General features: G+C 62.6%; 60 protein-coding genes and 1 pseudogene (1 of these 61 running past the window's edge). 17 read left to right on the forward strand and 44 right to left on the reverse strand.

Features of this window, described 5'->3' with window-relative positions; translation table 11 throughout:
* Positions 1–67: 67 nt before the first annotated feature.
* The 3 genes from APH33_RS00005 to APH33_RS00015 all read right to left on the reverse strand — a co-directional run bounded on the left by APH33_RS00005 (position 68) and on the right by APH33_RS00015 (position 3302).
* Positions 68–1012, reverse strand: coding sequence for a LysR family transcriptional regulator (locus tag APH33_RS00005; RefSeq protein ID WP_054883350.1), 945 nt, complete (start codon positions 1010–1012; stop codon positions 68–70).
* A 137-nt stretch (positions 1013–1149) separates the two neighbouring features.
* Entirely contained in the window at positions 1150–1860 is a 711-nt protein-coding gene (locus APH33_RS00010; protein ID WP_054883200.1) for a YebC/PmpR family DNA-binding transcriptional regulator, read from the reverse strand.
* Positions 1861–1985: 125 nt separating this feature from the next.
* On the reverse strand, positions 1986–3302 hold the full coding sequence (locus APH33_RS00015) for an MFS transporter (protein WP_054883201.1): 1317 nt from the start codon (positions 3300–3302) through the stop codon (positions 1986–1988).
* A 243-nt stretch (positions 3303–3545) separates the two neighbouring features.
* Here APH33_RS00015 and APH33_RS00020 point away from each other — a divergent pair, with 243 nt between their 5' ends.
* Together APH33_RS00020 and APH33_RS00025 are read left to right on the forward strand one after the other, a co-directional pair.
* Complete coding sequence (locus APH33_RS00020) at positions 3546–4415, forward strand: LysR family transcriptional regulator (RefSeq protein ID WP_054883202.1); 870 nt, start codon at positions 3546–3548, stop codon at positions 4413–4415.
* Positions 4416–4732: 317 nt separating this feature from the next.
* A complete protein-coding gene (locus tag APH33_RS00025; protein ID WP_054883203.1) occupies positions 4733–5098 on the forward strand; it encodes a DUF2784 domain-containing protein in 366 nt (121 codons plus the stop codon).
* Here the strand turns inward: APH33_RS00025 and tam are convergent.
* Complete coding sequence (gene tam, locus APH33_RS00030; protein WP_054883204.1) at positions 5095–5871, reverse strand: trans-aconitate 2-methyltransferase; 777 nt, start codon at positions 5869–5871, stop codon at positions 5095–5097. The two genes, APH33_RS00025 and tam, sit on opposite strands and share 4 nt — an antisense overlap.
* A gap of 96 nt (positions 5872–5967) precedes the next feature.
* Between tam and APH33_RS00035 the strand changes: the two genes are divergently transcribed.
* Entirely contained in the window at positions 5968–6147 is a 180-nt protein-coding gene (locus APH33_RS00035; RefSeq protein ID WP_054883351.1) for a hypothetical protein, read from the forward strand.
* Between the two features lie 3 nt (positions 6148–6150).
* Here APH33_RS00035 and APH33_RS00040 read toward each other — a convergent pair whose 3' ends face one another.
* Positions 6151–7560 (reverse strand): amino acid permease, encoded by a 1410-nt coding sequence (locus APH33_RS00040; protein ID WP_054883205.1) that lies wholly within the window; start codon positions 7558–7560, stop codon positions 6151–6153.
* A 325-nt stretch (positions 7561–7885) separates the two neighbouring features.
* Between APH33_RS00040 and APH33_RS00045 the strand changes: the two genes are divergently transcribed.
* Entirely contained in the window at positions 7886–9310 is a 1425-nt protein-coding gene (locus APH33_RS00045) for a PLP-dependent aminotransferase family protein (protein ID WP_054883206.1), read from the forward strand.
* A gap of 379 nt (positions 9311–9689) precedes the next feature.
* Here APH33_RS00045 and APH33_RS00050 read toward each other — a convergent pair whose 3' ends face one another.
* Genes APH33_RS00050 through APH33_RS00060 form a run of 3 tightly spaced genes read right to left on the reverse strand, consistent with a single transcriptional unit; the run spans position 9690 to position 13288 of the window.
* Positions 9690–10712 (reverse strand): histone deacetylase family protein, encoded by a 1023-nt coding sequence (locus tag APH33_RS00050; RefSeq protein ID WP_054883207.1) that lies wholly within the window; start codon positions 10710–10712, stop codon positions 9690–9692.
* Positions 10712–11953, reverse strand: a complete 1242-nt coding sequence (locus tag APH33_RS00055) for a Zn-dependent hydrolase (RefSeq protein WP_054883208.1) — start codon at positions 11951–11953, stop codon at positions 10712–10714. The genes APH33_RS00050 and APH33_RS00055 overlap by 1 nt, the downstream gene beginning before the upstream one ends.
* 30 nt (positions 11954–11983) lie before the next feature.
* Positions 11984–13288 carry an MFS transporter gene (locus tag APH33_RS00060; protein ID WP_054883209.1) on the reverse strand — a complete coding sequence of 435 codons (1305 nt, stop codon included), beginning with the start codon at positions 13286–13288 and terminating at the stop codon, positions 11984–11986.
* Between the two features lie 288 nt (positions 13289–13576).
* On the opposite strand from APH33_RS00060, the gene APH33_RS00065 reads away from it, so the two are divergent.
* Positions 13577–14497, forward strand: coding sequence for a LysR family transcriptional regulator (locus APH33_RS00065; RefSeq protein WP_054883210.1), 921 nt, complete (start codon positions 13577–13579; stop codon positions 14495–14497).
* Here the strand turns inward: APH33_RS00065 and APH33_RS00070 are convergent.
* Together APH33_RS00070 and APH33_RS00075 are read right to left on the reverse strand one after the other, a co-directional pair.
* Entirely contained in the window at positions 14494–14775 is a 282-nt protein-coding gene (locus APH33_RS00070; RefSeq protein ID WP_054883211.1) for a type II toxin-antitoxin system RelE/ParE family toxin, read from the reverse strand. The genes APH33_RS00065 and APH33_RS00070 overlap by 4 nt on opposite strands.
* Positions 14765–15010, reverse strand: coding sequence for a type II toxin-antitoxin system Phd/YefM family antitoxin (locus tag APH33_RS00075; protein ID WP_054883212.1), 246 nt, complete (start codon positions 15008–15010; stop codon positions 14765–14767). The genes APH33_RS00070 and APH33_RS00075 overlap by 11 nt, the downstream gene beginning before the upstream one ends.
* Before the next feature lie 220 nt (positions 15011–15230).
* Here APH33_RS00075 and APH33_RS00080 point away from each other — a divergent pair, with 220 nt between their 5' ends.
* Both APH33_RS00080 and APH33_RS00085 read left to right on the forward strand, forming a co-directional pair.
* On the forward strand, positions 15231–15773 hold the full coding sequence (locus APH33_RS00080) for a WYL domain-containing protein (RefSeq protein WP_054883213.1): 543 nt from the start codon (positions 15231–15233) through the stop codon (positions 15771–15773).
* Positions 15774–15980: 207 nt separating this feature from the next.
* Positions 15981–17432, forward strand: a complete 1452-nt coding sequence (locus APH33_RS00085) for a catalase (RefSeq protein ID WP_082433371.1) — start codon at positions 15981–15983, stop codon at positions 17430–17432.
* Here the strand turns inward: APH33_RS00085 and APH33_RS00090 are convergent.
* A complete protein-coding gene (locus APH33_RS00090) occupies positions 17401–18447 on the reverse strand; it encodes an AraC family transcriptional regulator (protein ID WP_054883215.1) in 1047 nt (348 codons plus the stop codon). The two genes, APH33_RS00085 and APH33_RS00090, sit on opposite strands and share 32 nt — an antisense overlap.
* Before the next feature lie 168 nt (positions 18448–18615).
* Between APH33_RS00090 and APH33_RS00095 the strand changes: the two genes are divergently transcribed.
* From APH33_RS00095 to APH33_RS00105, 3 genes are read left to right on the forward strand one after another with little or no spacing between them, the layout of a single operon-like run.
* Positions 18616–19800, forward strand: coding sequence for an acetyl-CoA C-acyltransferase family protein (locus APH33_RS00095; RefSeq protein ID WP_054883216.1), 1185 nt, complete (start codon positions 18616–18618; stop codon positions 19798–19800).
* An 11-nt stretch (positions 19801–19811) separates the two neighbouring features.
* Positions 19812–20660, forward strand: coding sequence for a 3-hydroxybutyryl-CoA dehydrogenase (locus APH33_RS00100; protein ID WP_054883217.1), 849 nt, complete (start codon positions 19812–19814; stop codon positions 20658–20660).
* Between the two features lie 12 nt (positions 20661–20672).
* A complete protein-coding gene (locus tag APH33_RS00105; RefSeq protein WP_054883218.1) occupies positions 20673–21254 on the forward strand; it encodes a TetR/AcrR family transcriptional regulator in 582 nt (193 codons plus the stop codon).
* Between the two features lie 103 nt (positions 21255–21357).
* Here APH33_RS00105 and APH33_RS00110 read toward each other — a convergent pair whose 3' ends face one another.
* Genes APH33_RS00110 through APH33_RS00130 form a run of 5 tightly spaced genes read right to left on the reverse strand, consistent with a single transcriptional unit; the run spans position 21358 to position 27857 of the window.
* Positions 21358–21735 carry a response regulator gene (locus tag APH33_RS00110; RefSeq protein WP_054883219.1) on the reverse strand — a complete coding sequence of 126 codons (378 nt, stop codon included), beginning with the start codon at positions 21733–21735 and terminating at the stop codon, positions 21358–21360.
* A gap of 44 nt (positions 21736–21779) precedes the next feature.
* Positions 21780–23006 (reverse strand): hybrid sensor histidine kinase/response regulator, encoded by a 1227-nt coding sequence (locus APH33_RS00115; RefSeq protein ID WP_054883220.1) that lies wholly within the window; start codon positions 23004–23006, stop codon positions 21780–21782.
* Positions 23000–23575 carry a chemotaxis protein CheB gene (locus APH33_RS00120; RefSeq protein WP_054883221.1) on the reverse strand — a complete coding sequence of 192 codons (576 nt, stop codon included), beginning with the start codon at positions 23573–23575 and terminating at the stop codon, positions 23000–23002. Before APH33_RS00120 ends, APH33_RS00115 begins: the two co-directional genes overlap by 7 nt.
* On the reverse strand, positions 23572–24393 hold the full coding sequence (locus APH33_RS00125) for a protein-glutamate O-methyltransferase CheR (RefSeq protein WP_082433368.1): 822 nt from the start codon (positions 24391–24393) through the stop codon (positions 23572–23574). The genes APH33_RS00120 and APH33_RS00125 overlap by 4 nt, the downstream gene beginning before the upstream one ends.
* Positions 24390–27857, reverse strand: coding sequence for a response regulator (locus tag APH33_RS00130; protein WP_054883223.1), 3468 nt, complete (start codon positions 27855–27857; stop codon positions 24390–24392). Before APH33_RS00130 ends, APH33_RS00125 begins: the two co-directional genes overlap by 4 nt.
* Before the next feature lie 254 nt (positions 27858–28111).
* Between APH33_RS00130 and APH33_RS00135 the strand changes: the two genes are divergently transcribed.
* Complete coding sequence (locus APH33_RS00135; protein WP_054883224.1) at positions 28112–28462, forward strand: response regulator; 351 nt, start codon at positions 28112–28114, stop codon at positions 28460–28462.
* A gap of 96 nt (positions 28463–28558) precedes the next feature.
* Here APH33_RS00135 and cobF read toward each other — a convergent pair whose 3' ends face one another.
* On the reverse strand, positions 28559–29308 hold the full coding sequence (gene cobF / locus APH33_RS00140) for a precorrin-6A synthase (deacetylating) (protein WP_054883225.1): 750 nt from the start codon (positions 29306–29308) through the stop codon (positions 28559–28561).
* Positions 29309–29329: 21 nt separating this feature from the next.
* Positions 29330–30619, reverse strand: coding sequence for an OprD family porin (locus APH33_RS00145; RefSeq protein WP_054883226.1), 1290 nt, complete (start codon positions 30617–30619; stop codon positions 29330–29332).
* Positions 30620–30976: 357 nt separating this feature from the next.
* Between APH33_RS00145 and APH33_RS00150 the strand changes: the two genes are divergently transcribed.
* The 3 genes from APH33_RS00150 (at position 30977) to APH33_RS00160 (ending at position 32431) form a co-directional block, all read left to right on the forward strand.
* Positions 30977–31336, forward strand: coding sequence for a histone-like nucleoid-structuring protein, MvaT/MvaU family (locus APH33_RS00150; protein WP_054883227.1), 360 nt, complete (start codon positions 30977–30979; stop codon positions 31334–31336).
* Between the two features lie 228 nt (positions 31337–31564).
* Complete coding sequence (gene gloA / locus APH33_RS00155) at positions 31565–32092, forward strand: lactoylglutathione lyase (protein ID WP_054883228.1); 528 nt, start codon at positions 31565–31567, stop codon at positions 32090–32092.
* Between the two features lie 96 nt (positions 32093–32188).
* Complete coding sequence (locus APH33_RS00160; RefSeq protein WP_054883229.1) at positions 32189–32431, forward strand: hypothetical protein; 243 nt, start codon at positions 32189–32191, stop codon at positions 32429–32431.
* A gap of 146 nt (positions 32432–32577) precedes the next feature.
* Here APH33_RS00160 and APH33_RS00165 read toward each other — a convergent pair whose 3' ends face one another.
* Entirely contained in the window at positions 32578–33399 is an 822-nt protein-coding gene (locus tag APH33_RS00165; protein ID WP_054883230.1) for a shikimate 5-dehydrogenase, read from the reverse strand.
* A 161-nt stretch (positions 33400–33560) separates the two neighbouring features.
* Here APH33_RS00165 and APH33_RS00170 point away from each other — a divergent pair, with 161 nt between their 5' ends.
* Both APH33_RS00170 and APH33_RS00175 read left to right on the forward strand, forming a co-directional pair.
* Positions 33561–33899, forward strand: a complete 339-nt coding sequence (locus APH33_RS00170) for a hypothetical protein (RefSeq protein ID WP_054883231.1) — start codon at positions 33561–33563, stop codon at positions 33897–33899.
* Between the two features lie 94 nt (positions 33900–33993).
* On the forward strand, positions 33994–34176 hold the full coding sequence (locus APH33_RS00175) for a hypothetical protein (RefSeq protein WP_054883232.1): 183 nt from the start codon (positions 33994–33996) through the stop codon (positions 34174–34176).
* A gap of 476 nt (positions 34177–34652) precedes the next feature.
* Here the strand turns inward: APH33_RS00175 and APH33_RS00180 are convergent.
* The 12 genes and pseudogenes from APH33_RS00180 to APH33_RS00230 form a co-directional block, all read right to left on the reverse strand.
* A pseudogene (locus tag APH33_RS00180) lies at positions 34653–34952 on the reverse strand (hypothetical protein); the annotation flags it as partial.
* A complete protein-coding gene (locus tag APH33_RS00185) occupies positions 34949–35242 on the reverse strand; it encodes a hypothetical protein (RefSeq protein ID WP_054883234.1) in 294 nt (97 codons plus the stop codon). The pseudogene APH33_RS00180 and the gene APH33_RS00185, both read right to left, overlap by 4 nt.
* A gap of 75 nt (positions 35243–35317) precedes the next feature.
* Positions 35318–35542 (reverse strand): hypothetical protein, encoded by a 225-nt coding sequence (locus tag APH33_RS00190; RefSeq protein WP_054883235.1) that lies wholly within the window; start codon positions 35540–35542, stop codon positions 35318–35320.
* Between the two features lie 12 nt (positions 35543–35554).
* Positions 35555–36052: a DUF2514 domain-containing protein gene (locus APH33_RS00195; protein WP_054883236.1), complete on the reverse strand. Its 498-nt coding sequence runs from the start codon at positions 36050–36052 to the stop codon at positions 35555–35557.
* A complete protein-coding gene (locus APH33_RS00200; RefSeq protein WP_054883237.1) occupies positions 36049–36492 on the reverse strand; it encodes a structural protein P5 in 444 nt (147 codons plus the stop codon). Before APH33_RS00200 ends, APH33_RS00195 begins: the two co-directional genes overlap by 4 nt.
* A 57-nt stretch (positions 36493–36549) precedes the next feature.
* Positions 36550–37092: a tail fiber assembly protein gene (locus tag APH33_RS00205; RefSeq protein ID WP_054883238.1), complete on the reverse strand. Its 543-nt coding sequence runs from the start codon at positions 37090–37092 to the stop codon at positions 36550–36552.
* Between the two features lie 2 nt (positions 37093–37094).
* On the reverse strand, positions 37095–37934 hold the full coding sequence (locus APH33_RS27845) for a hypothetical protein (protein WP_054883239.1): 840 nt from the start codon (positions 37932–37934) through the stop codon (positions 37095–37097).
* An 11-nt stretch (positions 37935–37945) separates the two neighbouring features.
* A complete protein-coding gene (locus tag APH33_RS27075; protein ID WP_156351838.1) occupies positions 37946–38806 on the reverse strand; it encodes a hypothetical protein in 861 nt (286 codons plus the stop codon).
* Between the two features lie 11 nt (positions 38807–38817).
* Positions 38818–39132, reverse strand: a complete 315-nt coding sequence (locus APH33_RS00215; RefSeq protein WP_054883240.1) for a hypothetical protein — start codon at positions 39130–39132, stop codon at positions 38818–38820.
* Positions 39129–42704, reverse strand: coding sequence for a phage tail protein (locus APH33_RS00220; protein ID WP_054883241.1), 3576 nt, complete (start codon positions 42702–42704; stop codon positions 39129–39131). The genes APH33_RS00215 and APH33_RS00220 overlap by 4 nt, the downstream gene beginning before the upstream one ends.
* A gap of 56 nt (positions 42705–42760) precedes the next feature.
* Positions 42761–43279 carry a KilA-N domain-containing protein gene (locus tag APH33_RS00225; protein WP_024087007.1) on the reverse strand — a complete coding sequence of 173 codons (519 nt, stop codon included), beginning with the start codon at positions 43277–43279 and terminating at the stop codon, positions 42761–42763.
* A gap of 258 nt (positions 43280–43537) precedes the next feature.
* The gene (locus APH33_RS00230) at positions 43538–44140 is read right to left on the reverse strand and encodes a tail assembly protein (RefSeq protein WP_054883242.1); all 603 of its coding nucleotides are present in this window, start codon (positions 44138–44140) and stop codon (positions 43538–43540) included.
* Between the two features lie 606 nt (positions 44141–44746).
* Between APH33_RS00230 and APH33_RS00235 the strand changes: the two genes are divergently transcribed.
* The gene (locus APH33_RS00235; protein ID WP_054883243.1) at positions 44747–44935 is read left to right on the forward strand and encodes a hypothetical protein; all 189 of its coding nucleotides are present in this window, start codon (positions 44747–44749) and stop codon (positions 44933–44935) included.
* Between the two features lie 166 nt (positions 44936–45101).
* Here the strand turns inward: APH33_RS00235 and APH33_RS00240 are convergent, their stop codons facing one another.
* The 13 genes in view from APH33_RS00240 to APH33_RS00300 are tightly spaced (at most 47 nt apart) and all read right to left on the reverse strand, a layout consistent with a single transcriptional unit that may run on beyond the window.
* Positions 45102–45857 carry a C40 family peptidase gene (locus tag APH33_RS00240; RefSeq protein WP_054883244.1) on the reverse strand — a complete coding sequence of 252 codons (756 nt, stop codon included), beginning with the start codon at positions 45855–45857 and terminating at the stop codon, positions 45102–45104.
* Positions 45858–45859: 2 nt separating this feature from the next.
* Positions 45860–46609, reverse strand: a complete 750-nt coding sequence (locus APH33_RS00245; RefSeq protein ID WP_023662119.1) for a phage minor tail protein L — start codon at positions 46607–46609, stop codon at positions 45860–45862.
* Positions 46610–46618: 9 nt separating this feature from the next.
* Positions 46619–46957 carry a phage tail protein gene (locus APH33_RS00250; protein WP_023662120.1) on the reverse strand — a complete coding sequence of 113 codons (339 nt, stop codon included), beginning with the start codon at positions 46955–46957 and terminating at the stop codon, positions 46619–46621.
* Positions 46957–50418 (reverse strand): phage tail tape measure protein, encoded by a 3462-nt coding sequence (locus tag APH33_RS00255; RefSeq protein ID WP_054883245.1) that lies wholly within the window; start codon positions 50416–50418, stop codon positions 46957–46959. The genes APH33_RS00250 and APH33_RS00255 overlap by 1 nt, the downstream gene beginning before the upstream one ends.
* Before the next feature lie 3 nt (positions 50419–50421).
* A complete protein-coding gene (locus APH33_RS00260) occupies positions 50422–50739 on the reverse strand; it encodes a DUF1799 domain-containing protein (RefSeq protein WP_371263228.1) in 318 nt (105 codons plus the stop codon).
* On the reverse strand, positions 50736–51119 hold the full coding sequence (locus tag APH33_RS00265; protein ID WP_023662701.1) for a phage tail assembly chaperone: 384 nt from the start codon (positions 51117–51119) through the stop codon (positions 50736–50738). The genes APH33_RS00260 and APH33_RS00265 overlap by 4 nt, the downstream gene beginning before the upstream one ends.
* A gap of 9 nt (positions 51120–51128) precedes the next feature.
* Positions 51129–51788 carry a phage tail protein gene (locus APH33_RS00270; RefSeq protein WP_023662702.1) on the reverse strand — a complete coding sequence of 220 codons (660 nt, stop codon included), beginning with the start codon at positions 51786–51788 and terminating at the stop codon, positions 51129–51131.
* A 39-nt stretch (positions 51789–51827) separates the two neighbouring features.
* Complete coding sequence (locus APH33_RS00275) at positions 51828–52256, reverse strand: phage tail terminator-like protein (protein ID WP_023662703.1); 429 nt, start codon at positions 52254–52256, stop codon at positions 51828–51830.
* Entirely contained in the window at positions 52253–52927 is a 675-nt protein-coding gene (locus tag APH33_RS00280) for a hypothetical protein (protein ID WP_029886760.1), read from the reverse strand. The genes APH33_RS00275 and APH33_RS00280 overlap by 4 nt, the downstream gene beginning before the upstream one ends.
* A 1-nt stretch (position 52928) precedes the next feature.
* Positions 52929–53321: a hypothetical protein gene (locus APH33_RS00285; protein WP_023662705.1), complete on the reverse strand. Its 393-nt coding sequence runs from the start codon at positions 53319–53321 to the stop codon at positions 52929–52931.
* Positions 53322–53324: 3 nt separating this feature from the next.
* Positions 53325–53702, reverse strand: a complete 378-nt coding sequence (locus tag APH33_RS00290; RefSeq protein ID WP_023662706.1) for a hypothetical protein — start codon at positions 53700–53702, stop codon at positions 53325–53327.
* 3 nt (positions 53703–53705) lie between these two features.
* The gene (locus APH33_RS00295; protein WP_023662707.1) at positions 53706–54011 is read right to left on the reverse strand and encodes a HeH/LEM domain-containing protein; all 306 of its coding nucleotides are present in this window, start codon (positions 54009–54011) and stop codon (positions 53706–53708) included.
* Positions 54012–54058: 47 nt separating this feature from the next.
* Positions 54059–54770, reverse strand: partial view of a major capsid protein gene (locus APH33_RS00300; RefSeq protein ID WP_054883247.1) — the 3' portion only. The gene runs 266 nt beyond the window's last position; only the last 712 of its 978 coding nucleotides appear in the window; its start codon lies beyond the right edge, outside the window; the stop codon is at positions 54059–54061.

Consider the following 54770-nt stretch of genomic DNA (forward strand, 5'->3'; position numbering starts at 1 on the left):
AGGCTACACAATGCCCCTAGTCTAGGCGCCTAGGCCTGCGCGAATAACCCCGCTTCGCGCATACCTGCTATGGCAAACCTGCAACCCCGCCCTGCACCCCGAACTGTGACTGGCGCCACAGCTCGAACACCCGGTTGCGCAACCAGCGGTGCTCGGCCGAAGCCTGCAAGCGCTGGTGCCACACCACCCAGTAGCGCTGGGTATGCTCGACAAACCCCAACGGCCGCCACGCCAGGCCGTGCAGGCGGCACAGCTGGCGGGCGATGTGCTCCGGCACGGTGGCCAGCGCCTGGCTGTTGCCGATCACTTGCACGGTGGCCGAGAAGAACGGCACCTCCAGGCTGATGCGCCGCTGCAAACCCTGGGCGCGCAGATGGCGGTCGATGAAGCTGTCCTTGTCGCCCCCACCGGAAATGCGCACGTGCTTGCAGGCCAGGTAGTCGTCCTGGCCAAGCACGTCCAGCGCGGTCAGCGGGTGATCCTGGCGCATCAGGCACACCGCGCGGTCTTCGCCGAGCAGGCGCCCATGCAGGTTGGGCGGCGACTCGTCGAACAAGGTGGTGGCCAGGTCGATCTCGCCGCTGGCGAGCAAGGCGTACTGCCCGGCCTGCCAGGTGCGGTAGTCGATGGACACGCCCGGGGCTTCCTGTTCCAAGGCAGCCACCAGCAGCGGCAGCATGTGCTCGGCTACGTAGTCGGAAGCGGCCAGGCAGAAGCGCCGCTCGCAGCGGGCCGGGTCGAAGGTGGCGGGTTGGCGCAGGGCCTGGAGTTCTTCGAGCACCTGGCGCAGGGGCTCGACCAGGGCTTCGGCGTATTGGCTGAGCACATAACCACGGCCCTGGCGCACCAGCAAGGGGTCGTCGAAGGCTTCGCGCAGGTGGGCCAGCTGGCGGCTCAGGGCCGATTGGCTGACACCCAGGCGGTCGGCGGCGTGGCTGAGGTTCTTCAACTGCAGGAGGCAGTCGAGGGTGCGCAGGTGGGCGAGGCTGAGGGAGGCGAAGGTGGGGTTCATGCAGTTGCCCTTCTGTTGGTTTTGCCGGCCCATTCGCTGGCAAGCCCGCTCCCACAGGGACCTCACAATGCCAAGGCTTGTGATATCCCTGTGGGAGCGGGCTTGCCCGCGAATGGGCCGCAAAGCGGCCCCAGCTTTTAGGCGGTAAGGCCTACATATACGTTCTGCACGTCATCGTTCTCGTCGATCGCCTCGAGGAACGCTTCAACCTCGGCCAGCGCTTCAGCACTCAGGCTGGCCGCGCTCACCGGGTTCTTAGGGGTATAACCGATCTTCGCCGAGGTAACGGTGAAGCCATGCTCAGGCAGGGCCTTCTGTACCGCATCCAGGTCGGTGGTGTCGGTGATGAACAAGGTTGACCCCTCTTCTTCACCTTCCTCAAAGTCTTGGGCACCGGCTTCGATGGCGGCCATTTCCGGGTCGGCATCGCCTTCCGGGGTGGCTTCGATCAGGCCGACGTGGTTGAAGTCCCAGGTCACCGAGCCGCTGGCGCCGAGCTGGCCCTTGCGGAACAGCACGCGGATCTGCGCCACGGTGCGGTTGACGTTGTCGGTCAGGCACTCGACGATCAGTGGCACCTGGTGCGGGGCGAAGCCTTCATAGCTGACGGCATGGTACTGCACGGCATCGCCGTCCAGGCCAGCGCCTTTCTTGATGGCACGCTCCAGGGTCTCACGGGTCATCGAGGCCTTCTTGGCCTGGGCGATGGCCAGGCGCAGGCGCGGGTTCATGTCCGGGTCGGCGCCGGACTTGGCCGCGATCTGGATTTCCTTGGCCAGCTTGCCCATGATCTTGCCCTTGGCATTGGCAGCTGTTTCTCTATGTTTGGCTTTCCACTGTGCGCCCATGTCGACTCTCTTTGTTCCAGCGGCCGGTTCAGGAAGCGACCGGCCAAAAGTGGGTGCAGTTTATACGCCCTCGGGCAGTGGATCGACAAGTAATCTCACGCTTCGTCGGCCTTGCGCGCTACCCTTCAGGTCCGCAGTGGCTTGATCGCCATGCTGGTGTTGGGCGCCACGTCGTTGGCCGCGGCGGTGCCGGCCGGGCGGCTGTTCCAGTGTGGCAGCAGCACCAGGGCCGAGAACAACGCGCAGCCGGCAAACACGATGAACACCGTGACGCTGTCGAAGTAGCCCGGCAGCAGGCCGCCGAGCACTGCACCCACCGAGCCGCAACCGTTGACGAAACCTGCTGCCGTGGCGCCGGCCTTGGCCGTGCCGAAGTCGATGGCCGCCGCGCCGCTGATCATCGAGTCGGGCCCGTACAGGGTCAGGCCCATGACGAACAGCAAGGCCACCACCATCGCGATACTGCCGCTGTGCATGGCTGCCATGAACGCTGCCAGGGTCACTGTCAGCAGCACCAGGCTGATCACGCAGGCCGGCATGCGCCGGGCGCCAAACAACTTGTCCGAAGCCAGGCCGATGATGATCGGGCCCAACAGCCCCGCCAGTTCGAAGGCAGTGGGGATGATCGCCGCGCCGACCTTGCCTACCGACGGCATCTGCTCGAAGACGATCACCGGCCCCCACAGCAGGATGGCGTAGCGCGCAGGCTTGAGCAGGAAGTACGCCAGGCCCAGGGTCAGCACCGTGCGGTTGCGCAGGATTTCGCGCAGCGGCGCCCACACGCTGCACAGGTTACCGGCCGGGGCCATGCTCTGCGGCTCGGGTTCGACCGCAGCAAGGCCGACGTCCTCCGGCTTGTTGCGCTGCAGGAAGAAGAACAGCACGGCCACCCCGGCTACCACCGCGGCACTCGAGAAGAACGCCGCATGCCAGGTGCCGACCAGGGTATAGGCCCACCAGCCGGCGAACGGCGAAGCGACCAGGCCGCCGAAGGCGTAGCACGAACTCCACAGCCCCAGCACCCGGCCGCGCTGCGAAGCCGGGAAGAAGCTGCCGATGTTCTTGCACAGCCCGGCCCAGCCGGTGGATTGCGCCAGCCCCTGGACCAGCATGCACGTGGCGAAGACCGGGAAGGTCGCGAAGCTGCCCATCACCACGGCCGCCGCCGCCGAGATCAGCAGGCCACCGAGCACCACCACGCGCGGGCCGAAACGGTCGGCGAGCATGCCCCAGGTGAACTGGCCCACGGCATAGGCGGCCAGGTAGATTGCGTCGAGGTTGGCCATGGCGGCCTTGTCGAGCATGAACGTCGGGTCTTCACCGATGCCGAGCTTGGCCACCGAGAAGGCCTTGCGGGTGAAGTAGAAGGCGGCGTAGGCCAGCCAGGTGATCGCGAAAATCTGGATGCGCCAGCGTTTCAACGCAGCGAGTGCTTGATTCATTGATTCTGACCTCTTGCTCAAGTGTGCCGGCAGATTGTTAAAAACGCCTGTCTTGTTGTTGTGTTGCGCACTGCATGACGAAGGCTCGTCATTTGGTCAGATGGCACCGATGTGCGGGCCATGCCCCGGCCACTGCTTGTGGCGTTGGCCTCGGGTTGAAACGTATGGAAACAGTTGCTGACTGATAAAGAAAATCGATTTATCGTATTTCACACATAAGCCCAGCTTGTTACTGGAGGCGGTATGTCGGTGTCTCACGCTCAACTCAAGGCCTTCCATGCAGTGGCCGTGCACGGCAGCTTTACCCGCGCCGCGCAAAAGCTGTTTCTGACCCAACCGGCGGTGTCCGACCAGGTGCGCAAGCTCGAAGAGCGTTTCGGTGTGCTGCTGTTCCACCGCAACAAGCGCTCGGTGCAACTGACCGACCTGGGCGAGCGCCTGCTGGGCATCAGCCAGCGCCTGTTCGCCTGCGAGGCCGAGGCGCACGACCTGCTGCAGGACTCCCGCGCCCTGCACACCGGCAGCCTGGTGCTGGCAGTGGATGCGCCCGTGCACGTACTGCCGCAGATCGCACGCTTTTGCCAGCGCTACCCGGGCATCCAGGTCAAGATCGAGACCGGCAACACCGATGAATCACTGGCCAGGCTGTTCAGCTACCAGGCCGACCTGGCGCTGCTCGGGCGCGATGTCGATGACGAGCGGCTTTACTGCGTGCCGCTGCGCCGCGACCCGATGGTGGCGTTCGTCTCGCACAACCACCCGTGGGCCAGCCGCGGCTCGATCACCCTGGCCGACCTTGACGACACACCGTTGGTGTTGCGCGAGCCGGGGTCGGTCACGCGGCAGACGCTGGAAGAGGAAATGCAGCGCGCAGGCTTGCGGATTCGCCCGGCGATCCAGGTGGAAGGCCGCGAAGCGGCGCGCGAGGCGGTGGTGGTGGGGATTGGCGTAGGGGTGGTGTCGGCGGCCGAGTTCGGCGCGGATGCGCGGGTGTGTGCGCTGCCGATTGTCGATTGCCAGCGGCACCTGACCGAGACCCTGGTGTGCCTGAGCGAACAGCGATCGCGGCGGGTGGTGGCCACCTTCCTGCAGATGGTTCAGGAGGAGTTGTAGCGCCTGTACCGGCCTCTTCGCGGCTAAAGCCGCTCCCACAGGTACCCCACCGCTTGCGAAATCTGTGCAACACCTGTGGGAGCGGCTTTAGCCGCGAAGAGGCCATCACAGGCAATACAACCATGCTGGGAATACCTCATTTCCAGGCCCACCCACCATCCTTTTCCGCCTGCTGGTCCTGTTCGGCGGCCTCCCACAGGTACCCCACCGCTTGCGAAATCTGTGTAAAAAACCTGTGGGAGCGGCTTTAGCCGCGAAGAGGCCATCACAGGCAATACAACTATGCTGGGAATACCTCATTCCCTGGCCCACCCACCATGCTTTTTCGCCTGGCCGCCGACGCCCTGGTCCTGCTGCACTTGGCCTTCATCCTGCTGGTGCTGTTCGGCGGCCTGCTGGTGCTCAGGTGGCGCCCCGCCCTGCTCCTGCACCTCCCCGCCCTGGCCTGGGGCCTGGCGGTGGAAGGCCTGCACCTGCAATGCCCGCTCACCGTCTGGGAAAACCGCATGCGTCTGGCGGCCGGTGACGCGGGTTATCACGGCGGCTTCGTCGAACATTACATCTGGCCGCTGATCTACCCCGCCGGCCTGACCCCGCAGATTCAGCTGCTGCTGGGCGGCGTCGTGCTGGTGCTGAACCTGGCCATCTACGCCTGCGTCATCTGCCGCTGGCGTCGCCCTTAGCGGGTAGCGACGACAAACAGCCGCGGAAACGGCAGCAACACCTTGCCATCGGTGGCTGGCGGGTAGTCATGCTGCATGGCCTGCAGGTACATCTGCAGGAAGCTCGCCTGTTCCTGTTCGTCCAGCTTGGCCAGATAAGGCCGCAGCGCCGAGCCCTTGAACCATTCCACCACCGCTTCGGCGCCGCCGGTCAACGGGTGGTGATAGGTGGTGCGCCACACGTCCACCCGCGTGCACAGCGGGCTGAGCAGGTCGTAGTAGAACGCCGCGTTGTGCCGCGGTGGCAACTGGAAGTCAGCGAATTTCTCCGCCCACGGGCCCTCGCTGGCAATCTTGCGCAATTGCCGGTGAGCGGGCTCGTCGAGGTTGTCCGGGGTCTGCACCGCCAGGCTGCCGCCCTCGCTCAGCTGGCGCACCAGGTGCGGGTACAGCGAGCCATGGTCAGGCACCCATTGCAGCGAGGCATTGGCCAGGATCAGGTCTTGCGGCTCGGGGGCGGACCAGTCGCTGATATCGGCAATTTCGCAGCGTACCCGTGGAATGTGCAGGCGCTTGCGCTCGCGGGCCTTGTCGATCATGTCCTTGTCGCTGTCCAGTGCCGTTACCTGGGCGTCGGGGCAGCGCTGCAGCAGCACTTCGGTCGAGTTGCCGGGGCCACAGCCCAGGTCGGTGGCATGGCGTACCGGCCGCGGCGGCACGGCGGCCAGCAGGTCACGCACGGCGCGGGTGCGTTCGTCTTCGAAGAGGGAATACTGGGTGGCGGACCAGGCCATGGGCGGCTCCTTTTGGCGGACGATGCAATGAGCATACGCCATGTACCGAAGTGCATGCGCCTGAACTGTCGGCCTATGCTTGAAGTCATTTCCTTTATGCGCATGCCCATGAAGCTATCCATGGCCTTGGCCATTCTGGCGCTGATCGCCGCCGCCGCCCTGCTCGGTTCCCCCTGGATGAACCAGCGCTTTCACATGCCCGCGGACAAACACCAGGCCCAGCAACGCGAAACGGCCGGGTCCCCAAGGGAGCCGGCCGTTTCCAAGAGCAAGTGACGCTTAGTGCTGCTTGCCAGTACGGATCTGGTGCACCACGCCCATCGCCACCACGACAGCCGCGGCGATGCCGGTGGAAATCACCAGGATCTGATAATCAGGCATGAAGGCCATGGTCACCAATGCGGCGATGATGAAGCCGATCACCAGGTAGGTCAGCCACGGGAACAGCCACATCTGCAGGCGTACTTCCTTGCCTTCGGCGATCAGCTTGCGGCGCATGCGCAGCTGCGAGAAGGCGATCACCAGATACACCAGCAGGGCAATCATGCCGGTGGTGTTCATCAGGGTTTCCAGTACGTCTTTCGGGCGCAGGGTCTCGCTGAAGTTGATCAGCGCGCAGACCACGGCCACGGCGCAGGAGCCGATGATCGCGTACACCGGTACACCGGTGCCGGCACGGGTGATCTTGAAGAATGACGGCGCGTCGCCACGCTGGGCCAGCGAGAACAGCATGCGCGAAGCGGTGTAGTGGCCAGAAATCAGGCAGCTGCTCACCGAGGTCAGCACCACGAAGTTCATCAGCAGTTCGGCGTGCGGCACGCCCAGCAGCTCCAAGGTACGGCGGTAGGCGCCATAGCCGGAAACGCCCAGTTGCGGGTCGTTCCACGGCACCAGGCAGACGATCAGGAAGATCGAGCCGACGTAGAACAGGCACACACGCCATACCACCGAGTTGGTGGCCTTGACGATCTGGGTAGCCGGGTCCTTGGCTTCGGAAGCGGCGATGGTGACGATTTCAGCGCCAAGGAAGGCGAACATCACCCCGAGCAAGGCTCCAATGACCGTGGTGATGCCGTTGGGCATGAAGCCTTCGGCGGTCAGGTGGGTCATGCCACGCACTTCACCGAACTGCCAGATGTTCATCACCGCAGCGGTGCACACCACCAGGAAGCAAACGATCGCCACCACCTTGATCAGCGCGAACCAGAATTCGAACTCACCGTAGTGCTTGACGTTGAAGAAGTTGACGGTGATCAGCAGCAGGGTCGTGGCCAGCACGAACACGTTGACGCTGACGTCGGGGAAGAAACCGTGCAGGATCTTGCCCGCCACATAGGCTTCCCAGGCCATCAGGATGACCCAGTACCACCAGTACAGCCAGCCGATGGTGAAACCGGCCCAGCGGCCGATCGCGCGGTCGGCGTAGGTGGAGAACGAGCCGGTGTCCGGCGAGGAAGTCGCCATTTCACCCAGCATGCGCATGATCAGCACCACCAGGATGCCGCCGGCCAGATAGGCCAGCACTGCGGCCGGGCCGGCGCTGTGGATCACGCTGCCGGAGCCGACGAACAAGGCGCCGCCGATAACCCCGGCGATCGACATCATCGTCAGGTGGCGCGACTTGAGCGAGGCACTGAGCTTGCTCTCGTGCCCGCTTTTCGCGGTGGTGGTTGTGGATGTTGCGTCCATCAGTTGTGTACCCCGTGCTTCTTTTTATCCAAGGAAAACTGTGAAACCCCGATGGCTCTCGGTTTCACCTGTACATCAGTGCTAATGCGGGCAGGATGGTGTGCGCTAACACACGCAGGCCTTCCGTGGCGGCCTGCTGACGCGCCCCAGGGTTGGCACCTGAGGCGAACTGAACATGCTTTATGTGGCGATATCTGACACCTAATGTAAAAATGTCCGACGTAGAGAGCCATGCACAGTGGCATGAATCTCGCACTGCACTGTACAGGCCGCCAATGCAATACACCCGCTGGCGCTTGGCGTTACGCACTCCTGAAGGCCCCGAATGTTCGAATTACACCCAGACTCTTCCACGCCGCTGGTCAACCAGATCATCGACGGCCTGCGCGAGCTGATCGATAACCAGACCCTCAAGCCCGGCACCAAGGTCCCCTCGATCCGCGCCTTTGCCGCGAGCTATTCGGTGAGCACCTTTACCGTGGTCGAGGCCTACGACCGCCTGGTTGCCCAGGGGCTGCTGGTGAGCAAGGGCAATGCGGGGTTCTTCGTCAATCGTGCGGCGAACGAGCTGCTGGAAAGCCAAAACAGCGAGGCGGAGAGCGGCCGCCCGACCTTCAACTCCGAGTGGTACCTGCAGCAGATCTTCGAGATTCGCCAACTGCCGTTCAAACCCGGCTGCGGCTGGCTACCTAATGACTGGATGTACGAAGACGGCCTGCGCCGCGGCCTGCGCCAGGTCGCTGGCAGCCCGCTGGAATTGTCGGGCTACGGCGACCCGATGGGCTTGCCGGAGCTGCGTGCGCTGACCGCGCAGAACCTGCAGCAGGAGCTGTCGATCGTCTGCAACCCGGCGCAGCTGATGCTGACCCACGGTGCCAGCCAGGCGCTGGACCTTGCCGTGCGCACCCTGGTGCGCCCCGGTGACGTGGTGCTGGTGGACGACCCCGGCTACCCCAACCTGATGAGTATCCTGCGGACCCAGGGCGCGACCTTGATCGGCGTGCCACGCACGCCCAACGGTTACGACCTCAATCACCTCGAACAATTGCTGGCGCACCATCGCCCTACCGCGTTCTTCACCCAGCCGCACCTGCACAGCCCGACCTGTTCACGCACCCCGCTGGCGCAGTTGCACCGCTTGCTGCAACTGGCCAGCCAGCACGGTTTCCGCCTGGTGGAGAACAACCTGTACGCCGACATGGTCGCCGAGCCACAGCCGTGCCTGGCCAGCCTCGACCATCTGCAGCAGGTGGTGTACGTGGGCAGTTACTCGAAAAGCATCTCGCCCAACGTGCGGGTCGGCTACCTGCTGGCCAACCCGGAGCTGTCGCAGAAACTGCTGCACCTGAAGATGCGCTCGGGACTGACCACTTCGCAGGTGATGGAGCGGGTGGTGTATGCAGCGATCATCGACGGACGCTGGCGCAAGCACCTCAAGCGCCTGCGCCAGCGGCTGGCCGAGGCGCATCAGGAAGTGGGCCGGCATCTGCATCGACTGGGCTTTGAACTGTTCACCGAGTCGGATGAAGGGATGTACATCTGGACCCGCCACCCGGCGATTCCGGACAGCGCGGCGTTGCTCGATGATGCCTTGGAGAAAGGCATCATGCTTGGGCCTGGGCAGTTGTTCATGGTCGATGCCAAGGCCACCGGGTGGATGCGCTTCAATGTGGCGTTCAGCACCGACCCGGCGATGTGGGAGTTGTTGGAGAAGGTGCTGGTGAAGCATGTGCGGCGGGGTGGGATTTAGGGTTTTTGGGGGGCCGGGGTGTTCGCCCTCGGTGTTCGCCCTCGGTGTTCGCCACAACATCTTCAGCGCCTATAAGATCGAGCGCCGCCCGCGCGGCGCATCGCGGGCAAGCCCGCTCCCACATCTGTTTCGGGCCAGTTATTCCTGTGCCGCCAACAGGATCCGCCTTGTTGGCATAGCGATACATCTCGGTGGGCGCTGATGCCGCTTCACCTGTCTCCAGGCATGCACCAAGGCGGTCCCTGTTGGCTTCATAGGAGAGACTGGCCCGAAACAAATGTGGGAGCGGGCTTGCCCGCGATGCGCCGCGCGGGCGGCGCTCGATCTTATAGGCGCTGAAGATCTCGCGGCATGCACCTGTTAGCCCTCGCGCGTTCAACTATGTCCAATCCGCCTCGTGCGCAAAGAACGCCTGCGCATTCGCCTCCAGGCTCTCCAGGTGATACCCCCCTTCCTGCACGATCAGGCAAGGCAACCGCAACGCCCGAATCCGCTCACCCAATTCAGCAAACCCTTCAGTCGTCACCGCCACCTTGCTCTGCGGATCCAGCTCGTAGATATCGAACCCAAGCGACAATACCAGCACCTCGGCGCCAAAGTCCTGCACCGCAGCCAGCGCAATTTCCAGCTGTCCCATGAAGTCCGCCTGGCTGGCGCCATGGGCCATCGGCAGGTTGAGGTTGTACCCCTCGCCCGCGCCACTGCCGCGTTCATCCTCGAACCCGGCCACACCCGGATAGAAGTTGGTCGGGTCACCATGGGTCGACACGTACAGCACGTCATTGCGCTCGTAGAAGATCTCCTGAATCCCCTGCCCGTGGTGCATGTCGGTATCGAGAATCGCCACCCGGCGGTAACGGCTGCGCAAGGCCTGGGCGGCCACGGCGGCATTGTTGATGTAGCAGAACCCACCGGCCGCATCGAACCGTGCGTGGTGCCCCGGCGGCCGGCACAGCGCGTAGGCTGCGGGCTCGCCATCAACAATGGCCTTGGCCCCGGCCACCGCGCTCTGCGCCGACCAGTACGCCGAACGCCAGGTGTTTTCACCCACCGGGCAGCTGCCATCGGCCAGGTAGCGCCCCGCCTGGGCTAGGATGCCGCGCAGGGCGTTGGGCTCGCGCACGAAGATGTTCGACATCACTTCGTCACCCCAGTCCTCAGGTACTTCCTTCCAGCGCGCATGGGCCTCTTCGAGGAACGCCAGGTAGGCCTCGCCATGCACCGCCTTGAGCGGCGCCAGGCCGGCATCGTCGGGCTGGCGGATGTCGAAGCCCAGGTCCTTGGCCGCCTGCAGCAGGCGCTGGGCGCGTTCGGGGACTTCCTGCGGGGTGCGCATGGCGCCACGCGAGTAGTAGCTGCGCGGATGGTGCAGCAGCTGTTCGGGGTGGAAGTAGCAACGCATCAGGCTTCTCCTTGTTCGACTTGGCCGGCGCGGGCCAGCACGGCGTTGAGCAATACGTCGACGCCCTGGCGGGCATCCTCGGGCAGCACGTCTTCGGCTTCGTTGTGGCTCAGGCCGCCGACGCAGGGAATGAACACCATCGCCGTCGGGCAGTAGCGGGCCAGCAGGATGGCGTCGTGGCCGGCGCCGCTGACGATGGACTGTTGCGCATAACCCAGGCCATCCACCGCCTGCTGCACGGCGGCCACGCAGGCGGCGTCGAACGGCGTGGCCGGGCTGACCCAGTGGCGCTCGATGCGCACCTGCAGGCCGCGCTGGCTGGCGATGGCCTGCAGCTTCTCGGTCAGGTCGCGCTCCATGGCCTCGATGGCTTCGTCACGGTGATGGCGCAGATCGACGGTGAAGCGCAGCACGCCGGGGATGGTGTTGCGCGAGGACTTGGCGATCGACAGTTCGCCCACGGTGGTCAGGCCTTCTGGCGCAAAATCCGCCGCCAGTTGCTCGACCGCCTGGATCATCCGCGCGGCGCCATACAGGGCGTCCTTGCGCAGCGGCATCGGTGTGGTGCCGGCGTGGGCGGCCATGCCTTCGACGGTCACGTCCAGCCAGCGAATCGCCTGGCCACCGCTGACCACGCCGATGGCCTTGGCGTTGTCTTCAAGGATCGGGCCTTGCTCGATATGCGCCTCGAAGTAGGCATCCACCTGGCCACCCAGCGGGCGCTGGCCGGCGTAGCCGGTGCGCCGCAGTTCGTCGGCGACACTGACGCCATCGGCATCACGGATGGCCAGGGCCTGGTCCAGCGCCAGGGTGCCGGTGAACACCGCCGAGCCGAACATGGCCGGGGTGAAGCGGGCGCCCTCTTCATTGGTCCAGACGGCGATCTCCAGCGGCTTGCGGGTCTGAATGTTCAGGTCGTTGAGGCGGCGCACCACCTCCAGGCCGGCCAGCACGCCATAGACGCCATCGAAGCGGCCGCCTTCGGGCTGAGTGTCGAGGTGGCTGCCCATCATCACCGGAGCAGCAGCCGGATCGCTACCGGCGCGGCGGGCGAACAGGTTGCCGATGGCATCCACGTTCAGCGTCAGGCCGGCCTCGCGGCACCAGTGGCTGAACAGTTCACGGCCGGCCTTGTCTTCGTCGCTCAGGGCCAGGCGGCAGCTGCCGCCGCGGGCGGTGGCGCCGATTTCGGCCATGGCCATCAGGCTCGCCCACAGGCGTTCGCCATTGCTTTTCAACATGTGCGGGTACTCCACAATCAGAGGAATCGATCAGGCCAGTTCCAGGCGCTGACTTCGGGCGTACTGGCGTGCCAGGGCCAGCACGCAGACCAGCGAAATGCTGGCGATGAGGCTGTAGAACGCCGCCATCGGCCACCATTGGCCGGTAAAGGTGTGGGCCAGCCAGGTGCCGATCAGCGGTGTCAGGCCGCCCGCGAGGGCGCCGCACACTTGGTAGGCCAGGGAAATCGCGGTGTAACGTACGCGGGTGTCGAACATGCCGCTGACGTAGCCCGCGATCACGGCGTAGAACGAGGCCATGCAGGCCGCCGCCAAGGCGATGCCGAGCACTATCATTGGGCCTTGGCCAGAGCTGACCAGCACGAACATCGGGTACGGCGAGCCCATCGCCAGCAGCGCGACCAAGGCCAGGAAGCGGGTGGCGCCGAGCTTTTCCGACAGCCACGCGGCCAGCGGCTGCACGCAGAACTGGATGATCGCCACGAAGAACAGGCATTCGAGGATCAGCGAGCGCTCCAGGTGCAGTTGCTGGGTGGTGTAGCTGATCATGAAGGTGTTGGTGAAATAGACCCCGGCAATGCCCAGGGTGTTGGCACCGATGCAAAGCAGCAGTGGGCGCCAGGCGGTGCGCAGCACTTCCAGTACCGGCGCCTGCTCCTTGCGCTGAGCCCTCGCCGCCTGCTCGCGGCTGGCGATGAATTCGGGCGACTCGTTGACCCCCAGGCGAATCGCCAGGCCCACCAGCAGCAACAGCGCGCTGGCCAGGAACGGCACGCGCCAGCCCCAGCTCATCAGGTCTTCCTCGGGCAGACGGGTCACTGCGCCAAAGGCCAGCAGCGACAGGATCAGGCCCGCCGGGCTGCCCAGCTGGGCGAACGAGGCAAAGAAATTGCGCCGGCCCTTGGGCGCATGTTCACCGGCCATCAGCACCGCCCCGCCCCACTCGCCACCCACGGCGATGCCCTGGATCACCCGCAGGATGATCAGCAGCACCGGCGCGGCGGCACCGATCTGCGCGTAGGTCGGCAGCAGGCCGATGCACACGGTGACGATGCCCATCATCAACAGGGTGATGACCAGCGACTTCTTGCGTCCGATGCGGTCACCCACATGGCCGAACACGATGCCGCCCAGCGGCCGGGCGAAAAAGCCCACGGCGAAGGTGCCGAAGGCGGCCATGGTGCTGAACAGGCTGTCGTCGGAGGGGAAGAACAAGGCACCGAACACCAAGGCGGCGGCGGTGGCATAGATGTAGAAGTCGTACCACTCGATCATGGTGCCGATGAACGCGGCGGCGGCGGCACGGCGCGGCTGGGGCGAAGCGATGGGCTTCATGGGGGCTCCTTTGCTTGTTTTTCTGGCAGGAGTTAAGGGTCACGGCGGCGCTCTGGTGGCGCATGGCCTTTTGATCGGTTTTTGGCTTCTTCGCGGGCTCGCCCGCTCCCACAGGGATTGCGCAAGGCCCGCAAACGCTTCAGTACCTGTGGGAGCGGGCAAGCCCGCGAAGAAGCCAGCACCGATACAACAAGCCTCAATGACTGCGATTTATCGTCCCCGGGCTATGATTAGTCAATTTTCTATTTATTATTCGCACTATTAGCCCTGCTTATCATCGAGCCAGCCATGTCCGACCGCCTGCTCAACGACCGCCTCGACTGGAACCTTCTGCGCACTTTCCGGGTAATCGGCCAGGAGTTGTCCATCAGCCGCGCCGCCGCGCGCCTGCACTTGACCCAACCGGCCGTGAGCCAGGCGCTCAAGCGCCTGGAGGAACAGCTTGGCCGCCAGCTGATTGCCCGCCGCGGGCCTCGCTTCGTGCTCACCGACATGGGCGAACAACTGTTCCAGCTGGCCGGTGAGGTGTACGGGCAGATGTCGCAGATCAGCGGCCTGCTGGAGCAGCCGGCGGATGAACTGGTGGGCAAGGTGCGCTTGCTGATGATCAGCCGCATCGTCAGCGAGCGGTTCGATGATCTGCTGGCGGACTTCCATCGCCAGCACCCACGGGTGGACCTGGAAATCGACGTGATGCGCAGCTCGGACATCGTCGCCGCCTTGCAGGAAAAGACTGCCACTGCGGGCCTGAGCCTCAACCGCCGGCCCCAGCCACGCCTGGAGCAGCGCCTGTTCCTGCGCCAGCGCTACGCGTTTTTCTGCGGCAAGCACCATGCCCTGTTCGGCCAGGCCGAGGGCGATCTGCAGCGGGAAAATTTCGTCAGCTTCACCAGCGACCAGATTGGCGGCATGTTGTCGCCGCTGACCATTTTCCGTGACCAGCAAGGGTTTTCCGGGCGGATCGTGGCGTCGTCGCCCAGTCTTGAAGAGGTGCGTCGGCTGGTGATCGCCGGGTTCGGCATCGGCTGCCTGCCCGAGCATGTGGTGGCGCCGGATGTGGCGGCGGGGCTGCTGTGGAAGCTGCCGCCTGCAGAAGGGATTGCCGATGTGGATATTCACCTGCTGTGGAACAGGGAACAGCGGTTGAGCCGGGCTGAAGAGGTGTTTATCGAGGCCTTGCAGGGCGGCCTTTTCGGCGCGGTCACCTAACGCGTTTTAGCGGCTCGGTAAACCTCGCTACGCTCACGTTTGCCAACCGACACCACCACTACAACGATCCGCTCATCTTCGACTCTGTACACCAGTCGATAACCTGAAGCTTTCAGCTTGATCTTGTAGTGGTTCGGCAGGTCACGCAGTGCATCGGCCTGGACCTTGGGGGACTGCAAGCGTTCGCCGAGCTTTTTCTTGATCTGCTCGCGCACGGTGTGCCCAAGCTTGCCCCACTCCTTCATCGCAGAAGGCAGAAACTCGAGCTTATAAATCATCCAGAGTTACCGGTACGCCCTTTTCACCCAGCCTCGACTTGGCCAGCTCGGTTAATTCAAGATCCTCCAGACGCTCCATCATGGCTTCGTACAGTTCGGCAGGCACCATGTAACCCATAACACGATTGTGATTGAGCACAGCGACGGGCATACCCGCAGCACCTGTCATCACCGCGGATGGGTTCTTTTTCAGCTCCGACACGCTTACGGCCACGTCAGCGAAAATATTCTGCATGAATTCAAACCTCAATAAAGAACGATATTTTGGTCTATCTACAGGACACAAACAAGTCTCAACTGTTCAGAGAGCTGTCGTCGGCGGGCTTGATATGCGTTCCTACAGCCTTTGAAAAACACACTAAACTTGGATCCCATCCACTGACAGAGTATGCTCCTGAGATAGCCATGTGCCACCACCCAGGCCGTCATACTTGGTCTTCAAGGACGAAACTCCCGTGCCCAGCCACCCGACCCGCCACACCATCGCCCGACAATGGCAGTTACTGAAACTGCTGCCCGACCGCCACCCCGGGATGAGTTCCACGCAATTGCAGGCCGCACTGGCCAGGGTCGGCCACAAGACCAGCAAACGCACGGTCGAGCGCGACCTCAACGAGCTGGCAACGCTGTTCCCGCTGCACTGCAACAGCAAGGGCATGCCCTATGGCTGGTACTGGCAGCCAGGCCTGAGCCTGGATGAGGCCGAGCAACTGCAACCTGATCAACTCACCCCCTCACAGCAGATCGAGCTGCAGGCCTGGGTCGACGATGGCCTCGCCCGTCGCCTGGAAGACCAGCCGCTGTCCGAGGACATGCGCCTGGCCCCGCATGACAAAGGCGGTGCGATGCTCGCGGCCACAGTCGAAGACAGCCGTGCGCTGATGGGCTGGCTGCTGTCCCAGGCCGGCTCGATCCGGGTCAAGGCACCGGAAACATTGCGCGTGTCGATGGTCGAACAGCTGCGCCAGAGCCTGGCGTTGAACGACGATGGCTATTGACGCTGCCGCACATCGGTCCAGCGGCTCTCTACTCGACATCTCCTACAACATGAGGTGAGCCACCTTACTGTGAGGCTCCTGCAGTATTACTAGCATCGGCACTCCCTTGATCAAGCGAGTGCCACGACCGTGCTTTCGACCCGTCCCCATCGCCCTGCGTTGACGCTGCTGTGTGCAACCTTTCTTGCCAGCCCCGTGCTGTTCGCCATGCCCCTGACCCGCGACAACGGCGCAGCGGTCGGCGACAACCAGCACTCCCAGACTGCTGGCAACGCTGGACCGACCTTGCTGCAGGATGTGCAGCTGATCCAGAAGCTGCAACGCTTCGACCGCGAACGCATCCCCGAACGCGTGGTGCACGCCCGCGGCACCGGCGCCCATGGTGAATTCACCGCGTCCGAAGACCTGTCCGCGCTGACTTCGGCGCCGCTGTTCAGGCCGGGCGAAAAAACCCCGGTATTCGTGCGTTTCTCGTCGGTTGTGCATGGCCTGCACTCGCCGGAAACCCTGCGCGACCCGCGAGGCTTTGCCACCCGGTTCTACACCACGACGGGCAATTGGGACCTGGTCGGCAACAACTTCCCAACGTTCTTCATCCGCGACGCCATCAAGTTCCCGGACATGGTCCACGCCTTCAAGCCCGACCCGCGCAACAACCTGGGCAACGACGCCCGGCGTTTCGACCTGCTCTCGCACATGCCGGAGGCTACCCGCACCCTGACCCTGCTGTACTCCAACGAAGGCACGCCAAAAAGCTATCGGCACATGGATGGAAACAGCGTGCACGCCTACAAGTTCGTCAACGCCAACGGTGAACCCACCTACGTGAAGTTCCGCTGGAAAAGCCTGCAAGGGCAGGAAAACCTCGACCCCAAGGCTGTCGAGCAGATCCAGGGCAAAAGCTTCAGTCACATGACCGAGGACCTGGTAGGTGCCATCGCCCGTGGCGACTATCCCAAATGGGACCTCTATATCCAGACACTACGTCCTGAGCAGCTGGCAGCCTTCGACTTCGACCCGCTGGACGCCACCAAGGTCTGGCCGGATGTGCCCGAGCGCCGGGTCGGGCAGATGGTGCTCAAGCGCAATGTCGACAACTTCTTCCAGGAAACCGAACAGGTCGCCCTGGCACCGTCCAACCTGATCCAGGGTATAGAGCCCTCCGAAGACCGCTTGCTGCAGGGCCGACTGTTCTCCTACGCCGACACCCAGATGTACCGAGTCGGCGCCAACGCCAGCAGCCTGCCGATCAACCAGCCGCGGGCGGCGGTCAACAATGGCAACCAGGATGGCGCACTCAACCCCAACCGCACCCGTGACATGGTCAACTACCAGCCCAGCCGCCTGCAGCCTCGCAGCACCACCGACTCGGCACGCTACAGTGAGCTGGCCTTGAGCGGCCCCACCCAGCAACGGGGCATCACCCGGGAGCAGAACTTCAAGCAGGCCGGTGACCTTTACCGCGCCTATTCGAAAAGCGAGCAGCGCGACCTGGTCAACAGCTTCGGTCAGTCGCTGGCTGTCGCCGATGAGCAGAGCAAGCACATCATCCTGTCATTCCTGTACAAAGCCGATGCCGATTACGGGAGCAGGGTTACAAGAATTGCGGGAGGTGACCTGAAGCGGGTCAAGGCTCTGGCTGCCGAACTGCAGGATTGAAGTTTGCAAGCCCGGCCAGCCTCGCCCGATAGCTGCCCGGGCTCTGCCCCGTCCACTTCTTGAACGCCCGGTGAAATGCACTGGGCTCCTGGAAGCCCGCCTGCTCGGCAATCTCGGCGATGCTCAAGGTGCCTTCGCGCAAGCGCTCGAAGGCCATCGCCCGGCGCACTTCATCCTTGATCTGCTGGTACGAATGCCCTTCACGCTCCAGTTGGCGGCGGAAGGTGCTGGCACTGATCCCCTGCTGCTCGGCCATGGCTGCAAGCGTCGGCCATTGCCCATAGCGGCGTGCGCGCAAATGGCGATAGACCTCGGCCACCAGCCCGTTCTGATTGCGAAAACGGATGACCAGGCCCTGGGGCGCGCTGCGCAGGAAAGTCTTCAGGCCTGCCAGGTCCTGCACCACCGGCAAGCGCAACCAGGCGGTGTCGAACTCGACTTCGGTACGCCCGCTGCCCAGACGCAAGTCCGGCCCCCACAGCAGCGGGTCGTCGTCCTGGGCCGGGCGCGCCACCGCCAGCTCCGTGCGGTCGATGGCGATGCGCCGCCCGGCCAGCCAGCATAGCAGGCCGATCACCAGCACCAGGTAAGTTTCCTCGGCATACACCTGGGTCAGCGGGTCGGCAATGGTCGACTGTACGCTGATGACCGCACGCCCACCGCGCAGCGTGAGATTGCCGCGCAGGTCACGCAGGAACAGGGCGAAACTGCTCATGCACTGGCGCAGCGCCTTCTCCAGGTTGGGTTCCTGGATCAAGCCACGGCAGATCAGGGCAAAACTGCCCAACGGCATGCCGTGGCTGTCGAGGCGGAAGAACTCGTCTTCCAGCAGCTCGATCAATTCCAGCCACAAACCGGCGAAAGCCTTGGCCGGCACCCTCGCCTGTGGCTGGCTGAGTACGGCCGGGTCGATGCCCACGCCGCGCAGCCGCGCCTCCAGCACGTCGGGCTGGCCGCGCAGGGCATGCAACATGGCATTGAGAAAGTACACCGCGACCGAATCGCTATCGCGCATGGCGGAATTCGCTGTCTATGCTGAGTGGCAAAAAATGCCAGGTTGACTGAACAGATCCGGCATAGGCTGCAACAGAGCCTTTGCCTAGACTCGAACCCACCTCGGGATCGCCGGCCATTCTCGCAGAGCCTGGCCCGCTCCCGCCATGCCTTCGCAATCGGAGCCTCTATGAGCAGCGCAGAAATCTACGTCGTCAGTGCCGTCCGTACCGCCATTGGTGGTTTCGGTGGTTCCCTCAAGGACCTGCCACTGGCCGACCTGGCCACCGCCGTGACCCGCGCCGCCATCGAGCGTGCGGGGGTGGCCGCCGACCAGATCGGCCACGTGGTGATGGCCAACGTGATCCCCACCGAACCACGCGATGCCTACCTGTCGCGGGTCGCAGCGATGAACGCTGGCATCCCCAAGGAAACCCCGGCCTTCAACGTCAACCGCCTGTGCGGTTCGGGCCTGCAGGCCATTGTCTCGGCCGCCCAGTGCCTGCTGCTCGGCGATGCCGACGTGGCCCTGGCCGCCGGCGCCGAGTCCATGAGCCGCGGCCCGTACCTGCTGCCCCAGGCGCGCTGGGGCGCGCGCATGGGTGACCTGCAAGGCATCGACTATACCGTCGGCGTGCTGCAGGACCCGTTCGAACACTTCCACATGGGCATCACCGCAGAAAACGTCGCCGCCCAGCAGGGCATCAGCCGCGAAATGCAGGACGAACTGGCCCTGACCAGCCAGCGCCGCGCCGCCCGCGCACAGGCCGAAGGCCGCTTCGACAGCCAGATCGTGCCGCTGGAGCTGAAAACCCGTAAAGGCACCGTGCAGTTCGCCGTCGACGAGCATGTCCGCGCCGATGTCACCGCTGAACAACTGGCCGGCATGAAGACCGTGTTCAAGAAGGACGGTACCGTCACCGCCGGCAACGCCAGCGGCATCAACGATGGCGCCGCCGGCCTGGTGCTGGCCACCGGTGACGCTGTGCGCCGCCTGGGCCTGAAGCCCCTGGCGCGCCTGGTGGCCTATGCCCACGCCGGCGTCGAGCCGGAGCTGATGGGCCTTGGCCCGATCCCGGCGACCCACAAGGTGCTGGAAAAGGCCGGCCTGAACGTTGCCGACCTGGATGTGATCGAGTCCAACGAAGCCTTCGCTGCCCAGGCCTGCGCCGTGGCCCGCGAGCTCGGTTTCGACCCGGAGAAGGTCAACCCGAACGGCTCGGGCATCTCGCTCGGCCACCCGGTCGGTGCCACCGGCGCGATCATCGCCACCAAGGCCATCCATGAACTGCAGCGCATCCAGGGCCGCTACGCCCTGGCCACCATGTGCATCGGCGGCGGCCAGGGCATCGCCGTGGTCTTCGAGCGCGTCTGAGGGGCTGAACCATGACGATTGAACAGATTGCCGTAATCGGCGCCGGCACCATGGGCAATGGTATTGCCCAGGTGTGCGCGGTGGCCGGCTACCAGGTCCTGCTGGTGGACGTTTCCGACGCCGCGCTGGAGCGTGGCGTGGCCACCCTGAGCAAGAACCTGGAGCGCCAGGTCAGCAAGGGCACGCTCGAGGCCGAGCGCGCCGAGGCCGCGAAAACACGTATCCGCACCAGCACCGACTACGCCCAGTTGAGCCGCGCACAGCTGGTGATCGAGGCTGCCACCGAGAACCTGCAGCTCAAGCAACGCATCCTGCAGCAGGTAGCGTCCAACGTGGCCGCCGACTGCCTGATCGCTACCAACACCTCGTCGCTATCGGTGACTCAACTGGCGGCCAGCATCGACCACCCTGAGCGCTTCATCGGCGTGCACTTCTTCAACCCGGTGCCGATGATGGCCCTGGTCGAGATCATCCGCGGCCTGCAGACCAGCGACAACACCTACGCCCAGGCGCTGGTGGTCACCGAGAAGCTCGGCAAGACACCGATCACCGCCGGCAATCGCCCGGGGTTCGTGGTCAACCGCATCCTGGTACCGATGATCAACGAAGCGATCTTCGTGCGCCAGGAAGGCCTGGCCAGTGCCGCGGACATCGACACCGGCATGCGCCTGGGCTGCAACCAGCCGATCGGCCCGCTGGCCCTGGCCGACCTGATCGGCCTGGATACCCTGCTGGCGATCATGGAGGCCTTCCATGAAGGCTTCAACGACAGCAAATACCGCCCTGCCCCGCTGCTCAAGGAAATGGTCGCGGCCGGCTGGCTGGGGCGCAAGAGCGGCCGCGGCTTCTTTACCTACTGAGGAGCGCACGCCATGCCCCCGCTCAATGCCGCCATGCGCTGTGCCAACTTCGAAGAGCGACGCGACCGGGCCATGGCGCTGTTCGCCGAAAAGGGCTTTGGCCAGGTCAGCATGCGCGAACTGGCGGCGCATGTCGGCCTGACTGCCGGCTCGCTGTATCACCATTTCCCCAGCAAACAGGACCTGCTGTTCGACCTGATCGAGGAGCTGTACGAGGAGCTGCAGGCGACCCTGGAGCAGGGTCGCCGGGCCATGGCCCGAGGCGGCTCGGCCATGGCCTGCCTGATTGCCGCGCACTGGCAGCTGCACGCCGAACGGCCGATGCAATTTCGCCTGGCGGAGCGGGACCTGTGCTGCCTGAGCGAAGCACAGCAGGCGCGCCTGGGGTTGCTGCGCAAGCGCTATGAGGCGGGGTTGCTGCGCCTGATCGCACCGCGGGCGACGTTGCAGGGCGAGGTATTGGTGGCAACCGCGCATGTCGTGGCGACACTGCTGAACCAGTTGCCGGGGATGCTCAAGGGCTTGCCAGAGGAACAGGGGCTGGGTTTGATGGAGAGCCTGCTGGTTGGCGGGATCGAGCGGACCCTGCGTTGAACCTGTACCGGCTTGTTCGCGGGTAAACCCGCTCCCACAGGTACTGCACCACCTTTGAAATCGGTGTAGGAGCGGGCCTGTTCCGCGAAGAGGCGGGAGCAGGCTAACGCAACAGGGCCTGGATCTGCTCGTGCAGGGTATCGAGGTCGAATGGCTTGGCCAGGATCGGCGCCTTGCGCGCGATCGGGCTGCCGGATTCGAGGATCTCGGCCGGGTAGCCACTGATGAAGATCACCTTCAGGTCTGGCCGCAGCTTCACCGCAGGTTCGGCGATGTCCACCCCGGAAATGCCACCCGGCAAGCGGAAGTCGGTCACCATCAGGTCCAGGTGCGGCTTGCTCGCCAGAATGGCGAACGCCTGTTCACCGTCCTCGGCCACCAGCACGTGGTAGCCCTCACCCGCCAGGTAGTCGTGCAGGATCATCCGAATTGCCGGTTCATCCTCGACCACCAACACTACATCTTGTGCATCTTCACTCATGTTAACGCCTTGAATGCTTGCCGTTGGCCAATGTGACCTCAGGCTTACGCGGAGGTTGCCCGCACCTGGTCGATTTGTTCTTTCACCCCTGCCAGCGGCAACAGCAGGGTGAACGTGGAGCCTTTGCCGACATCGCTTTGTACCTTGATCTGCCCGCCATGGGCCTGGACAATCTGCTCCGAGATATACAGGCCCAGCCCCAATCCATTGCTGGCTTGCTGGGTTGCCACACGCTCGAACTGCTGAAAGATCCGTTGCTGGTTGCTGGCGCTGATGCCGATGCCGTGATCGCGAACCTGCACCGCCGCCATGCCATCGCACTCGAACACCTGCACGTGGATGGGTCGTCGCTCGCCGTAACGCAAAGCATTCGACAACAGGTTGGCCACTACTTGCTCAATCCGGAATTCGTCCCACTCTCCCGTCAAGGGTTCACACTGCAGTAGCTCGATGGTGGTCTCCAGTGCCGTGGCCTGGGCCGAGAAGTTTTCTACCAGGCCGCGTACCAACTGGCTCAGGTCGAACGCCCTGGGCCGCAGCGACAGCTTGCCGGTGCGAATGCGCGATACGTCGAGCATGTCTTCGATCAGGCGGATCAGGCTGTTGATCTGGCGCTCGTCACGCTCGACCATGGCCTGCAGTTTGTCGGCGCTGAATGCCTCGAGATTGCCACGGGCCAGGTGCATCCTGCGCAGCTGGGTTTCCAGGATCAGGCCGTTGAGCGGCGTGCGCACCTCGTGGGCAACGATCGACATGAAGTCGTCGCGCATACGTACCGCATGCTCCAGCTCGCCTCGCGCCACCTGCAACTGGCCCAGCAGCAGTTCCTGCTCCTGGCGGCTGCGCTCGAGCGCCTGCAGCTGCCGGTCGAGCACCTTGCGCTGGCGGTACAGGTCGACGAATACCGACACCTTGCTCTTCACCGCCAGGGTATCGAGTGGCTTGTGCAGGAAGTCCACTGCACCGCTCTCGTAGCCTTTGAAGGCATAATTCATTTCACGCGCGGCAGCCGAGACGAAGACGATCGGGATGTTGCGGGTCTTTTCCGTGCCGCGCATCAGCTCGGCCAGCTCGAAGCCATTCATGCCGGGCATCTGCACGTCGAGAATGGCCAGGGCGAACTCGTGTTCGAGCATCAGCGACAAGGCCGCTTCCGCCGACTGTGCCTGGTACACCTCGCGGTCTTCGCCCTGGATCAGGGCGGCGAGCGCCAGCAGGTTTTCCGGCAGGTCATCGACGATCAGCAGTTTGGCAATGGTGTGGCTTAGCATGCGCTGGGTTCCAGGGTAGCGAGCAACTGCCCGATACCGCTCAGAGAAAGGATAAGGTCGGGCGTATGCCGGGCCAGTGCGGCCTCCGGCATCAGCGCCACCTGTGCATCGCGGGGATCCTGGACCACGGTCCGGCCGCCGCTGTTCTTGATGTAGGCAAGCCCTTCGGCGCCATCTTCGTTGGCCCCGGTCAGCAGCACGCCGAGTAATCCAGGGCCGTAGGCATCGGCCGCCGAGGTGAACAGGAAGTCGATGGCCGGGCGCGAAAAATGCACCGGGTCCTCCTGGCTCAGCGACAGGCTGAAGTCAGCTTCCACCGACAGGTGATAACTCGGCCCGGCCACGTAGATCTGCCCCGGGGCAATGACTTCCTTGTCGCAAGCCTCGCGTACCGGCCGCTGCAAGCGCCGCTGCAACACCTCGGCCAACTGGCTGTGCCGGTCGTCTGGCAGGTGCAGCACGCACAGCACCGGAATGGCAAAACCGGCCGGCAACGCACCGAGCACCGTGAACAGTGCCGTGACGCCGCCCGCCGAGGCGCCTATGACCACCGCGCGCACGCCGTTCATGATTTACGGTAGATCCGTTCGGGCTTGACCAGTGGCTCGAAGCGCTCGCTGTAGGCCGAAAAATCCACTGACTCCTTGCTGCCGAGCACCAGGAAACCACGGTGGCACAAGGACTCGTGGAACAACCCGAGGGCGCGGTCCTGCAGTTCCTTGTTGAAGTAGATCAGCACGTTGCGGCATGACACCAGCTGGGTCTCGGAAAACACGCTGTCGGTGGCCAGACTGTGGTCGGCGAAGGTCACGTTGTCACGCAGGCTGCTATCCATGATCGCGTTGCCGTAGGCTGCGGTGTAGTACTCGGCAAAGTCCCGGCGGCCCCCGGCCAGGCGGTAGTTTTCTTCATACTCGCGCATGCTCTGCATCGAGTAGATGCCTTGCTTGGCGCGGTCCAGCGAATGCGGGTTGATGTCGGTAGCGTAAATGATGGTGCGTTCGAGCAGGCCCTCTTCACGCAGCAGGATGGCCATCGAGTACACCTCTTCACCGGTGCTGCAGCCTGCGATCCACACCTTGATCGACGGCCAGGTGCGCAGCAGCGGCACCACCTCCTGGCGCAGGGCCAGGAAGTGGCCAGGGTCGCGAAACATCTCGCTGACCGGGATCGTCAGGTACTGCAGCAACTGCATGAACATGCCCGGGTCGTGCAGCACCCGTTCCTGCAGCGCCGACACCGTGAGGCAGCCGAACTGGCGCAGGGCATGGAGGATCCGGCGCTTGATCGAAGCGCCGGAGTAGTTGCGGAAATCGTAGCTGTACTTGAGGTAGATCGCCTCGATCAGCAGCCGGATCTCGATGTCGGTGTTGCGTTCGCTAGTCAAATTCGCTCCAGTTGCGGCAGCCATACACGGATCAACGAGAACAGGCGGTCCAGGTCGATCGGTTTGGCCAGATAATCATTGGCGCCAGCCTGCAGGCAACGCTGCTGGTCATCCTTCATCGCCTTGGCGGTGACGGCGATGATCGGCAGCTTGCGCCAGCGCGGCTGCTGACGGATCAGGCGAGTGGCCTCGAAACCGTCCATCTCCGGCATCATCACGTCCATCAGCACCAGGTCGATGTCATCGTGCTGTTCCAGGCGCTCGATGGCTTCACGCCCGTTGCGGCCGATCTCGACCATGGCGCCCTTGTGCTCCAGGGCGCTGGTGAGGGCGAAGATGTTGCGCACATCGTCGTCAACCAGCAACACCTTGCGCCCCTCGAAGACCTTGTCGCGGCTGCGCGCGGTCTTGAGCATGCGCTGGCGCTCGTGGGACAGCTGCGATTCGACCTTGTGCAGGAACAGCGTCACTTCATCGAGCAAGCGCTCCGGCGAGCGCGCACCCTTGATGATGATCGAGCGCGAATACTTGAGCAGGTCGGATTCTTCTTCGCGGGTGAGGTTGCGCCCGGTGTAGACGATCACCGGCGGGAACGAACGGATGTCCTCGGCAGTCATGCGCTTGAGCAGCTCGTTGCCGAGCATGTCGGGCAGCTTGAGGTCGATGATCATGCAGTCGTAGATGTTCTCGCGCAGCAGCGCCAGGGCATCCTGGGCCATGGCCACGGCGGTGATTTCGACGTCCTCGTCGCCGATCAGGCGGGCAATGCTCTCGCGCTGCAGGTCGTCGTCCTCCACCAGCAGGATATGCTTGAGCTTCTGAGTCAACTTGGCTTCCAGGCGGGCGAACACTTCCTTGAGCTCTTCGCGGCTGGTCGGCTTGACCGCATAGCCCACCGCGCCCATGTGCATGGCCGCCTCGACCCGGTCTTCGACCGAAATGATGTGCACCGGGATATGCCGCGTGGTGGCCTGTTCCTTGAGGCGCTGCAACACTGTCAGCCCGGAATGGTCAGGCAGGCGCATGTCCAGCAGGATCGCGTCGGGGATGTACTGTTCGGCCAGCTCGAAGCCTTCATCGGCACACTGCGCGACCAGGCAGCTGTAACCCAGTTCGTGGGCAAGGTCGAAGAGAATGCGGGCGAAGTTCGGCTCGTCCTCGACCACCAGGATGCAGCGATTGTCGAACGGTGCGCGTTCGCGGTCATCGCTGAAGGCCGGTGCCGGGCGCTTGGCCAGGGCCGGAGCGGCAACCGGCGGCGCCGGCGGCAGGCTGTCGACGGCCGGGCGCAAGCTCAACGGTTCGACCTCCTCACTCTGCGACTCGTAGCGTTCCGGCATGATCAGGCTGAACACACTGCCGTGGCCCAGGCTGCTGTCGACGCTGATCTGCCCGCCCAGCAGATGCGCCAGGTCACGGGAGATCGACAGGCCCAGGCCGGTGCCACCATAACGGCGGTTGCTGGTGCCGTCGACCTGATGGAAGGCGCCGAAGATCGCTTGTTGCTGGTCGGCGGCGATGCCAATGCCGCTGTCGCGAACCGAGAAGATGATGCCGCTGCCAGCCTGATAGCCGATGTTCAGGCTGACCTGGCCACGCTCGGTGAACTTGATGGCGTTGGACAACAGGTTCTTGAGGATCTGCTCCAGGCGCTGGCGGTCGGTGAACAAGGTGGCCGGCACCTGCGCTTCGACCGTCACCTCGAAGCCCAGGCCCTTGTGCTCGGCCAGCGGCAGGAACATCCCGCGCAGGCCTTCGACCAGGCGTTCGAGCTGAGTGTTTTCCGGGCGCACTTCGAGCTTGCCGGCCTCGACCTTGGCGATGTCGAGGATGTCGTTGATCAGGTTCAGCAGGTCGTTGCCTGCCGAATAGATCGACTCGGCGAACTTGACCTGCTCTGCGCTGAGGTTGCCCTCGCCGTTCTCGGCCAGCAGCTTGGCCAGGATCAGCGAGCTGTTCAGCGGCGTGCGCAGTTCATGGGACATGTTGGCGAGGAATTCGGACTTGTACTTGCTCGAGCGCTGCAGGTCTTCGGCACGGGCCTTCAGCTCTTCCTGGGCCTGGCTGAGTTCCTCGTTCTTGCGGTCCAGCGCCTGGGTGCGGTCGGACAACTGCTCATTGGTCTGTTCGAGTTCGGCCTGCTGGGTTTCCAGATGGGCCTGCGACTCCTTGAGCACGCGCGATTGCTCTTCGAGCTCTTCGTTGGCGGTCTTGAGTTCTTCTTGCTGGACTTGCAGTTCCTCGTTGAGCTGCTGGGTTTCAGCCAGCACTTCCTGAAGACGCTGGCGGTAGCGAGCGCTTTCGATGGAGATACCGAGGTTGCCAGCCACGCGCTCCATCAGTTCGTCGTCACGCTCTTGCAAGGGGCGCAGGAAGCCGAGTTCGATCACGCCGTTGATCTGGCCGTCGTGAGTGGCCGGCATCAACAGCGCGCTGCGCGGCAGACCACTGCCAAGGCCGGAGCTGAGGTGGTAGTAATTTTCCGGCAAGTTGTCCAGGCGCAACAGCCGCCCTTCGCGCACGGCTCGCGCCAGCAAGCCGTCGTGGTCACCCAGCACCTGCTCGCGGGCCTGCTCCTCGGCCCCCAGGCCGTAGCTGGCCACGCGCACCAGGCGGCCGTGCTCGTCACGCACGTAAAGTGCACCGACCACACTGCCCAGGTAGCTGGCGAAGAAACGCAGGATGTTTTCGCCCAGCATCGGCAAGGTCAGCTGGCCCAGCACCTGCTCCGACAGCTGTGTCTGGCCACTGCGCAGCCAGGCCTGGTGCTCCAGGCGCTCGGCGAAGCGCTGCTGGGCCTGCAGGTTTTCGCTGTAGCTGTCCGACAGTGCCATCAGATCGCGACGGCCGAAGTAGGCGAGCAAGGCACTAAGGCCGACAATGAGCAGCACGAAGACGGAAATCGCCGTCACAGTGACCGCGCTGACCTTCTCGTTACGGGCCGTGCGCAACTGCTGCTCGGTGTCGATCAGGTTCTCGAACTGATTGCGTATTTCGTCGGTGATGCGCTTGCCGCGGCCATTGGCCACCGACTCACGGTAATCACCACCATTGCGACGCTGATTGATCATCTCGCTGCCGAAATCGTTCCAGGCGTTCTGCAACGCGATCAACCGGTCGATGCGGTCGACCTGCTGCGGGTTGTCCTCGACCATGCCGCGCAGGCTCTGCAGGCTGCCCAGGATGCGTGGCTTGGCTACCTCGTAGGGGTCGAGGAAGCGTTCGTCACCGGTGATCAGGAAACCGCGCATGCCGGTTTCCATGTCGATCGACAGCTTGACCGTCTCGTTGGCATTGCCAATCACCCGATCGGTGTGCTCGACCCATTGCATGGCCGAAAGCAGGTAGTTGATCACCGCGACAAAGGCCACGGCGCCGAGCAGACCCACCCCCAGGGGCAAGCCGATATTGCGGCTCAACAGCTTGCGGAAGCTCTGCTGGTCCATCGAGGCTGCTTGAATCATCTGATAACGCCCGCGCGAAAAAAGTCCATTGGAAAAGTGTGGCGGCTCAAGCCTGTAGTTGTCTGCCGCTGCGCTCACCGGTTAACAAGCGAGTCTAACCCGCTTGGGCCGCCTCGGCAGGGCATTTAGCCAGTATTTGAAGGCTGCGTGTAAGAATCGTTCCATCGATATGCAACAGTCCGGTATCCTCGGGAACTTCTGTCACTGCCTGGCGCACAGAGTAGAGACATGCCTTTTTCAACAGGAAACCAACCATGCACCTTCTGGTAGTCGAAGACGACGACATCGTACGTATGCTGATGGTCGAAGTGCTCGACGAATTAGGCTACAGCACCATTGAAGCGGAAAATGCCACGGCGGCGCTGAAGGTGATCGAGGACGCAAGCCAGCAACTGGCCCTGCTGGTGACTGACGTCGGCCTGCCGGATATGCGCGGTGAAGCATTGGCAGCCGAGGCCCGTGCCATGCGGCCGGCGCTGCCGGTGCTGTTTGCCAGTGGCTATGCCGAGAGTTTCGACGTGCCGCAGGGCATGCACATGATCGGCAAGCCGTTCACCATCGACCAGCTCCGCGACAAGGTGGTGCAGATTCTCGGTACGCCTTGATGTCGGCGGCGCTTGCTTCGCGGGACAAGCCCACACACAGGTACGCTGCAAGGCTCGAGGCGTTAGCCGCGAAGAGGCCGGTACAAGCAACCCACCTCACAGCTCCCGCCGCAACAGGTAGGTATCCATGATCCACCCCTTGCGCGCCCGTTCCCGCTCACGCGTTTCCAGTATCCGCGCCTTCACGGCCAGCAAAGGCCCGGCGATCAGCACCTCATCCTCAGTGCCCAGGTAAGCGCCCCAGTAGATCACCAGCGCCGGATCCTCCAGCGCGGCAAATGCACATTGCCCGTCGAGCATCACCACCACATTGTCCACCTGCCCCTGCTCTGCCAGGCGTCGCCCTGGCAGTACGGTCAGCGGCTCGCCTATGCGGTTGAGCGGGACCTGGTGCCGCGCCGCCAGGGCCTGCACACTGCTGATCCCCGGAATCACCTGCAAGCGCAGCGCCACGCCGCGTTGGCGAACCAGGTCAAGCATGCGCAAGGTACTGTCGTAGAGCCCCGGCTCACCCCACAGCAAAAAGGCGCCAATATCCTTGGCGCCCATCTCTTCGCTGATCAACCGGGCATACAGCGTGGCGCGCTGGCGATGCCAGTCATGCACAGCGCTTGGGTAATCGTCCGCCTCGGCATCGCGCTGCGGGTCCGCCACCTGCACCAGGCGGTAGCCGCCCTCGGGCCGATAGCGCTCGAGGATCGCCTTGCGCATGCAGACCAGCTCACCCTTGCCGGGGCCCTTGTCGAGCACGAAGAACACGCTGGCGCGACGCAGTGCCTCGACCGCCTCGACGGTAACCTGCCGCGGGTCGCCCGGGCCGATGCCGATCAACAGAAGGTCTTTCATGACCGCGCCCAGCCTGTCTACTCAGAAGATAGAGAAGTTATAGCTGACGATCACCCGCGTCTCGTCCATGTCCCGCGCCCACCGCTCGTAGTTGCTGCGGTACGTGGAGTTACGCAGGCGCACACTGACATCCTTGAAGGTGCCGCTCTGCACCTGGTACTTGAGCTCGGTGTCACGCTCCCATTCCTTGCCTTCGGCAGTGCTGCCCGGGACCTTGATGTGGTCGCCATTGATGTAGCGGGTGAAGAAGCTCAGGCCGGGCATGCCGAGGGCTTTGAAGTCATAGTCGTAACGCAGTTGCCAGGAACGCTCCTGGGCAGCGGCGAAGTCGTTGACCTGGGCGTAGTTGACCAGGTACGGGTTACTGCCATCGAGGTACGGCATGGCACTTTCGCCATACATGCGCTGCCAGCCGGCGCTGACCTTGTGCCCACCCAGGCTGTAACCGAGCATGCCGCTGAAGGCGCGGTGGTCGATCTCGCCAGCGCGGGCATTGCCAATGTCATCGCTCTTGATCAGCCGCAGGTCCGCCGACAGGCTGCCGACCGCGAGCGGCTGATTGGCGACCAGCCCAAGGAAATGCTGACGGTAGATATTTTCCAGCTTGGCGACCTGATACTGGGCACTGAGCCGGTCGTTGAAGCGGTAGTCCAGGCCGGCCAGGTCAAAGTGGTCGGCTTCGATATCGCAGGCATAGCGTTTGTTCTTGCAATGCACGCGAATATCCTGGCGATCGGTGGAATCACGCGCCGTGTACTTGTCCAGGCGGGCCAGGGTGAACTTAAGGTCGTGCAGTTCTTCGGAGGTGAGCATCGCACCCTGGAACATAGTCGGCAGCAGGCGACCATCGTTGTACTTCAACAACGGCACGTCCGGCATCATCGAGCCATACTTCAGCACCGTGCTGGAAACCTTGACCTTGGCCGCCAGGCCCATCTTCGCGTATTGATCGGCGGAGTGCCGTGGATCGTGGCCGGATGAAGGCAACAAACCACTGTTACTGTCGGCCGGGCTGGAATCGAGCTTGATGCCTAACATGCCCAATGCATCCACGCCAAAGCCGACGGGCCCTTGGGTATAACCCGACTGCACATTGAGAATGAAGCCTTGCGCCGACTCTTCGCGTTTTGACGCGCCTTGGCTGGAACTGCTGTGGCCGTCACGAAAATCCCGGTTGAAATAGACCGTGCGTGCTTCAACCTTGGCACTAGCGTCTTCAAGAAAACCGGCGGCCTGGGCATGCACACCGGTGCACAACAGGAACACGCCGGCAACACGGCGCCCGGGGGCGAGAGGGAGGGGGGAAAACATGCGAGGGAACATCCAGAGAAAGGCGAAAAAAACAAATCGTGACGCCTCTGCGCCACGCGAATGCGTCGCGGCCGAACATGCGTCGGCCATCATCTGAAATCATCGCCCGAACGCGCTGCAACGGGGTATTGGACCATGGTCTAGAACCCCACGTAGAGTCATCGAAAAAACGCCTGCATTACCGCCCGGAAAACTTCAAAAGTTCCCGATTACTTATAAAAAGTTTGCGGTTTACCGGATTCCTGCAAGTGTCTACACTCGATGTCAGCGAACAGTTTTACCCACCCGCGTGGCTGGCGTTTAATCCTTGTCAATGTTCGTCACGCCGTGCCACGAAGACGTACAGGAGTGATTACAGTGTCCAGACTTGCAGAGTTTCGTGCTGCCGAAAAAGCGCTCCAGGAACAAATGGCGCAACTGGAGGCGCTGAAAAAGGATGCCGGCCTCAAACGCGAAATCGAATTCGAGCAGAAACTAGTCGGCCTGATGAAAAGCTATGACAAAAGTCTGCGCGATATCATCGCCATCCTCGACCCGAAGGCGGTTACCCGTGGCACGGCCAGCGCACCGAAACAGCAGCGCCGCCCGCGCGTGGTAAAAGTCTATGAAAACCCGCACACCGGCGAGCTGATCGAGACCAAAGGTGGCAACCACCGCGGCCTCAAGGCGTGGAAAGAACAGTATGGGGCCGCTACCGTGGAAAGCTGGGTTCGCTGATGAAACGTCAACACCCACTTCACACTTTTTTCACAACGGCTGCAGCAGTATCGAGACAGCTAAAGGACTAGCGACCCCATCACGCGCCCGCACATGCGGGCCTCTAATCCCGGCGCCCTGCTCCCCTCGAGCAGGGCGCTTTTATTTGCGCAAACGCTTCACTGCCGTATCATGGCCTCCTGTCTGTTTCGCTGGCACCTGATTGCCAGCCCCGTCTCTGGAGTCCCCATGAGCCTGCACGATTTGCAAACCCTGCCTGGCGTCACCGCGCAGCCAGACGCCGCCACCGCCCAGTTCGTCTTCAACCACACCATGCTGCGGGTCAAGGACATCGAGAAATCGCTCGACTTCTACACCCGCGTGCTGGGCTTCCGCCTGGTCGACAAGCGTGACTTCCCTGAAGCGGCCTTCAGCCTGTACTTCCTGGCCCTGGTCGACCCGGCGCAAATCCCTGCCGACGACACCGCGCGCCACCAGTGGATGAAGTCTATCCCGGGCGTACTGGAACTGACCCACAACCACGGCACCGAAAACGACCCGGAATTCGCCTACCACAACGGCAACACCGACCCGCGCGGCTTTGGCCACATCTGCATTTCGGTGCCGGACGTGCGTGAAGCCTGCGCCCGTTTCGAAGCCCTCGACGTACCCTTCCAGAAGCGCCTGCAAGATGGCCGCATGAATCACCTGGCCTTCGTCAAGGACCCCGACGGTTACTGGGTGGAAGTGATCCAGCCGACCGAACTGAAGGGCTGATCGCCGTCAGCTCGCGCTCGTCGGGCCGGGAACTCCCGGCCCCTTGCTGTGGTATATGAAGGTAACTGCTTCACATGCCACAGCGAGGTAAGGACGATGCAATCTCTTCACTGTGAATACCGCGACCACACCATCACCGCCAGCGTGATGCCCCACCCCGACTCTCCCCTGCCCTATGCCGCCGGTTGCCTGATCACTGACCCACAGGGGCATACCAGCAAGCGCATGTCCATGCCCATGAAGTTCTTCTCGGACCTTGAGAATGCGCAGCATGTGTCGCTGGCCCATGGCCGGGCACTGGTGGACGAGCAGCTGGATAAAGGCCACAAAGCCTTCTGACGACTTGCGCGGTCCTTGTAGGAGCGGCCTCGTGTCGCGAAAGGGCCGCAAAGCGGCCCGGCGATTCCAGCATTTTCGCTGATACCCAGGGGCCGCTTAGCGGCCCTTTCGCGACACGAGGCCGCTCCTACAGGAGATCGGGGACATCAGGCATCCCGTGCATAGGCTACCGCTGCGTCAACCTGCTCGCGGGTTGGTCGCACCCCGGTGTACAGCACAAATTGCTCCAACGCCTGCAACGCGATCACTTCCAGCCCGGTGATCACCGGTTTGCCCAGTGCCTCGGCGCGCTGGATCAATGGCGTGCGCGCCGGCATCGCCACCACGTCGAACACCCGCTCGGCCGCCGCGATGGCATTCTCGCTGAACGCCAGCTGATCGGCCTCCGGCCCACCAGCCATGCCGATCGGCGTCACGTTCACCAGCATCGGCGGGCACAGGTCGCCCAGCTCGGCCACCCAGCGATAGCCGCAGACATCCGCCAGCTGCCGACCGGCCTGCTCGTTGCGGGCGACGATGAGGCCTTCGCGAAACCCGGCATCGCGCAAGGCACTGGCCACGGCCTTGGCCATGCCGCCACTGCCACGCAGGGCGAACGCGGTGGCGGGGTCGACCTGATGCTCGGCCAGCAGTTGCCGCACGGCCAGGTAATCGGTGTTATAGGCCTTCAGATGGCCGGCGTCGTTGACCAGGGTATTGACCGACTCGATCGCCGCAGCCGACGGGTCGATTTCATCGACCAGCGCCATGCACGCCTCCTTGTACGGCATCGACACGCCACAACCGCGGATGCCCAGGGCGCGGATGCCGGCGACGGCTGCCGGCAGGTCGTCGGTAGTCATGGCCTTGTAGTAGAAGTCCAGCCCAAGCTGTTGGTAAAGGTGATTATGAAAACGCACGCCGAAGGTGCCAGGCCGCCCGGCCAGGGAAATGCACAGTACGGTGTCTCTGCTGGGAGTTGCCGCCATGACCCGCTCCTTTTTGATGAGTGAAACGTTTGCGCAGGGTACCAGACGCCACCATTGGTCGCCCCTTACATAACCTTTACCGTTCCCCTGTGCTCGGCTGACAGAGACCGGACTCATACTATCAGGGCCCCGAGCGTGGGGTTACCTTGTGAGGAAGTCTCATGATCCGTCATCTCCCCGGAATCGCCCTGCTGGTCGGTGCCCTGGCCATCAGCGGGCAAGCCTCTGCCCACGGCGGCGGCCATGGCTGGTATGGCCCAGGCCCACTGCTCGGCGCTGCCGTGGTCGGGGCCGTGGTCGGGGCGACGGTGTACGGTGGCCACGACCGCACCGTCTATGTCGAACGCCAGCCCGCCTACTATGGGCCACCGCCCGTCTATGTACAGGCCCCGCCGCAGCCAGTGTATTACCAACCGTACTACGTACCGGCGCCCCCACCGCCAGCGTACCGCCCTTACTACGGCCCGCCACCGGTGTATTACGGCCCGCCACGCTGGTGACCGTTGATAAAACTGATGAGCACTATTGAGCATGTTGATTTCAAACCGTGCCGGCGGCTGCGTAAGGTGGGCACATGTTTCACAGGAGGTCCCCATGGCCACTATTCAGATCATGTCCGTCGTCGGCACTGCTGTCCCCGTCACACTGCGTGAGCAAGGCCTGCTGGCCTGCTGGTACCTGGTAAGCAATGGCGAGGCCGTCAGCGGCCCGCTGGCTACTCGGGCCTCGGCGCTGGCCCTGGCTGAACAGCTCAAGGCCGACTGCCTGATCGCTTGACCGGATTTTGTTGCGCGTTGCTCCCAACGTCCCTTCCGACCCGCTACCTGGCGGGTCTTTTTTTGCCCCGGCGAACCGACGAATGGCGGCAGGAAAACCGATACAGCATGAAGGTTTTTTCATTTCGTGGGGTCGGCTCAACGAGCAATCGACAGCACTTCGGCCATACTCCACAGATGATTTTCACGTTTTGAAGAGTTTTCGAAAGTGAGGAAAGCCCGTATTTACGGGCCTTCCAGCCCTCCCCGCAACACTCCATCCCCCTCCAAAACACAGCCATTGGTACAAAAATTGGTACGAGCCGGCTGTACGTCTATCCAGCACATTCCAGTAATGCAGCAGTAGCGTGAGAATCACCGCTCAGGTCGCGTAGTTCGCGGCCTATGCATCGACCCTGTCTAAAACACATCGCCGACTTTGGGCAGGTTTAGCCCAGCAAAACCGGAGTTCACCCGCTTAGTTTTAGACTGCAAGAATCCCTCCCTTGGCGCCCCGCCAACCACGATCCGTCCTGGGTCGTCCTTCCCCCACTCGTCCGCTGAATGATAGTGAAACAGGCCAAGGTGCCAGGCCTCCTCATGCTCGGTCAGCGCCCAATACCTTGCAGCCTCCGCAAACTCCAGCATTTCGACCAGGGTTTCGGCGTTTACCTCGCGTCGACGATGAGCGGCATAGGCCATCTCATCAAGAACGGCGGAACGCCCCTCGGGGTCCGTGACTAGGGCGAATTGGTCGTTCAGCTCATCCAGCCATGCTTGCGGTATCCCGACCATCATTCCTTCCTGCACCACCAGGACTGCGCGTACAGCACGCCGTCGATGTCCTCAATCCCGTTGATGTTCATCCCGAGCTGGGCCATGCCATTGACCTTGGCATCGTGCAGCCGCGGAATGATGTCGGGTCCTGGCGTCGGGTTGAACACCCAGGCCTGCGTGGATACCCGGCCCAGCGGCTCGCTGTGGTGGTCACCAATATGGATGTCGGCGCGCAGGGGCTGGATCTTCCCGAGCTGCTTCGTGGGGATGGCCACGCCATTGACGCGGCGTCGGACGAGAAGGAAGTACATAGGGCACCAATACTGTATATCGATACAGTATCGTATAACCCAGATCGCGCTGGCGGCAATAACCGGCCGGCGGCATCAGTGGAGAGGCGGGAGTTTCTGGCCACGCGCTTTGGCCACCACACGCAGTTGGTAATCGCACACCACTTGGAATAGGGACTCGGCCAGGAGGTGCAGCCGCTCGACTTCCTCAGCGGGCTTCCCTTCATCCTGCGCCTGGTGATAAGCACGCATGGCATCCAGGGCCTCTTTCAAGAGGGGCTCTCCTGCCTCAATCATCCCGATAAAGGTGCGCTTCTCCATTACCCGCTCCGATCAGTTGATCAGCGCATTATAGGACCTCTCGCACAGCTGGCCCGCTATTCGGGCTTGGTCATAAGCTTTCGCCAGCTCTCCCGCTCGAGCATCAGCCCGTGCGAGCAAGTCGGATAGCACCATGGCGGCGCGGGTGGCTGCCTGGCCTCGGGCGACAGCGGCGGTATCCGTGCCGGGGCAACTGACGGTGGCGGCGAGCTGGCCGGCTTCGTCGCGCAGCCGCTGGCCAGCAGCATCGGCGCCAGCAGCGCCAGCATCAGCGATCGTTCGTTCTTCCTGGGCATGGGCTCTCGCCTCCTCCTGCGCCGTGGCGCGTCGTTGTTCTTCCTGGCGAGCCGCCCGCTCGCCGATAACTTCGGCCAGGCGGTCACCGCTGTCTCGTTTCGCTGATGCCTCGGCCGCCGCGGCTTTTTCCACGGAGCGTCCGTGCTGGTAGACGCCCCAGTACGAAGCCAGCAGCGCCAGCAACACGATTACCCTGATAGCCCACGACTTCATGCCAGCGCCCTCCGCACGCCTTCGTCGATCACCTGGTCGCTGTAATGGTTGCCGCCGTTCTCGTGGATGATGATGCTGATCACCATCCCCTTCAGCGTGGCCGGGTGTCGGATGTCGATCGGGTCAGTGGTGCTCACGCCAATGCGCTTGGCCACGGCCGAGGCATAAGCCTGGGTGTCGTTCTCGTTGCTCGGCGCCCAGCGGTTGATGGTCTCCAGCACCGTGTCGATTCCCTTCCCGCCGACGCCGGGCATGCCGTCCTTGCCCCGGTAGTTGATCAGCAGCTTACCCAGGGCACGAATGCCGTTCTCTGGCGTGTCGAAGATGGCGAAGCGGCCACCGGGCTCTTTGCCGATCTGGCCTTGCCAGTCATTGCGCGGGTTGAAATCGATGTTTCCAGGGTTGCGGTTGCGCACGCCCCGGGGCTGGGATTGGGTCATGGGTTTTCTCCAGGCAAAAAAATACCGCCAGGCGGCGGTCGGTGGGTTCGGTGCGGATCAGACCGGCGGCGAGGGCCAGTCGATGGTTGCTGGGTAGCCCGCTTGCTCAGGCAGGCGGTTCAGCGCCACGCGGAATCGCTTCCATTCTTTCAGCAGCGCGATCTCTGCCTCGGTCGCCTCCTCCAGATCGACAGCATCTTGCAGCGGCGCAATGGCGGCGTCGGCGATCGCCCGCAGCCTGGCGACTTCCTCCTGTGCTTGCTGCAGCGGATCTGCCGGTATCGGCTCAGGCGGCAGTGGAACCGGCGCCTCTTCCACCGACACATGCAGGGTGATGCTGTGCAACAGGTCAGCTGGCTCGCCGTCCTTGGCCACGCTCACCAGCAGCACGTCGTCGGCAAAGGTGGTGGTCACCGAGGCGCCAGCGTCCATCTGGTTGATCACATACCCCCAGCCTTCCGGCGGCGGGCACATGCCCAACGTTCCGGCGACCAGGTACTGGCCGGGGCCGGGATGTTCGACAGTGATATCCGACTTGCCGAGCGATGTGATATCGAGGATCGAGCCGTCGCCCTTGATGTTGATTGCTGCTCTTGCCATGGTCAGATCGCCTTCAGAGTGCCGTCAGCGGCGCGAGTGGTGTTGTTGGAGTGGTAGATCATCGACCAACCAGTAGCCGCAGACTGATCGACAGCCACGGTCTTGAACGCGAGCCGATAGCCGTTCACTTCTTGAGCAAAGATGGTGGTCCACCGAGCGTCAACGCCTGCTCGGATATGCATAAGGTTCCAGTAGCCATCCCCACCTGGTGGCTGGTTCGACGGAACGGCCGCACTGCGGAACTCGGTATTAAGTACGTTGTGCAGGTTCGCGATTGAAGGAGCGGTACCAAGTAATCCGCCTGCCCCGACGCCCATGACCTGGCCGGCTGAGGTGCCAACGTTTTTGGTCGATGCATCACCGAGCTCAAGCCCTGATCTTGCTGCCGCAGCTGTTGTTCCCCCTGTCCCTCCTTTGGCTACAGGGACCACTGAATCTGTCGCGACGGACCCAAGACCAAGATTTGTCCTTGCATCAGAGGCCGTGGCGCCGCCAGTCCCTCCCTTCGCCACTGGCAAGATGTCGTAGTTGCCCGTGGTGCCCAGCGCGGCCAGCTTGGCGCCATACTGGTTGACGAGGGCCCGCAACGCATCGGCCGAGTCCTTGACGTAGCCCTGCATCGGAGCGAGGCCATACCCACCAGCGGATACGGTAGCCCCTTGGTAAGCCGGCAGGATGCTCAGCACCGTTGCGCTCGCGATGTTGGCCACCTCATACCAGCGACCATCAGGCCCCTGGAAGGCATCCCCCACCCTGGCATTCGCGGCGAAGTCGGTGTTCGTACCAACCACCGAAGTTTGGCCGACCGTGATCGCGACCGTGCCTGATCTGTACCATGGCATAAACACACCTATTAATTGAATGGGAAAGGCAAAGTCGCAGTACTAATAACTAGCGCTTCAGGATATCTATCCGTTGGGATATCGAAATATCTATTCGCCGAAGTATTGCTGGGGTACATCGTTGTTCTGGCAGCGTCACATGCCATGAAATAGATTCCGCCATTTGCCCCATAAGCGCCATCCATGTGGGCTTGCATATATACAATAGCGGGAAACGGATTACCCGGCGCTGACATGGAATCCATCTTCCCTTGCCCGATAGACCTTGAAAAGGTTGTATTTACAGCAAGTTCACCTGAGCCGACCGGTATGAAAACCTTTGCCACACAATAATATGGACCACTGTTCACAAATCGTTCTGCGCTTTTCGCAGCTCCGGCAAATGGGACGCCATAGGTTGTTGTTCCACCTACCACAATTGGAGGTGGTGGAGCTGGAGCGGCGATCGATGCGATAACGTTCAAGGGATACTGCAATGAATTGAACGTGATGTTCCCGGACGTATCATAACACTTAAGCCCTGCACCACTGGCACCAGCTCTCATTGTGTCGAAATAGTAAAATTTAGTTGAAGGGCTAGCCGCAAGGTAATAAAACGTAGTGACATCCCCTGACTTCGACGACCCACAACTTATTCCAGAACCAACAATGAACACAATGGGCGCAACCGCCCCTACCACGCTAAACCCATGAATGGGGTCAGATGTTGAAGACTCCGCATAACTGCTGCCCTCGTTCGGGGGCAAGTTGAGCGAACGATAGTCAAGCCTTGGCCAGTTCAGCTGGTATGACAGATAGCCGCTCTTGAGCAAGCCGTATGTGATTTTCTCGGTGTCGAACAGGAGACTGCCGTCCTCCTTGTAAACTTTCATTCCTGCTGACATTAGCGATATCCGTAATGAATTCGACAATTCAGGGAGTAAAATCCCCACCCGCCGGGGTATGAGTACTGCCAGGACAGTGTTGCGCTGGACACCCCGACCGCCAGCGTCACACCAGGTCGTTTTCCCAAGTACTTGTTCTGGGCAGAAAGCTCAGTGATGGCGTAGAAGAGCGTTTTCCCCACAGGTGCCAGGGGAATCGAGAGCGACCCGTTGGCCGCCCCCGTGTCCACGTAGCCGATCATCTGACTGATCGAGCTGGTCATGTCGAGCAACAACAGGCCGCTCGGGTCATAGACCTTCAGGCCTGCCGTCATACGTTCACTCCCAAGTCGATCGCCAGATTGCCGTTGGCGTGATAGATGCGCAGCCGCTGGTTGTTGATCAGTAATCGACCCTGGCCTGCAACGCTGCCGTTGATCTCGAAGGTGCCATCCTTGCTCAAGATCCATCCCAACTGACCAGCCACATAGTTGGTCGAGCTGATGTAGCTGCCGATCTTGGCGTTGGTGATCGTGCCGTCCTGGATGAAGGCTGAGCCCAAGAAGTTCTGCCCGTTACTGATGATGAACGGATAATCCATCGCGCCCGGGGTGGTTGGATTGGCGAAAGCGATCTGGTTGGCGGTAAAAAGCAGTGTTGACTGCAGCCCGCCAGGCCCGTTCTTGATGCCTGCCCCAATGCCTGCGTAGGCCAACTGTCCGCTCGCATTCAGCTGGAACTTCATGCTCCACATCAAACTGAGGTCGCCGGACAGATCAGCCGTAACCTTCGACGTTTCTTGAATGGCAGCCGTATTCTGGCCAACGGTCACGCCCAGCTGGGAAATCTTCAAAGCTGTGGCGCTTTCGTTCGTCGCTACAACGCTTTCAAGCTCGGTGAGATTTGCCTCATTCGTTCCGACCCGGGCGTCGAGTGCTGTCGTGCGCTGTGCCTGCGCAAAGTCAGCCTCAGCCAGGACCTTGACTTCCTGGGCATAGCTCGCGGTGCTATCCCATCCCTTCAGAGCGTCCAGCAGGTCACCCTCGCCATTGTCTTCGCGGGCCGAGGCTCGCAAAGCCTGGAGGCTGCCGGCAGTGGCCGTTACCTTCCCGTCTACTTCGGCAATATCAGCGGTGTTGGTCGCGACCTGTTGGGCCAAGCCATTGGCGGCTTCAAGGGACTGGCCCACGTCATCCCACAAGGCGGGATTCGGGGGAGCGCTCGCCCCGGTTGGGTCTGCAGGGATGTCCTGCTTGGCCTGGTAAATTCGTCCATCGCCAACAACCATCTGCCCCTTTTGGTACGGCTGCTCTTTGACGTAGGCTTGAAGCCCACCGAGCGCGTCGATCTGATCCTGTAGGCCCGGGATCTGGGTAATCAACTCCAGAATATCCTGACCCAATTCGCTTTTAGTGATACGCCCTCCCAGCAGGCTCAGCACAGGACCACCGTCAGAGCCTGATTGACCCAGCACGCCATTACCAACTGGGTACCAGGGGCCAATGTTTCCTGTCCGGTCGACGAGTCGAGCCCAGAAGAAGAACGACACCCCCGCAGCCAGACCTTGCATCACGTACTCGGTCTGAGGGAAGGCCAGATCGGCCAACTTGGTAGCCGCCTCCAGGCTGTTCGTTGGGCCGTACCAGATCTCAGTGCGCTGGGTATCCTCCGCACCGGGCGGAATGCCCCACTTGAGCGATATACCGAAGATCAGCGGCTCGGCAGACAGGTAGGTCACAGCAGGCGGCGCGCCTTCCTTGCCCTTCAGCTCTGTGAGCGTCGAATCACGCCAGATCGAGGTGATGTCGAAGGAGCTGACGGCGCGCACGCGGGCCAGGTACGCGCCCGCATAGATGCCGACCACGTCCACCGAGGTGGTTCCGGTCCGCTGCAGGCGTACCCAGTTGCCGCTGTCCTTGCGCCACTCCACGTCATAGGCTACCGCGCCCTGCACTGCCGGCCAGGCGATAGTCATGGTGCTGACGGCGATGCCCTGATCCACGGCGTAGGCCGAAGTCAGCGAGACGCTGGCCGGCGGTGGCACAACGGTTATCGGGATGGCGCTGATCGGGCGCTCGTCCAGCTTGGCGCCAGTATCGATGGCCGCGAACTTGCTCGGATTGAACTCGAGCGCCGTGATTTCGTACTCCCCTTCCTGGGTTCGAACCGTTTTCAGTACCCGGAAGAGCTGCACCGCCAGGTCGTCGTAGTCGATTGCCCATTGCAGCTGAGGCTCTGGCTGCACGCCGTAAGCAACGGTCACCGTGACGGCTCGGCCGCTGACCGACTGCACCGTCCGGGCTTGGGCGGTCCCGTTCGGCAGGTTCAGGATCAGGCGGTCACCAGCTTTGATCGGCGTGTCACGGTCCAGTGTCACGACGCGACCGGCAGCCGCAGAGATCCGCCCGCCATTCGGACGGCCCGCCACCAGCTCGTCAGCCACAGGAATGACGTAGCCCGGCAGCGGAATGCGCCCCTCCATGCCGGTTTTGAAGGTGACGGTGCGGTCTTGGCTGTTGCTCAGCAGCGCCCACTTGCCGCGGCGCTGGGCTTCGGAGGCCCGAGTGCAGCCGATGGCCGAAATCTCGATCGGACGGTCCCGGTACCGGCGCTGGAGCGCCAAATCGGTCACCGGAATCACGTCGGTGTCATAGTTGTTGGCCGGGTTGTCATAGCTGACCAGCGCCCGACTGTAGTGGGTGTTGCGCTCGGCGCCGCCGTACACGAAGTCGCCGTCGATCACGTTGGCCCGGGTGAAGACGTAATCGATGTCCTGGGCGCGCGGCATATCCGCCTGCATGAACAGCGAGCCGTGAGCCCAATACACCATACCCCGGTAGATGGCTGCCAAGTCACGCAGCAGCGTCCAGGCTTCGGCGCGGCCCTGCAGGTTCATGTCGCACAGATAGCGCGGCTCTTGCCCGCCCATCCCATCCGGCACCAGCTGATCGCAGTACTGCGCAATGCGGTACATCTCCCACTTGTCGACCATCCACGACTTGATGCGCTTGCCCAGGCCGAAACGGTCCTCCACGCAGATACCATACGTGGCGAACGCGGGGTTGTTGGTCCAAGCCTGCTTGAAGGTGCCGTCCCATACGCCGGTATAAGTACGCCCAATAGGATCGTAGTTGCTCGGCACAGGCCAGCGCTTAGCCTTGCACTTCACTGTCACGGCCGGGATGTTCTGGAACTGCTGAGCATCGAACTCGATGTACAGCAGCGCGGTGTTCGGGTAGCGCAGCTTCTCGTCGATGATCTCGGTGTAGCCAGCGATGGTCATCGTGTCGGCCACAGTGCCGCTGTTGGCATTCGGAGTGATGCGACGCACGCGCAGCATCCAGCCGGACGTTGCTTTTGGCAGGTTCACGCGCACCGAGCGCTGGTAGCCATTGGTGGTCTTGCCGTCCACCGCCCCCAAGTGTGCCTCGACATAGGCGCCACCATCGGTAGCGATATCGATGGCGTATTCAATGCGGTAGCCATTGGTATTGCCACTGCTGTCCTGCTGCGCCAGGCGCGGCCAGACCATTCGCACGCGCACAGCCGAGAGCTGGGTGTTGCTCAGAGCGCGGGCAAATGGATTGTCGCTACGCAGCTCCACATTAACGGTGGTCTCGTTCTCGATCGCCGGGATGCCTTGGATGTAGTCCTGCTCGACCGAACCTGGTCGCCACTCCCACTTCACCCCGGGGAAATTCACATTGCCGCTGGTATCAACGATCGGGGTATTGTCGAGGAAGATGTCACGGTCAGTGGGAGCGCCGTCGAACTCACCCTCGCCCACGGCAATTAGAATCTTGCCGATGTTGGTCGACTGTAGGCTGTCAGGAGCCTCGACAGGCGTTTTCGGCTTGCTGCTGCCGCCCTTGGCGCCAGTGATATCCAGTTGATCTGCTGGGCCCATGCTTTCCTCCGGGCAATAAAAAACCGCCCGGAGGCGGTTGCTATGTCGAGCGGCGCTCAGGCCGCATCGAGTCCTAACGTCATCTGAAGTTGTTCGCGCCAGTACTCGACCTGATGAACCAGAGCGGGTTTGCGCCCCTTCCATCGAGCCAGTTCGCGTCCACTTAGGCTGGCGACCTGCTGTCCATCGTCCAGCGCGCGGCAAGCACGATCGAACTGCTGCTTTTCATTCAGCTCACCGCGCAGCAGAGCGTCAATGTGCAGGTCGCACCAGACTGAGAACTTCATATCTAGCCATCGCGCAAACACGACCGCCAGCTTCGGATGGAGCCATGTCCCCGGAGATTTGCCGCCGCGAGCAGTACGCACCAGACCAAAGTGACCCTGAGTCACTTTGGTGTCTAAGCCCAAAGCATCCGCCATCACCTGCATGTACAGCTTGGTATCTTCCTGCTTGAGCCAATCCACTGGACGCTTGCCAAATCGCTTGGCCACATCGGTAGCGTTGACCCAGCCCTCGCTATTGAAGCGAACGGCCTGGCCTTCATAGTGGAACGGAATGACGTTGTTGTTCATGGGTAGCTCCTTCCGCCTGAAGAAGGCGGTGCAGGCAGGGGCGTAGGCGGAGCAAAACCGTCCCTTTTCGGTTGATCTGACCTAGCCTGCACCGGTATCCCCGAGGGGATTCGCGGGCACAAAAAAGCCCCGACACGCTTTCACGTCCGGGGCTTTGGCATTTCTACAGGCATAAAAAAAGCGCCGTTAGGCGCCGATCTCATGCAACTTGTACAACGTAGCTGAAAAGTACTGAAAAAGTGCAAGGCAGTCAACTGACTAGACCTTATCTTGCGCCTCGATGGAGGCAGAGATAATCGCCCCGCCCCAGCGGCGGTCGCCGATGCAGATAGGGACAGGGTTGCCGCTGGCGGTGGTGTTCTTGGCGCTGCCGAAGGCGTAGGACGGCAGGTTCTCGGGAGCGCCACTCATGCTGAGCCCTTGAGCCTGCGGGCTCAGCATTTGAATCACACCGCCCACTGCCATTGAGCCACCACCCATACCAACAGCGAGAGCAGTAGCAGCAGACCAGCCGAGCGGGTTCCACCAGGCCAAGGCCACAATCGCAATACCGATGATGGTCTGCAGAACGCCGGCACGCTTGCTCCCGGCAATCACTGGGGCTATGCGAATATCGCCACTTCCTCCGAAACCGAGCTCCTTTTCCTCCAAGTTTTTCTGTCCGCGGAAGATGGCAAATTCGAGACCCTCCGCCTTGGCATTAGCAATGAACTGTTCAAAGCCAGGTACTTGGATACAGAGGGCCTTGATCGCTTCTGCAGGAGATCGAACAGAGAGCCTGAAACACCGACCGAACTGTCGAAGCTTGCCGTATAGCAGTACGTTGGTCATTGGCTGATATTCAATCGCTAAGGGGGGCATTACTTTCCTCCATAAACAAAAAAGCCACCCGAAGGTGGCTTGAGTAGAGTGAGTGGCTTACTGGGCGCAGGCCTTAACCGCGTCGGTGACCCGCGCCAGCGGTGACTGCCATGTGCGATAGAAATGATATCGAACCGTGGAGCCATCCTTTCCTGGCACTACATCCACGAGGTGCAAAGGGGCCTGCGCATCTGGCGCGAGAACCGAGTAGCGCTTGCCAGATGACTGCAGAATTCCGCCGACGCTTGCGCCCAGGACGGTCGTGCTCTGCCAACTATCACGAATACACTCCGCGACATCTCTAGCTGGCTTATGTGACTCCAAAACCACGAGTGGCGGATTACTCCGCGTTTCGGCAACGCTTGCACATCCAGCCACCAAAGCCAGCCCCACTGCTCCGATCAGAACTCGCATGACATCCCTCCCTTGAAAACGGCGACTGTACCAGCCGGCCTGGCCAAGCATCCAGCGTGGATGAAATGCCAGTACCGCGCCAGCATTTCGCCATAGTAGCTTTGCTCCTCCAACGAACCGCCCTGGTCCGTTGCCGGAAAGCCCATGGACTGGGGCATGCCATCAAGGCGCAGATACCTTATGGAGAATGCAATGGCTACAAAACTTGTTCAGCTTAACCTGGTAATCCCTGCAAAAGCCGTAGCAGGTCTTAGCGACGGAACCGGCACCCAACTAATGGTCGAGCTAGATCTTTCGACGAAACCCCTCGGTGCCTACTCCATCCAGGAAATTGAAGATCTCGCGCGAGCCAAGCTCAAGCAGATCGCTGCAACTGCTTAATATGTTCGGCCAAATCCTCGACCCGCGCTGTTAGCAGCGCCTCGTAAGCCATCCTCAAGCTCGACTCCATGCTGAGTCGAGCCTCCAAGGTCTCGATCCTTTTATTTACTTCTTCCAATGCAGGTGTTGGTGAATGGGTCATTAGCACTCCCGCGGCTTAGCCGCTTCAGTTCGCGTCCCGATGACGCAACACAAGACGCGTCCGGTCTAGCCAGGGACCGCCGAACACGATGATTTCTGATGGTCTTCCGAGCAGGTGATGCAGCATAAAGGGGCCTGGCCCGAAGGCCTGGGCATGCTCCTCGGGCAGCTGCGCGGTGTCGCCCAGGTAAATTCCGGCGTGATTCGGGTGGGCGGTACGCCCAACGGCCATGACGATCATGTCGCCGCGCTGCGGCTGGCTGACCCGGCAGAAGCCGGCGGCCTCGTAAGCCTGCTCGTAAAGGCTCGGGCCGCCTGCCTGTTCCCACCATCCCTCCTCCCGTGCATAGGCGGGAAACTCCAGGCCCCACTCACGCTTGTACCAGTCTGCGCACACCTGCCAGCAGTCCCAGGCGCCGTGCACGAACGGCCGGCCAAGCAACGGCGTGTGGCCGGTGGGAGTGATGGAACGCAGGTCGCCTTCAGGCCACGACAGGATGTGCCAGGGCAGACCCGTGGCTTCGCACATGGCAAGGTCGCGTGGCGACGGCTTGCTAGTTGCGTCCGGGTGGGAGTGCACGATGCCGATTACATCGCCCTGGTCTTCCGCTTCAGCATACTGCTCCGGCGAAATCCGGAACTCTTCAGCAGGGTCGGCGGAGGCGTTTTCACACGGCATATACCTGTGGGAGCGGCCAACAGCGATGATCAGCCCGCAGCACTCGCGCGGGTAATCCGCAGCAGCGTGCGCTTGCACGGCGGCGAGGATGTGTTTGCGCATGGTCAGCTCCGCGCGATGAGGGAAACGGCCGGGAAGCCACCGAAGGGCAGTTGGTTGCCTTGGCCGTGACGGACAGTGCATCCGGTGTCGAGGCAGCCATTACACTGGTCCTTGGCCGGGTCGTCCGTGGGGTTGCCGTCGAGGTCGAAGTAAGGTCCGGTGTATCCGCAGTTGGGGCCGCGGTAGCCGGCGGTCATCGCCCAGTGGCATAGCTGGGTCATCTGCCGGCCAATCGTCTCTCCGCCAACATCGCCGGGGCTGGCCAGCTCCCACGCTACCGTGGTGCCGTTCTCGGACACCTTTTGATCGATGTACCAGACCTCGATCGCTTCCTCGGTCGGATCAGCCTCCGGGTTGCCTGCGGGGAAATTTGCAGCATCCAGATAGCGCGCCATCGTATGGCGCATGGTCAGCTTGAATTCGAGCAGGTTGTCGAAGGCAAGGCACAGCGCCGTGATCCTGCCGTTGACGTTGCCAACGGTTAGCGTGGGTCTCACCGCGGTGCCGTCCGAGTTCGCCTCGATGCCGTCAATCTGCATCGGCCAGGCGCCATACTCGTTGCCCTGCCACCAGATTGACTTGGCCGGCAACTGATCGGCATTCGCGCCGGCTGCCGCCAGCTCTTCTGGGGTATGCGGAATTGCATGGCCATGGAACCGCAGCATGTCGGCACCGAAGTCCGAGCCATCCAGCTCGAATAGCAATACTTCGCTGCCAGGCTCCAGGGTCTGGATGTCCTTGATCAGTGACATACTGGTTCCTTATGGGTGAAAGGCCCGCTCAAAGGTGGCGGCAACCTTGAAGCGACCGCCGCCGACCGGGGTAGGCTTGGGATCTTTGCAGGTGAACAAACCCAGATCGCCAAGCGGAGTGGTCCATAAAAAAGCTTTGGCCCCGCCATGCTTATCGAAGAACTCCATGATCTTGCGAACCTGAGCCTTCGTGCCGGTAACCGTGATGGGGTAGCTGTCTTCCTTGTTATTGGGTCCGTCGCCGACGACCTGCCGGTACCCGCCGCCGAAGCGTGACTCGCGGGTCCGGTAGCTGATCTCCGGCGTTTCCCCGCGCTGGGTTGGCCAGCTGAATTTTTCGATGGCCATCAGCGCCTCCCGCTGGTATTGCGATGGCTGACGCCACCTGGACGCCATGAGTCAGCGACCGCCTTCTCGGCAGCCATCTGCATTTGCTTCTGCATGTTCTGCTGGAGCAGCGCTTGATCAAGTTGCATGCCCTCGCTACTCCTGTCCTCCACCACCATGCTAACGGGCGCGGACACGCTGATCGCCGTTCCGCCGCCACCGCCGCCAACCGCCATCACTCCAAGCTGGCCGCCCGCCGTTCTCGTAAGGGGCATGACAGCCTCGTCACCAGCCTCTCCCATCACTCCCAGCTTGCCGCCGGCCATGCCAAAAGCGGTCGGAGTGCTCACGATGGAGTTGGTGAAGGCGCCACCATTGGCGAATAGCTGAACGCCGTTCGACCAAGCGCCACCCAACGCCTGCGGGAAGTAGGCGCTGGAATAGCCGGCCTGCGACGCGCCAAGGTTGGACGACACCGCGCCTGCAGACCCTGCCTCCATGCCGTTACCGGTGCCACCGCCGAAATAAGCGGAAGCAGCCGACACGCCCCAGCTCACCAGACTTCCCAGCAGCCCAGAAGCAGCCTGCTGTGTCGCGATGCGCGCCATATCTGCCAGCACCGATTTGGTGAAGTCCGCGAACGAGAACTTGCCGGTCATGGCGAAGTTCACAACCGCATCCTCCATCGAGCTGAACGCATTCGTGAACAGGGACCTCGTCTGCCCGGCGACATCCCGGGCCTGCTCCAGGTAGTTCTGGAAGGCCGACGACGCCCCCTTGCGCCAGTCGCCCTGGGCGGCCGTCATCTGGTCGTAGTTGGCTATGGTGGTTTCTTGCAGGTCCTTCTCGGTCTTGCTCAAGGCCGCCAGCTTCTGGTTGTACTCATCGAGGCTCATGCCGCGGGAGCCGTCACCGTACTGGTTGGCAAGGTCCAGGCGCTGCTGGTTCATCCGATCAGTGATGCCGTTCTGCTGATCCTGCAAGCCGCGCTGGCGATCACCGAGCCCAAGGCTGGCGGCGGAGCGCTGCCCCTGCTGTCTCAGCGCCAGGACCTGCTGGTCGAGGGCGTCGGTGTAGGTCTGCACAGCCCTGGCCTGCTTGGCCAACCGGCCTTGCTCATTGGTCGCCAGCACCGAAAGCTCGGTATCGGCGTCCTTCTGTGCCTTAACCATGGCCGCGCGGGCATCGGCGATTTTCTGGTCGAGCTGGATTCGCTGTTGGGCGCTGGTACTGCTTCGCCCCTTGGCCTCCTCCAGCGCCTTGATCTCTGCCTCGTAGGCGTTCGTGACCTCGGCCTTCTGCTGCTCGATGATTGCGGCTCGCTGGGCGGCGTACGACTCCCGGGAGATCAGGCCGGCCTTCTGCGCCGCATCCAGTTCCTTCTGGTGGTTCTTGTACTCGGCCAGGATGGCGCTCAGTGCGTTCTTCTGGTCGTTGAAGCCTGAGAGGTCGACCGACCCTGTGCGACCGGCAGGGTCCTTGAACTGCTTGGCGATGTCGGCCTGAACACGGGCGATGTTCTCGGGCTTCAGGCGCTCGTCGTTCGGGCTGACCTTGCGGATCGCCTCCAGCGACTTGTTGTACTCCTTCAGCGCATCAGCGCGCTTCTCGGCGTTGGTCCTGGCAGACTTTTCCAGCGCATCGATCTTGCCGATTGCAACGATGGCTGCCTGCTGGCGCTGAACATCCAGCTCGCGGGCCCGGGCAATCGCCTGCTGTGTGTCGCGCTGCTGAATCAGACCTTTCAGCTCAAGGCTGGCGTTGGTGAGCTTCTTCTGGGCATCGATATCGTCAGCGTCGGCATTTACAGCGCTCTGCGCCGCGGCGACCTGGCGTTGCATGTCGACGATCCGACTCGCGATGTCCTGATCCCGACCAACGTCATTGAGTGCATCGACAGTGGCGGCCACCTCGCCTTTCAACGACTTCCACCCGCGCTCCCACAGCGACAGGTTCTCGGTGACCTCCTTGCTGCGGTTCCTGATGGTATCGACGTAGGTATCGGTGAGTAGCTTGGTCGCCCCGATGGTGTCGCCCTGCTCCTTCAAGGCAACGATCTGCGAGTAGGTTGCAGCGGTCAGGAAGTTGTACTGCTCGTTCAGGTCCTTGGCAGCCGCTACCGGGTCCTTGCCGATCTTCACGAACTCGGCCACCGTCTCCTCGACCGCCTTGCCGGTGGCAGAGCGCCACTCCAGGGTGGCCTCGGTGATCTCGACGAAGCTGTCGGAAGCGATCTTGCCGCTACCGGCCAGTTGGGTGAGCACTTCAGCCGCGGCACCAGTGGTGCCGACGGTCGCGGCGACCTGGCGCGCCATTCCCGACATCTGGTCCGCCGTCGTGCCGGCGGCATTGCCAGTCTTGATCAGTTCCTTCTGGAAACCGATCGCCTCCTCGCTGCCGGAGTAGTAGGCGTAACCCAGCACGCCAACTGCTGCGGCGGCGACGGTGAACGGGTTCACTAAGCCTGCCACATAGCCGCCCAGCGCCTGAACCGCCGGCCCAATGCCGCCGAACATATCCTTGAGCTGCCCGCCCTGCTGCAGAAGAACCGTCAGCGGCGCCTGGCCACCCTGCAGGGACACCACGATATCGGTGAACTGCGCCGGCACGCCGCGCAGCGCGGCAGCCGTTGCTTTGGCTGTCATGCCCGTCTTGTTCAGCGCGGTGTCGGCGCCGCCCAGGGCGGTACGCGCTTGGTCGATCTTCGCTTGGTACTCGCCGAATGTCTCCGCATCGAGCGCGCCACTGGCGCGGAAGCCCTTGAGCTTCTGTTCCATCTGGTCCAGACGGCTCATTGCTGCGACAGTCGGGTCAATCTTGCCCAGCAACTCCTCGAGCGCCTGGCCTTCTTCCCGATGCGCGCCGGCGGCCTTCTTCGCCGCCTCCGCCTGGCGCTCTTCTGTGGCGATGAGGGCCTGGGCCCGGCTATTGATGGACGCTTGACGACTGGCGCTGTCCGACAATACAGCGTTAGCCTGGGCAGTTACCTCGGCACTCTGCTCGGTTGCCCGGTTGAGCGATTGAACGTACTGGCTGGCCTCCAGCGAGGCCTTGGCCACGGCCAGAATCCTGGCCTGCTGCTCGTCGGCGGATTCAGCGGCGCGCCGGCCAGCCTGGGCACCGGCATCAGTGGCGGTGGTGAGCGCCTCCTGCACCTTACCCGCCTGCGCGGCCTCGGTCCGGAACGCGCCCATGTTCGCCGCGGCGCTGCTGAATGCCGTGGAAGCGCTGGTAACGGCGCGCCCCACGGTGGCCATCTGCTGCGCCAACTCTGTCTGCTTGGCGTTGAGCGCCTGCAGTTCCTGCACGATCTGCCGGGTGTCACCCTGCAGGCTGCCCAGGGCAGTCTCCCAGGCTCGACCGGTTCGCCCAGCCGACTCCTCGCTGCGCTTGCCGGCGTCCGTCAGCTGATCGAGGTTGTCCTTGGCTTCGACGGCATCACCGGAGTCGATCTGAAGACCGAGAGAGGCAATGGTGGTCATGATCTACTCCATCGATTCGGCCATGACGGCCAAGGCCTCAACCTCCATGACGCGGAGATCGGGGAAAATGTCGGTGAGGTCGCGGCGCTTGATGCCGAGCATTGAGGCGGTTGCAGGAATGGCGGTGTAGTCCAGGCCGGACGGGCCGCCCGAAGCCACCCGCCACTGTGTGCCCAGCGCATCGAACAGGCGGAAGGCAGGCCAGGCATCCGGCAAGACCTCCACTACCTCCTCCTCGATGTCATCAAGGGTCAGCCCCAGCGCCGTCAGTTGCTCAGCGGACGGGCCGCGCTCGTAGCAAGCCCGGGCCGCCGCCTTCAGTTTCCCAAGCGGGCCGGACTGTAGGCGGCCTGGTAGGCGTCGATTACTGCCTTCGGTGCGCCGGTACAGGTGCGTACCAGGTCGACGATGGCCTTGGCGCTGAACTCGTCCTCCAAGTCCCAGCCTGTAACGATCTCGCCCAGTTGCTCAGCCTGCAGGGCTATCTCCCCGGTAGTGACCTCCTCCCAAGTCGCGCCGTCCTTCTGGGCCTTTTCCGCCCAGGCGTCGCGCGCCTTGTTCCAGCGGTCGAACATTGCGGACAGGGCCACGCGGTCCATGTAGCGGAACTGGAATTCCACCGGTGCCGGCTCGGCGCCAATGCGCGGAACCTGCACCACGGCAGCGAAAGTGGGGTTCTGCGCGATTTTGATCTTCGCCATGAGAATTCCTTACGCGCCGGCCAGGTAACGAAGCGAGCGAGCCGACAGGCCGACGCTGATGGTGCGGGTCATCACGTTGTTCCGCTCCATTGTGGGATCTGGAGTGATGCTGACGTAGCCTGGATACAGGATATGGTCACCGTTGCGCAGCTTCAGACGAATAACTGCAAGCTCTTTCGAAGAGTCGTAGCCTTCAACGGCCTCAACGTAAGCCGCAGAGGGCTGGTCCTCGACCACAATAGACAGGGTTGTCGGGTTGCGGTTGGTTGGGAACTGTTTGTCATCGTCGTCTTCTAGGTACCCGACAGTAGCGTACTGCTGCTCGCCCCCGGCCGAGTTGAAAGACGTTACCTTGGAGATCTGCACCCAGTCGGATACCGGGAGCACAGAGCCAACCCCAGCCCCGGCGGTGTAACGCTCTACATCACTGGTGTCCAGGCCGGCCAGGGAGAACGCGTCAGCAGCAACAGCGGATGCCTTAACGGCACGGTCGTTGATCAGCGCCCAGCCGGAGTTGACCAGCAGAACGTCGCCGTTCTGGATGGTGTGACCGGCAGCGGCTGCCACCGGAGGCTTCGCATTGGTCAGCGCGGTGAATGGGACGGCGGCGCCGATGACGCGTGCGATCTCCAGCACGGCGCCGTTTGGCAGCGGGAAGCGTGCGGCCATGGTTTGTTTCCTCTTGATAGCCCGCCGGGCGGCGGTTGGTTATGCCCCAGCGGGCGGTAGATCCGCGACACCGCGGTAGGTGAAGCTGGCCGGGACCGTGTAGGTCGCCGACTCGGTAATGGTTGGCCCCTGGTCAACTGGTTCGGTGACCAGGCCCTCGAAGCCGTTGCGGCTGAGCTCCGAATCCACTCGGAAGAGGCTCGAAAGCTCCTCGACCAGACTCTCAGCGGTAGCCAGTGGCTGACCCGCCGGGCAAACGATGCTCACCTGGTAGACGCCGGCGTACTCGTAGGCATCCCCGCCCAGATAACGACAGGTAGTTGCTCCCGGCAGCTGAAACGCTTGCAGGTATGTTTCACCCTGCTGAGCCACGAACTCCTGTTCGAAGTTCGCAACACGGATCGGTCGCGCCGCGGCCCAAGCCATCAGCTTGATTTCAATAGCTTGGCGGGCCTTTGCTTGGCTCATACGCGGTTGTTCCTGATGGCTTCGTCGACGATGCGCTGGAAGTTTGCGAGCGTGACCCGGACCATGCCAGCCGGAGCCTGCGACGAATGCCCGTATTCCAGCGGGATGGCATACGGCAAGTTGTTCACGATGAACGCGGTCTGGCCGATGGTCAGCGCCTGCACTTGGGTGATGAGCGCGGTAATGGCCTCGCTGCCCGACGGATCGATGCGGTCGAGTTCCTCAGTCGCCGGAGAGTCGATGGAGAACTGCCAGTTGCCCCGGAACCGCCCGCCAACGTATCCCTGGCCGGCAACTAGGCCGTTCACAGCGAAGTTCTGCTCTCGCTCGGTCTTGGTCAGGGGCTTGGCGTACTTCACGCCTTTACGCAGCCTGCCGGCCTTGGTGAAGTTGTCCTGATTCAGGTTGATCAGGGTGTTGCGTACCGCGACTTTGAAGTCGTAGTCATCGGCAGCCTTGTTGGCCTTGGCCCGGTGAGCCACGTTGGCCGCCCATAGTTCCGGGTTGCCTACCGGCGACATGCGGATGACGCTGCTGCCGATTTCGATCACGATTTCGCGGAAGGTGGCGTCCAAGGCTTGCTCAGCCTGCTCGGCGAACGCCCGTATGGCTTCAGCGAAGTCGCCCTGCTGCCCGCCGTACCGCTGGACCATGTGTGAGCTGCGTGCCATGTCACTTCCTCAGCTGAATGGTCCATGTCGCCTGGGTTGGGTCCTCGGAAACGTTGAGCACGCGGTAGCCGCTCACCTGGTCGCCGATCTTGGGCGCCGCCGGGGCGTCTGTGGCGGCACCGGCCTGTCCCTCGAAAAGCTCGTTCTGAAGCACCAGCAACTTCACGTCCTCGGTCTGGATACGGGTCCCGTCGATCTCTTTGGCCAGGTAGCTGCCGAACACGCCGCGCCCGGTGTAATAGATGGTCGAAGCCGGGACGGTGCCGCCAATCTCGGGGTCGTATCCGCCCTTTACGGTACGGCTCCCTGAAACCGGCTTTACCGCATCGGCCAGGCCATCTGGATCATCGAACGCTTCCGCCAGGTCGGCCTGGATCTCTTCGCGCATGCCCATGGGTCAAATCCTCTTGAGCATCACAGTGCCAGAGCGGCGGATCCATGGGGCGAGAAGGTCGAGGGCGAAGCTCTCGCCAGCGGAGCGATCTACAGACCCCGCGACGTACGTCTTGCTGGTCGAGGTGCCAGCCTGGGCCGAAACCGTCTTGCTCTGCACCTCGCGCTGGGTATCCCTGTACAGCTTGCCGGCCGCAGCCAGCTTGGCCACCTGCGCTCCGGCACTCACGATGGCGTCAGGCACCGGGTCTGGCACAGGTCGCTTGATCTTGGCCGTGAGCCAGGCATTGGCCATGGCAACGGCGAGAACCGCATCACCGTCGCCAGCCCAACCCTGCCCGAGCGCCTGGTCAACATCAGCAACGGTGATGAAGTCGGTCATCGCTTACTCCTGCGGAATCAGGGCTTGCAGATCTTCTTTCTTAGCGCTGGCGTCGAAATCAATACCCTTGGTGGCGAGCCACTCCTTCAGCTCGGGCACCTTCATCTTGCGCGGGTCAGTTTCAGGCTGTTCCTGGGCGTATTGGTCGCCAACCTTGATGCCGGCCGCCTCGTAGGCCTCGACGATCTCAGGCGCCTCACCTTCGACCACAACATGCGTTGCGCCGTCGATGACCCCGAAGAATTGGCTCAGGAGCCGATAACAAACGCCGCGCTCACGGCCTGGCTTGTCGGTGTAGATGACTTTCATGGTGTTCTCCTGCGCAGGGCGCCAAGTCAGCGCCCTGCATCATGGGATCAAGGGGTGGCGGTGCCGCTGATTACAGCAGCGAACGGAACCTGCTTGCGGTCGAATACACGCTCCCAGTTCGCGGCGCTGGCGTACTGGGTGGCATTCGGGCTCAGGTTCAAGTTGTTGCTGCCCTTCCAGCTAAACCCGGCAGGCTGCAGGATGAAGGTCTTGCGCTCCCACAGAACCTCGGCGCCCCCACCGTTACCGCCGTCAGGCTTGCGCTGCATCTCGACTGGAGTGTGCGGGGTGCCCTCGCCGTAGCCGAATGCGCCTTGACCGAAGAAGATCGACAGGAACTGACCAGGCGCGTAGGTCAGGCTGTCGTCCATGAACACCGGCTTGCCGAGATAGGTTGCCAGGATGATTTTGCCGGTCGAGTCGCGCAGGTACTCAATCAGGTCCTGTTTGACCATCTGATTCATTACTACCGAGTGCACACCGATGGCGCCAAACATGTCGGCGGCATCGCCGGCGGTGAAGGCTGCGTCCTGGAATGCGGAGGCGCTGATGCTGGGACCGGCGTCTTTGACCATGTCGCCGCCATTGTTGACGATGTTAGAGGCGATGACGCCTCGGGCGGCACCCAGCAGGTAACGCTGCCACTGGCGGGTCCAGTAGGTACCGAAGCGGTTGCGAATGTGCTGCATCGGCTCGCTGTTGGCCAGCTCGGCGGTGAGGTCAGCGACACCGTAACCTTTGTTGAGGTACAGCGTACGA

The organism is Pseudomonas sp. NBRC 111130 (assembly GCF_001320485.1).
Taxonomy (GTDB): domain Bacteria; phylum Pseudomonadota; class Gammaproteobacteria; order Pseudomonadales; family Pseudomonadaceae; genus Aquipseudomonas; species Aquipseudomonas vlassakiae.

Coding starts and splice junctions, on each gene's coding strand:
- APH33_RS00135 (WP_054883224.1), top strand. CDS start 28,112: ATGCACCTTCTGGTAGTCGAAGACGACGACATCGTACGTATGCTGATG.
- APH33_RS00040 (WP_054883205.1), bottom strand. CDS start 7,560: ATGGACGCAACATCCACAACCACCACCGCGAAAAGCGGGCACGAGAGC.
- APH33_RS00225 (WP_024087007.1), bottom strand. CDS start 43,279: ATGAACAACAACGTCATTCCGTTCCACTATGAAGGCCAGGCCGTTCGC.
- APH33_RS00280 (WP_029886760.1), bottom strand. CDS start 52,927: ATGGCACGCAGCTCACACATGGTCCAGCGGTACGGCGGGCAGCAGGGC.
- APH33_RS00160 (WP_054883229.1), top strand. CDS start 32,189: ATGCAATCTCTTCACTGTGAATACCGCGACCACACCATCACCGCCAGC.
- APH33_RS00060 (WP_054883209.1), bottom strand. CDS start 13,288: ATGAAGCCCATCGCTTCGCCCCAGCCGCGCCGTGCCGCCGCCGCCGCG.
- APH33_RS00220 (WP_054883241.1), bottom strand. CDS start 42,704: ATGGGCCCAGCAGATCAACTGGATATCACTGGCGCCAAGGGCGGCAGC.
- APH33_RS00240 (WP_054883244.1), bottom strand. CDS start 45,857: ATGCGCAAACACATCCTCGCCGCCGTGCAAGCGCACGCTGCTGCGGAT.
- APH33_RS00285 (WP_023662705.1), bottom strand. CDS start 53,321: ATGGGCATGCGCGAAGAGATCCAGGCCGACCTGGCGGAAGCGTTCGAT.
- APH33_RS00020 (WP_054883202.1), top strand. CDS start 3,546: ATGTCGGTGTCTCACGCTCAACTCAAGGCCTTCCATGCAGTGGCCGTG.
- APH33_RS00275 (WP_023662703.1), bottom strand. CDS start 52,256: ATGAGCCAAGCAAAGGCCCGCCAAGCTATTGAAATCAAGCTGATGGCT.
- APH33_RS00215 (WP_054883240.1), bottom strand. CDS start 39,132: ATGACGGCAGGCCTGAAGGTCTATGACCCGAGCGGCCTGTTGTTGCTC.
- APH33_RS00110 (WP_054883219.1), bottom strand. CDS start 21,735: ATGAGTGAAGATGCACAAGATGTAGTGTTGGTGGTCGAGGATGAACCG.
- APH33_RS00265 (WP_023662701.1), bottom strand. CDS start 51,119: ATGGCGAAGATCAAAATCGCGCAGAACCCCACTTTCGCTGCCGTGGTG.
- APH33_RS00200 (WP_054883237.1), bottom strand. CDS start 36,492: ATGACCCAATCCCAGCCCCGGGGCGTGCGCAACCGCAACCCTGGAAAC.
- APH33_RS00175 (WP_054883232.1), top strand. CDS start 33,994: ATGGCCACTATTCAGATCATGTCCGTCGTCGGCACTGCTGTCCCCGTC.
- APH33_RS00195 (WP_054883236.1), bottom strand. CDS start 36,052: ATGAAGTCGTGGGCTATCAGGGTAATCGTGTTGCTGGCGCTGCTGGCT.
- gloA (WP_054883228.1), top strand. CDS start 31,565: ATGAGCCTGCACGATTTGCAAACCCTGCCTGGCGTCACCGCGCAGCCA.
- APH33_RS00190 (WP_054883235.1), bottom strand. CDS start 35,542: ATGGAGAAGCGCACCTTTATCGGGATGATTGAGGCAGGAGAGCCCCTC.
- APH33_RS00115 (WP_054883220.1), bottom strand. CDS start 23,006: ATGCTAAGCCACACCATTGCCAAACTGCTGATCGTCGATGACCTGCCG.
- tam (WP_054883204.1), bottom strand. CDS start 5,871: ATGGCCTGGTCCGCCACCCAGTATTCCCTCTTCGAAGACGAACGCACC.
- APH33_RS00015 (WP_054883201.1), bottom strand. CDS start 3,302: ATGAATCAAGCACTCGCTGCGTTGAAACGCTGGCGCATCCAGATTTTC.
- APH33_RS00050 (WP_054883207.1), bottom strand. CDS start 10,712: ATGCGTTGCTACTTCCACCCCGAACAGCTGCTGCACCATCCGCGCAGC.
- APH33_RS00230 (WP_054883242.1), bottom strand. CDS start 44,140: ATGCCCCCCTTAGCGATTGAATATCAGCCAATGACCAACGTACTGCTA.
- APH33_RS00145 (WP_054883226.1), bottom strand. CDS start 30,619: ATGTTTTCCCCCCTCCCTCTCGCCCCCGGGCGCCGTGTTGCCGGCGTG.
- APH33_RS27075 (WP_156351838.1), bottom strand. CDS start 38,806: ATGAAAGTTTACAAGGAGGACGGCAGTCTCCTGTTCGACACCGAGAAA.
- APH33_RS00120 (WP_054883221.1), bottom strand. CDS start 23,575: ATGAACGGCGTGCGCGCGGTGGTCATAGGCGCCTCGGCGGGCGGCGTC.
- APH33_RS00035 (WP_054883351.1), top strand. CDS start 5,968: ATGCGCATGCCCATGAAGCTATCCATGGCCTTGGCCATTCTGGCGCTG.
- APH33_RS00130 (WP_054883223.1), bottom strand. CDS start 27,857: ATGATTCAAGCAGCCTCGATGGACCAGCAGAGCTTCCGCAAGCTGTTG.
- APH33_RS00105 (WP_054883218.1), top strand. CDS start 20,673: ATGCCCCCGCTCAATGCCGCCATGCGCTGTGCCAACTTCGAAGAGCGA.
- APH33_RS00005 (WP_054883350.1), bottom strand. CDS start 1,012: ATGAACCCCACCTTCGCCTCCCTCAGCCTCGCCCACCTGCGCACCCTC.
- APH33_RS00025 (WP_054883203.1), top strand. CDS start 4,733: ATGCTTTTTCGCCTGGCCGCCGACGCCCTGGTCCTGCTGCACTTGGCC.
- APH33_RS00010 (WP_054883200.1), bottom strand. CDS start 1,860: ATGGGCGCACAGTGGAAAGCCAAACATAGAGAAACAGCTGCCAATGCC.
- APH33_RS00085 (WP_082433371.1), top strand. CDS start 15,981: ATGCCCCTGACCCGCGACAACGGCGCAGCGGTCGGCGACAACCAGCAC.
- APH33_RS00070 (WP_054883211.1), bottom strand. CDS start 14,775: ATGATTTATAAGCTCGAGTTTCTGCCTTCTGCGATGAAGGAGTGGGGC.
- APH33_RS00290 (WP_023662706.1), bottom strand. CDS start 53,702: ATGACCGACTTCATCACCGTTGCTGATGTTGACCAGGCGCTCGGGCAG.
- APH33_RS00170 (WP_054883231.1), top strand. CDS start 33,561: ATGATCCGTCATCTCCCCGGAATCGCCCTGCTGGTCGGTGCCCTGGCC.
- APH33_RS00270 (WP_023662702.1), bottom strand. CDS start 51,788: ATGGCCGCACGCTTCCCGCTGCCAAACGGCGCCGTGCTGGAGATCGCA.
- APH33_RS00245 (WP_023662119.1), bottom strand. CDS start 46,609: ATGTCACTGATCAAGGACATCCAGACCCTGGAGCCTGGCAGCGAAGTA.
- APH33_RS00045 (WP_054883206.1), top strand. CDS start 7,886: ATGTTCGAATTACACCCAGACTCTTCCACGCCGCTGGTCAACCAGATC.
- APH33_RS00295 (WP_023662707.1), bottom strand. CDS start 54,011: ATGAAAGTCATCTACACCGACAAGCCAGGCCGTGAGCGCGGCGTTTGT.
- APH33_RS00235 (WP_054883243.1), top strand. CDS start 44,747: ATGGCTACAAAACTTGTTCAGCTTAACCTGGTAATCCCTGCAAAAGCC.
- APH33_RS00065 (WP_054883210.1), top strand. CDS start 13,577: ATGTCCGACCGCCTGCTCAACGACCGCCTCGACTGGAACCTTCTGCGC.
- APH33_RS00100 (WP_054883217.1), top strand. CDS start 19,812: ATGACGATTGAACAGATTGCCGTAATCGGCGCCGGCACCATGGGCAAT.
- APH33_RS00055 (WP_054883208.1), bottom strand. CDS start 11,953: ATGTTGAAAAGCAATGGCGAACGCCTGTGGGCGAGCCTGATGGCCATG.
- cobF (WP_054883225.1), bottom strand. CDS start 29,308: ATGAAAGACCTTCTGTTGATCGGCATCGGCCCGGGCGACCCGCGGCAG.
- APH33_RS27845 (WP_054883239.1), bottom strand. CDS start 37,934: ATGCCATGGTACAGATCAGGCACGGTCGCGATCACGGTCGGCCAAACT.
- APH33_RS00255 (WP_054883245.1), bottom strand. CDS start 50,418: ATGACCACCATTGCCTCTCTCGGTCTTCAGATCGACTCCGGTGATGCC.
- APH33_RS00165 (WP_054883230.1), bottom strand. CDS start 33,399: ATGGCGGCAACTCCCAGCAGAGACACCGTACTGTGCATTTCCCTGGCC.
- APH33_RS00250 (WP_023662120.1), bottom strand. CDS start 46,957: ATGGCCATCGAAAAATTCAGCTGGCCAACCCAGCGCGGGGAAACGCCG.
- APH33_RS00075 (WP_054883212.1), bottom strand. CDS start 15,010: ATGCAGAATATTTTCGCTGACGTGGCCGTAAGCGTGTCGGAGCTGAAA.
- APH33_RS00205 (WP_054883238.1), bottom strand. CDS start 37,092: ATGGCAAGAGCAGCAATCAACATCAAGGGCGACGGCTCGATCCTCGAT.
- APH33_RS00185 (WP_054883234.1), bottom strand. CDS start 35,242: ATGTACTTCCTTCTCGTCCGACGCCGCGTCAATGGCGTGGCCATCCCC.
- APH33_RS00095 (WP_054883216.1), top strand. CDS start 18,616: ATGAGCAGCGCAGAAATCTACGTCGTCAGTGCCGTCCGTACCGCCATT.
- APH33_RS00090 (WP_054883215.1), bottom strand. CDS start 18,447: ATGCGCGATAGCGATTCGGTCGCGGTGTACTTTCTCAATGCCATGTTG.